The sequence below is a fragment of the Streptomyces sp. DSM 118878 genome (assembly GCF_052936595.1).
This window is the reverse complement of record NZ_CP193622.1, coordinates 6,325,001-6,382,671: the sequence shown is the minus strand read 5'-3', so window position 1 is coordinate 6,382,671 and position 57,671 is coordinate 6,325,001. Positions and strand designations below refer to the sequence as shown.

41 protein-coding genes, 1 tRNA gene, 2 rRNA genes and 1 pseudogene (1 of these 45 cut by a window edge) are annotated in these 57,671 nt (G+C 69.9%); 19 read left to right on the top strand and 26 right to left on the bottom strand.

The genetic code is table 11. The annotated features are described in order from the left end of the window. Positions 1-77: 77 nt before the first annotated feature. Positions 78-539: a hypothetical protein gene (locus ACRAKF_RS28430; RefSeq protein WP_447042219.1), complete on the bottom strand. Its 462-nt coding sequence runs from the start codon at positions 537-539 to the stop codon at positions 78-80. 451 nt (positions 540-990) lie between these two features. Then, positions 991-1,377: a DUF7144 family membrane protein gene (locus ACRAKF_RS28425; protein ID WP_447040380.1), complete on the bottom strand. Its 387-nt coding sequence runs from the start codon at positions 1,375-1,377 to the stop codon at positions 991-993. 536 nt (positions 1,378-1,913) lie between these two features. Between ACRAKF_RS28425 and ACRAKF_RS28420 the strand changes: the two genes are divergently transcribed. Both ACRAKF_RS28420 and ACRAKF_RS28415 read left to right on the top strand, forming a co-directional pair. Continuing rightward, complete coding sequence (locus ACRAKF_RS28420) at positions 1,914-3,353, top strand: basic amino acid/polyamine antiporter (protein ID WP_447040379.1); 1,440 nt, start codon at positions 1,914-1,916, stop codon at positions 3,351-3,353. A 53-nt stretch (positions 3,354-3,406) separates the two neighbouring features. Continuing rightward, a complete protein-coding gene (locus ACRAKF_RS28415) occupies positions 3,407-4,663 on the top strand; it encodes an arginine deiminase (RefSeq protein WP_447040378.1) in 1,257 nt (418 codons plus the stop codon). 260 nt (positions 4,664-4,923) lie between these two features. On the opposite strand, the gene miaA is transcribed toward ACRAKF_RS28415, so the two are convergent. Next, positions 4,924-5,862, bottom strand: a complete 939-nt coding sequence (miaA, locus tag ACRAKF_RS28410) for a tRNA (adenosine(37)-N6)-dimethylallyltransferase MiaA (RefSeq protein ID WP_447040377.1) — start codon at positions 5,860-5,862, stop codon at positions 4,924-4,926. 182 nt (positions 5,863-6,044) lie between these two features. Here miaA and ACRAKF_RS28405 point away from each other — a divergent pair, with 182 nt between their 5' ends. Beyond that, a complete protein-coding gene (locus ACRAKF_RS28405) occupies positions 6,045-6,389 on the top strand; it encodes a hypothetical protein (protein WP_447040376.1) in 345 nt (114 codons plus the stop codon). A gap of 41 nt (positions 6,390-6,430) precedes the next feature. Further along, positions 6,431-6,523: pseudogene (locus ACRAKF_RS28400) on the top strand (antitoxin); the annotation flags it as partial. A 179-nt stretch (positions 6,524-6,702) separates the two neighbouring features. On the opposite strand, the gene ACRAKF_RS28395 reads toward ACRAKF_RS28400, so the two are convergent. Next, the gene (locus ACRAKF_RS28395; protein ID WP_447040375.1) at positions 6,703-7,419 is read right to left on the bottom strand and encodes a class III extradiol dioxygenase subunit B-like domain-containing protein; all 717 of its coding nucleotides are present in this window, start codon (positions 7,417-7,419) and stop codon (positions 6,703-6,705) included. Between the two features lie 103 nt (positions 7,420-7,522). After that, a complete protein-coding gene (gene miaB, locus ACRAKF_RS28390) occupies positions 7,523-9,013 on the bottom strand; it encodes a tRNA (N6-isopentenyl adenosine(37)-C2)-methylthiotransferase MiaB (RefSeq protein ID WP_447040374.1) in 1,491 nt (496 codons plus the stop codon). Positions 9,014-9,151: 138 nt separating this feature from the next. Here miaB and ACRAKF_RS28385 point away from each other — a divergent pair, with 138 nt between their 5' ends. Then, a complete protein-coding gene (locus ACRAKF_RS28385) occupies positions 9,152-10,147 on the top strand; it encodes a TAXI family TRAP transporter solute-binding subunit (RefSeq protein ID WP_447040373.1) in 996 nt (331 codons plus the stop codon). Positions 10,148-10,163: 16 nt separating this feature from the next. Here the strand turns inward: ACRAKF_RS28385 and ACRAKF_RS28380 are convergent, their stop codons facing one another. Beyond that, positions 10,164-11,579 carry a HAMP domain-containing sensor histidine kinase gene (locus ACRAKF_RS28380; protein WP_447040372.1) on the bottom strand — a complete coding sequence of 472 codons (1,416 nt, stop codon included), beginning with the start codon at positions 11,577-11,579 and terminating at the stop codon, positions 10,164-10,166. Positions 11,580-11,594: 15 nt separating this feature from the next. Further along, a complete protein-coding gene (locus tag ACRAKF_RS28375; RefSeq protein WP_447040371.1) occupies positions 11,595-12,299 on the bottom strand; it encodes a response regulator transcription factor in 705 nt (234 codons plus the stop codon). Between the two features lie 273 nt (positions 12,300-12,572). Here ACRAKF_RS28375 and ACRAKF_RS28370 point away from each other — a divergent pair, with 273 nt between their 5' ends. The 8 genes from ACRAKF_RS28370 (at position 12,573) to ACRAKF_RS28335 (ending at position 19,316) form a co-directional block, all read left to right on the top strand. Then, on the top strand, positions 12,573-13,352 hold the full coding sequence (locus tag ACRAKF_RS28370) for an amino acid ABC transporter ATP-binding protein (protein ID WP_447040370.1): 780 nt from the start codon (positions 12,573-12,575) through the stop codon (positions 13,350-13,352). A 62-nt stretch (positions 13,353-13,414) separates the two neighbouring features. Then, a complete protein-coding gene (locus ACRAKF_RS28365; protein ID WP_447040369.1) occupies positions 13,415-14,335 on the top strand; it encodes a glutamate ABC transporter substrate-binding protein in 921 nt (306 codons plus the stop codon). A gap of 117 nt (positions 14,336-14,452) precedes the next feature. Beyond that, positions 14,453-15,100 (top strand): amino acid ABC transporter permease, encoded by a 648-nt coding sequence (locus ACRAKF_RS28360; RefSeq protein ID WP_447040368.1) that lies wholly within the window; start codon positions 14,453-14,455, stop codon positions 15,098-15,100. Further along, positions 15,097-16,146, top strand: coding sequence for an amino acid ABC transporter permease (locus ACRAKF_RS28355; RefSeq protein WP_447040367.1), 1,050 nt, complete (start codon positions 15,097-15,099; stop codon positions 16,144-16,146). The genes ACRAKF_RS28360 and ACRAKF_RS28355 overlap by 4 nt, the downstream gene beginning before the upstream one ends. Before the next feature lie 268 nt (positions 16,147-16,414). Beyond that, on the top strand, positions 16,415-18,109 hold the full coding sequence (locus tag ACRAKF_RS28350) for an FAD-dependent monooxygenase (protein WP_447040366.1): 1,695 nt from the start codon (positions 16,415-16,417) through the stop codon (positions 18,107-18,109). Then, the gene (locus ACRAKF_RS28345; protein WP_447040365.1) at positions 18,106-18,306 is read left to right on the top strand and encodes a putative leader peptide; all 201 of its coding nucleotides are present in this window, start codon (positions 18,106-18,108) and stop codon (positions 18,304-18,306) included. The genes ACRAKF_RS28350 and ACRAKF_RS28345 overlap by 4 nt, the downstream gene beginning before the upstream one ends. 81 nt (positions 18,307-18,387) lie before the next feature. Then, positions 18,388-18,930 carry a cysteine dioxygenase gene (locus tag ACRAKF_RS28340; RefSeq protein WP_447040364.1) on the top strand — a complete coding sequence of 181 codons (543 nt, stop codon included), beginning with the start codon at positions 18,388-18,390 and terminating at the stop codon, positions 18,928-18,930. Further along, complete coding sequence (locus ACRAKF_RS28335) at positions 18,927-19,316, top strand: rhodanese-like domain-containing protein (RefSeq protein WP_447040363.1); 390 nt, start codon at positions 18,927-18,929, stop codon at positions 19,314-19,316. Before ACRAKF_RS28340 ends, ACRAKF_RS28335 begins: the two co-directional genes overlap by 4 nt. A 66-nt stretch (positions 19,317-19,382) precedes the next feature. Here ACRAKF_RS28335 and ACRAKF_RS28330 read toward each other — a convergent pair whose 3' ends face one another. The 6 genes from ACRAKF_RS28330 to ACRAKF_RS28305 form a co-directional block, all read right to left on the bottom strand. Continuing rightward, positions 19,383-21,935: an FtsX-like permease family protein gene (locus ACRAKF_RS28330; protein ID WP_447040362.1), complete on the bottom strand. Its 2,553-nt coding sequence runs from the start codon at positions 21,933-21,935 to the stop codon at positions 19,383-19,385. Beyond that, positions 21,932-22,765: an ArsR/SmtB family transcription factor gene (locus tag ACRAKF_RS28325; protein ID WP_447040361.1), complete on the bottom strand. Its 834-nt coding sequence runs from the start codon at positions 22,763-22,765 to the stop codon at positions 21,932-21,934. Before ACRAKF_RS28325 ends, ACRAKF_RS28330 begins: the two co-directional genes overlap by 4 nt. 144 nt (positions 22,766-22,909) lie before the next feature. Further along, positions 22,910-23,644: a recombination regulator RecX gene (gene recX, locus ACRAKF_RS28320; protein ID WP_447040360.1), complete on the bottom strand. Its 735-nt coding sequence runs from the start codon at positions 23,642-23,644 to the stop codon at positions 22,910-22,912. A 3-nt stretch (positions 23,645-23,647) separates the two neighbouring features. Continuing rightward, positions 23,648-24,778, bottom strand: coding sequence for a recombinase RecA (gene recA / locus ACRAKF_RS28315; RefSeq protein WP_447040359.1), 1,131 nt, complete (start codon positions 24,776-24,778; stop codon positions 23,648-23,650). 264 nt (positions 24,779-25,042) lie between these two features. Beyond that, positions 25,043-26,317: an AI-2E family transporter gene (locus ACRAKF_RS28310; protein WP_447040358.1), complete on the bottom strand. Its 1,275-nt coding sequence runs from the start codon at positions 26,315-26,317 to the stop codon at positions 25,043-25,045. Between the two features lie 104 nt (positions 26,318-26,421). Further along, complete coding sequence (locus ACRAKF_RS28305; RefSeq protein WP_447040357.1) at positions 26,422-26,616, bottom strand: DUF3046 domain-containing protein; 195 nt, start codon at positions 26,614-26,616, stop codon at positions 26,422-26,424. Between the two features lie 78 nt (positions 26,617-26,694). Here ACRAKF_RS28305 and ACRAKF_RS28300 point away from each other — a divergent pair, with 78 nt between their 5' ends. The 4 genes from ACRAKF_RS28300 (at position 26,695) to ACRAKF_RS28285 (ending at position 34,495) form a co-directional block, all read left to right on the top strand. Next, entirely contained in the window at positions 26,695-27,669 is a 975-nt protein-coding gene (locus ACRAKF_RS28300; protein ID WP_447040356.1) for a hypothetical protein, read from the top strand. A 261-nt stretch (positions 27,670-27,930) separates the two neighbouring features. Beyond that, positions 27,931-32,637: an ATP-dependent helicase gene (locus ACRAKF_RS28295; protein WP_447040355.1), complete on the top strand. Its 4,707-nt coding sequence runs from the start codon at positions 27,931-27,933 to the stop codon at positions 32,635-32,637. A gap of 158 nt (positions 32,638-32,795) precedes the next feature. Beyond that, entirely contained in the window at positions 32,796-33,644 is an 849-nt protein-coding gene (locus tag ACRAKF_RS28290; RefSeq protein ID WP_447040354.1) for a DNA-formamidopyrimidine glycosylase family protein, read from the top strand. 32 nt (positions 33,645-33,676) lie between these two features. After that, on the top strand, positions 33,677-34,495 hold the full coding sequence (locus tag ACRAKF_RS28285) for an SDR family NAD(P)-dependent oxidoreductase (protein ID WP_447040353.1): 819 nt from the start codon (positions 33,677-33,679) through the stop codon (positions 34,493-34,495). A gap of 433 nt (positions 34,496-34,928) precedes the next feature. Here ACRAKF_RS28285 and ACRAKF_RS28280 read toward each other — a convergent pair whose 3' ends face one another. From ACRAKF_RS28280 to ACRAKF_RS28240, 9 genes are all read right to left on the bottom strand, one after another. Further along, entirely contained in the window at positions 34,929-35,399 is a 471-nt protein-coding gene (locus tag ACRAKF_RS28280) for a Dps family protein (RefSeq protein ID WP_447040352.1), read from the bottom strand. Between the two features lie 289 nt (positions 35,400-35,688). Beyond that, positions 35,689-36,063, bottom strand: a complete 375-nt coding sequence (locus ACRAKF_RS28275) for a helix-turn-helix domain-containing protein (protein ID WP_055529762.1) — start codon at positions 36,061-36,063, stop codon at positions 35,689-35,691. A gap of 109 nt (positions 36,064-36,172) precedes the next feature. Continuing rightward, complete coding sequence (locus tag ACRAKF_RS28270) at positions 36,173-36,835, bottom strand: CinA family protein (protein WP_447040351.1); 663 nt, start codon at positions 36,833-36,835, stop codon at positions 36,173-36,175. Positions 36,836-36,882: 47 nt separating this feature from the next. Beyond that, positions 36,883-37,563, bottom strand: coding sequence for a CDP-diacylglycerol--glycerol-3-phosphate 3-phosphatidyltransferase (pgsA, locus tag ACRAKF_RS28265; protein WP_447040350.1), 681 nt, complete (start codon positions 37,561-37,563; stop codon positions 36,883-36,885). Continuing rightward, complete coding sequence (gene rimO, locus ACRAKF_RS28260) at positions 37,560-39,041, bottom strand: 30S ribosomal protein S12 methylthiotransferase RimO (protein ID WP_447040349.1); 1,482 nt, start codon at positions 39,039-39,041, stop codon at positions 37,560-37,562. Before rimO ends, pgsA begins: the two co-directional genes overlap by 4 nt. Before the next feature lie 137 nt (positions 39,042-39,178). Next, complete coding sequence (locus tag ACRAKF_RS28255) at positions 39,179-40,036, bottom strand: helix-turn-helix domain-containing protein (RefSeq protein WP_447040348.1); 858 nt, start codon at positions 40,034-40,036, stop codon at positions 39,179-39,181. A 189-nt stretch (positions 40,037-40,225) separates the two neighbouring features. Beyond that, positions 40,226-43,048, bottom strand: a complete 2,823-nt coding sequence (locus ACRAKF_RS28250; RefSeq protein ID WP_447040347.1) for a DNA translocase FtsK — start codon at positions 43,046-43,048, stop codon at positions 40,226-40,228. Between the two features lie 124 nt (positions 43,049-43,172). Then, a complete protein-coding gene (locus tag ACRAKF_RS28245; protein WP_369213789.1) occupies positions 43,173-43,856 on the bottom strand; it encodes a response regulator in 684 nt (227 codons plus the stop codon). A gap of 244 nt (positions 43,857-44,100) precedes the next feature. Next, positions 44,101-49,608, bottom strand: a complete 5,508-nt coding sequence (locus ACRAKF_RS28240; RefSeq protein ID WP_447040346.1) for a HAMP domain-containing protein — start codon at positions 49,606-49,608, stop codon at positions 44,101-44,103. Between the two features lie 318 nt (positions 49,609-49,926). On the opposite strand from ACRAKF_RS28240, the gene ACRAKF_RS28235 reads away from it, so the two are divergent. Beyond that, entirely contained in the window at positions 49,927-52,548 is a 2,622-nt protein-coding gene (locus ACRAKF_RS28235) for a SpoIIE family protein phosphatase (protein ID WP_447040345.1), read from the top strand. Positions 52,549-52,661: 113 nt separating this feature from the next. On the opposite strand, the gene ACRAKF_RS28230 is transcribed toward ACRAKF_RS28235, so the two are convergent. Then, a tRNA-Thr gene (locus ACRAKF_RS28230) sits at positions 52,662-52,734 on the bottom strand. 116 nt (positions 52,735-52,850) lie between these two features. On the opposite strand from ACRAKF_RS28230, the gene ACRAKF_RS28225 reads away from it, so the two are divergent. After that, positions 52,851-53,768, top strand: coding sequence for an alpha/beta hydrolase family esterase (locus tag ACRAKF_RS28225; RefSeq protein WP_447040344.1), 918 nt, complete (start codon positions 52,851-52,853; stop codon positions 53,766-53,768). Between the two features lie 22 nt (positions 53,769-53,790). Here the strand turns inward: ACRAKF_RS28225 and ACRAKF_RS28220 are convergent, their stop codons facing one another. The 3 genes from ACRAKF_RS28220 to ACRAKF_RS28210 all read right to left on the bottom strand — a co-directional run. After that, positions 53,791-54,453, bottom strand: a complete 663-nt coding sequence (locus ACRAKF_RS28220) for a DegT/DnrJ/EryC1/StrS family aminotransferase (RefSeq protein ID WP_447040343.1) — start codon at positions 54,451-54,453, stop codon at positions 53,791-53,793. 117 nt (positions 54,454-54,570) lie between these two features. Further along, positions 54,571-54,687, bottom strand: a 5S ribosomal RNA gene (gene rrf, locus ACRAKF_RS28215). Between the two features lie 85 nt (positions 54,688-54,772). Then, positions 54,773-57,671: ribosomal RNA gene (locus tag ACRAKF_RS28210) — 23S ribosomal RNA — on the bottom strand (it continues 226 nt past the right edge of the window).

The window sequence follows — 57,671 nt, the reverse complement described above, 5'->3', positions numbered from 1 at the left end:
TGGGTACGACATTCCGGCCGGACGGTGCTGCTCCGGCTCGCCGCTCCGGCCCCGGGCCGTCCGCTGCGGCTCTCGGCTCAGCGGAGCCGGGCCACGCGCCAGACGGCGAGTACGGCCACGCCGACGAAGAGCAGGGCGTACGCGGCGACGACCCGCCAGTCCGGGCGACGGCCCGAGCCGCGCTCGGGCAGCCCCGGCCAGGTATGGCCCACCCGGCGGGCGGCCATCATGCCCCAGCCCGCCGCGCAGCAGCTGAGGAGCAGTCCGAGCATGGCGACCACGGCACCGCCGTCACCGAACTCGAAGGCCAGCGGGAAGGCGAACATCAGGGAACCGACGGCGGCCAGGATCACGATGGGCGCGAGCTGCCAGATGCGCAGCCGCCGCTGCGGACGCAGCTCCACCTCGACCTCGGCCTCCGGGGACAGCTCGTCCGCGGAGGGACCGTCGTCCGTCACGCCGCCGGGGACCTCGTCGGGCCCGTCGGGGCTCAGCTGCTCTCCGCCGTCATGCGCGGTGTCACGAGGGCCGGCCTCCATCGCCACGCGCCCTCCCACTTCGGACTCCACCGGTCGATCGATGGTCGATGATGGCACGTCGCCAGGGGCGCGGATGACCGCCGGAGCGTCCCGATGCCATCACGTGATCAGGCTGTTATGGCCCCGCTGGAGGGTTTACGCGGTCAGACGCCTACCGCTGGTCGGCGAGTCAGCAAAAGGTCAGCAATAACCCCAGGTCGGCGCCCGATTACAGGCCGGGACCGAACCGGAAGAGGGGACCGCAACCATCAAATCGAACAAGCTCGCGCGTGGCATGGGCAGCTTCTTCGAGTCCTGCGAGTGCCGTAGGCCGGCCGGGTGCCCGCATCTCTACACGATCCGCTTCCGCAACTCCCGCGGCAGGCAGGCCGAGGAGTCCGGCTTCCGACCGAGGCCGCACTTCCGTCGACGATCCTGCAGGCCGACGGCCGAACCGAAGGTGGGACGTCGGCTACGCATCGGCGAGTCTGGCCAGCCCCCAAAGAATGATCAGGTCGAGGGCCATGACGCTGATCGACCACAGCGGGTAGTAGGGGATGAACATGAACTGGGTCACCAGACTGACCGCGGCAATCGTCACCCCGCCGCCACGTCCCCACCGCATGGCCAGCAGGACCGCCACACCCACCAGCACCAGCAGGACACCGACCACCAGATGAATCCAGCCCCAACTGGTGAGATCGAAGCGGTACTCGTACTCCCGTGGCACACCGTAGAGACGGTCCTTGGCGATACCAGTGACGCCCTGGAGGACGCTCAGTACTCCGCTGACGATCAGCGGCACCCCGAAGTACCGCATGGGCCCGGCCGGCCGACCATCGTCTCGTACGCCTCTCACGTCCTGATGTGCTCCTTGAGGCATCTCCACGGCCTGTCAACCCTTCGGCCACCGGCGCAGAACGGCACCGTTCGCGTTGGCGACGCTCGCGATCCCAGACGAGGCTGCTGTCGGGTGGAGGCCCGGAGGGGGTGAGGGGCCGCATCCGGCAGGGCCGGATCAAGCTGCGTTCCTCAGGGAAAGGGCGGCCGACTGCGGGGGGCGGGCGCTCAGTGCGCGGAACGCGTGTTCGGCTATCTCCTGGTTTGTTCAGCCTCGGGCCAGGTCGGCCAGGTCAGCAAGGATCAGTTCCCACGCCCCCAGGACGACGGCGGCCGGAGCAGCGGCGGTCCAGAAGGGCGGGCATCTCGGCATAGCCGTCCGCACGGCCGCGGGCGGGCAACCGAGGTTTACCGACTTTCCCAGTTTCGCCCGCCAGGAAGACTCAGAGGCCAATGCCCTCATATCGGGATTAAACGGATATAAGGCTGCTAAGTTCCCCCTAGACGGAGCGCGCGGGGGCACCCGCGCCACGCTCGTACGAACGAGGAAGACCTATGAGTGATGCCGAGGCTGCGGCGCGGCCGGCGGCCAAGCTGACTCTGCTGACACTCACCGCGATGGTCGTCGGTTCGATGGTTGGCGCCGGGGTGTTCTCGCTGCCGCGACGCTTCGCGCAGGAGACCGGAGTTGCCGGGGCGCTGATTGCCTGGGCGGTCGCCGGGGCCGGCATGCTGATGCTCGCTTTCGTCTTCCAGACCCTCGCTGTCCGCCGTCCGGACCTGGACGCGGGAGTGTACGCGTACGCGAAGGCGGGCTTCGGCGAGTACCTCGGCTTCTTCTCCGCATTCGGCTACTGGGCCAGCGCCTGCGTCGGCAACGTCACCTACTGGGTGCTCATCACGTCGACGGTCGGCGCGGTCGCTCCGGTGCTCGGCGACGGCGACACCGTGACGGCGGTGGTGGTCTCCTCGGCCGGGCTGTGGGCCTTCTTCCTGCTGATCCGCCGGGGCGTGAAGGAAGCAGCGGCGATCAACCGGATCGTGACGGTGGCGAAGATCGTACCGATCGTCTTCTTCGTGATCCTGGCGCTGTTCTACTTCGACCCGTCCGTCTTCGCGGACAACTTCGGCGGTGCCGACTACGCGGGCTCCCTCTTCAACCAGGTCCGGGGCACCATGCTCGCCACCGTGTTCGTCTTTCTCGGCGTCGAGGGAGCGAGCGTGTACTCGCGGCACGCCAAACGCCGCGAGGACGTCGGGCGGGCCACGGTCCTGGGCTTTCTCAGTGTGTTCGCCGTCTTCGCCTCCGTCACGATCGTCTCCTACGGGCTGCTGCCGATGGCCGAGATCGCGGAGTTACGACAGCCTTCGATGGCCGAGGTGCTGGAGACTGCGGTCGGCACCTGGGGCAAGGTCTTCGTCAGCGTCGGCCTGATCGTCTCCGTGCTCGGCGCCTACCTCGCCTGGACCCTGATGGCCGCGGAAGTCCTCTTCGTCGCCGCCAAGGACAAGGACATGCCCCGCTTCCTGGCCCGGTCCACGGCAGCGGACGTCCCCGAGAACGCCCTGCTGATGACAACCTGTCTCAGCCAGGTCGTGCTTGTCGTGACGCTGTTCTCCGAGGACGCCTTCAACTTCGCCCTGGATCTGACCAGCGCGCTGAGCCTGATCCCCTTCCTGCTGGCCGCCGCCTTCGCCGTCCAGATCGCCAAGCGGCCCGGACGCCCGGACGTAGAGGGACGCTCCACTCGGCGCGAGCTGGTCATCGCCGTGGTGGCGACCCTCTACACCCTGTTCCTGCTCTACGCGGCAGGGCTCAAGTTCATCCTCGTCTCCTTCATTCTCTACGCCCCGGCGACCCTCCTCTTCGTCAAGTCCCGCCAAGAGCAGGGCCGACGGCTCTTCTCTCCGGGTGAGGCGGTCATCTGCGCGGTGACGGTCGCCGGCGCCGCCGTCGGCGTTGCGGGGCTGGCCGTCGGCTGGATCGAACTCTGAATCCCCGCGCCGGCTCTGTCCCTCACCTGTCGTCATCGAGCGAAAGGCCCCTTGTGTCCGGCACCGCCCCCGTTTCCGCGCTCGGCGTCCACTCCGAAGTCGGCCAGTTGCGCAAGGTCCTGGTGTGCGCCCCCGGAATGGCCCACCATCGCCTCACCCCGACCAACTCCGGCGATCTGCTGTTCGACGACGTGATGTGGGTGGAGAACGCCCAGCGCGACCATGCCGACTTCGTCGCCCAGATCACGGACCGTGGTGTAGAGGTCGTCGAGCTGCACGACCTGCTCGCCGCCACCATGGCGATGCCGCAGGCCCGGTCCTGGCTGCTCGACCGGAAGATCGACGCGAACGAGGTGGGCCTCGGCCTGGTCGAGGAGACCCGCGCCTTCCTCGACACGCTCGCCCCGCGCCGGCTCGCCGAGTACCTGATCGGCGGGCTCGCCACCGCAGACCTGCCGCAGGAGTTCCGGTCGGCGTACCTGGGTCTGGCCCGCGAGGGCGTGGGCGGGCGGGAGTACCTGATGCCCCCTCTGCCCAACACTCTGTACACCCGCGACACGACCTGCTGGCTCTACGGCGGGGTGACGCTCAACCCGCTCTACTGGCCTGCCCGCCACGACGAGACCCTGTTGATGAAGGCGATCTACACCTTCCACCCCGACTTCCGGGAATCCACGGTCTGGTGGGGCGACCCGGAGGAGAGCTGGGGCCAGGCCACCTTCGAGGGCGGGGACATCATGCCCGTCGGCAACGGCGTCGTCCTCATGGGCATGAGCGAACGGACCTCACGGCAAGCGATCACCCAGGTCGCGGCCGCCCTGTTCGCGCAAGGCGCGGCGGAGCACGTGATCGTGGCCGGAATGCCGAAGCTGCGCTCCGCGATGCACCTGGACACAGTCTTCACCTTCGCCGACCGGGACATCGTCACGTTGTATCCGCGCATCATGGACGCTGTCCACACCTTCTCACTGCGGCCATCCGACCGGGCGCCCGGAATGGAGATCACCGACGAGGGCAGCACCCCGTTCACCGAGGTCGTGGCCCATGCCCTGGGCCTGCCGCAGCTGCGGGTGATCGAGACGGCCGGAGACGTCTACGCCTCCGAGCGCCAGCAGTGGGACAGCGGCAACAACGCGGTGGCACTCGAGCCGGGCGTCGTCTTCACCTACGACCGCAACACCCAGACCAACGCGCTGCTGCGCCGCGCCGGGGTGGAGGTCCTCACCATCGTCGGCGCGGAGCTGGGCCGGGGCCGAGGGGGCGGGCATTGCATGACCTGCCCGCTGGTCCGAGACGCCGTGACCTTCTGACCCTTCCCCGGCACCGAAGCACGTGTCGACGCCGTAGGGACCCTCGCCCTGCCCCTCGACCGGTCCGGAGGCTGAGGAACGCGGCTCGGGCCGTACCAGCCTGCGGCCTCACCGGGGCGGGTGCTGCCTCACCGGGGCGGGTGCTGCCTCCAGCGTTTCGGCAGCCAAGCCATCGTCCATACCAGGGCGATGGCCAGTCCACCGCCACATCCAAGGGCTGGCCCAAGTTGTCGAAGCCACGCCGTTTACCTGGCGTACGATCAGGCTGTGACCGGTCGTTCGATCAGCGCCATCGCGTGTCCGGGAAGTTCCGCGCGATCGGCCGCGGCACCGCTCAACCAGTGCACCCGCGGGTCCCTCCGGAACCACGAGTCCTGACGCCGCGCGAAGCGTTTGGTGGCGCGCACGGTCTCGGCGCGTGCCTCGTCCTCGGTGCGCTCTCCGGCGAGCGCACCGAGCACCTGCTGGTAGCCGAGCGCCCGCGACGCCGTACGCCCCTCGCGCAGGCCCTGTCCGGCCAGCGTGCGCACCTCGTCGACCAGGCCCGCCTCCCACATGCGGTCCACGCGCGTGGCGATGCGTTCGTCGAGCTCGGGGCGGGCCACGTCCACGCCGATCTGAACCGTGTCGTACACCGAGTCGTGGCCCGGGAGGTTGGCGGTGAAGGGCTTGCCCGTGATCTCGATGACCTCCAGGGCACGAACGATCCGGCGGCCGTTGCTCGGCAGGATCGCCTGGCCCGCTCCCGGGTCGGCGGCGGCCAGGCGCGCGTGCAGCGCTCCGGGGCCGCGCAGCGTGAGCTCCTCCTCCAGCCGGGCCCGCACCACGGGATCCGTACCGGGGAACTCCAGGTGGTCGACGGCGCCCCGCACGTAGAGCCCGGAGCCACCGACCAGGATCGGCCAGCGCCCCTCGGCCAGGAGGCGGTCGATCTCCGCGCGGGCCAGCTTCTGGTACTCGGCGACGCTTGCCGCCTCCGTCACGTCCCAGATGTCGAGGAGGTGGTGGGGGACCCCGCCGCGCTCCTCGGGTGTCAGCTTGGCGGTGCCGATGTCCATCCCTCGGTAGAGCTGCATGGAGTCGGCGTTGACGACTTCGCCGCCGAGTTGTTGGGCGAGGAAGACGCCGAGATCGGACTTTCCCGCCGCGGTGGGACCGACGACGGCGATGACCCGCGGGGCGGGAGCTGCACTACTCACCGCCCCAGTCTCGCAAACCCCCCGACCATTTCCCGAACGAGTGACGTGACGGCACGGCTTTGAGGTCGTTGCCTGTTGCGAGGTTCCAGCCGCCGGTTTCGAGAACCGAGGGCCCGGGCGAAGCAATGAGACGCTCCGGGCGGCGCGGGATTTCGCCCACACGAGTAGCACATGGAGCAGATATGGGCGTTTTTGCACGTTTCCGCCGGAAGGCCAAGGGCGGCGACGAGGAGTCAACCACCGGGTCGGGGGCCGCCACACCGACGGCCGAGTCGGAGAGCGCCGAGGTCTCCGCCACTCCCGCTACCGCCTCCCCGGAGGCCGTCTCGGCCGAGGAGAAGCCTGCCGAGGGGGCCGGCGACGACACCAAGAGCGCCGCCGCCGATGGCAAGGTCACGCAGACCGCGGAGTCCGCCGGGACGGACGCGGCGGACTCTGCGGACTCCGCGGACGGCGTGGAGATCCCGAAGCAGCAGTCGGCCGACGAAGCGGCCGACAACGAGGCGGACGAGGGTGCCCGCAACTAGATCTCGCGAGGCAAGGCGCAGCCACGGGCTTCCTTGAGCGACTGAAAACCAAGCTCGCCCCTGCCCGGAGCAAGGTCTCGCCTCTCGCGCAGCAGCACGGGGACACGATCGACCAGGGCCTCGAGAGGGCCGCCCACCCCGCCTCCGCCGCCCCCGGCCTCCTGAACGGCGCCGTCGGCCGCTCTTGAGCGGTGTGGCCACCGCCTTCGAAGGGCGTCGCCGGACGGCACCCGCACCACATCGGCGAACGGCCGCGAAGCATCCGCTTCGCGGCCGTCGCCGCATGCTCCTCGGCCTCCGCCGGTTCACGTCCCTACGACCAGGCGGCCACCAGGTACCCCACCCCGTAGGGCGCGTCTTCGTGGAGGAGCTCTCCGCCCAGCTTCGCGCTCTCGGCCGCGCCGGCGAGGACCTGCCACGGGGCGCGGCCCGCCGCCTTCAGTTCGTGACCGAGGTCCTCGTCCAGTGCCCGCAGGGCCGGCACGTCGGCCGTGGCGAGGGCCCGTGCGATCTGCGCGTCGAAGCCCGCCGCCCGCTCGTCGAGGTAGCCGGGGGCCTTCAGGGTGCGGCACGCGCTGGCGTCACCCATCACCAGGAGGGCGACGCGGTCCGCCCGTGCGCCGAGGTCCCGCCCGGCCTGGAGGCAGCCCTCGGTGGTGAGAGCTTCTCCCACGCCCAGGCCCTCCACCGGGGCGGTCGACCATCCCGTACGTCCGAGCAGCCAGCCGGCGACGGCGAGGGACGGGGGCAGCTCGCGCTCCGGGAGGGCCTCACCGGTCCGCGCGCCCAGGTTCACTTCCAGGTCCACGCCGAAGCCCCGGAACGAGCCACGGGCGCCCTGCGGATGCGGGCCGCGGCCCTCCGGCCCGGCGGGGCCGACCACGACCAGGAGGTCGGGCCTGGCCGCGGCAAGGACCCCTATGGCGTCCGTGCACGCCGCACGGGCCGCGTCCAGTTCAGGGGCGGCGCCCGACGCGACCTCGGGAACGAGCAGCGGCGGGCAGGGGCAGACGGCTGCGGCGACAAGCATGATCCGCAGCGTAATGCCCCGGCACGCACGCGCGCGTGGGAGCCGTCCCACGGCCGTGAGCCACCGGCCCCAGGTCACGCGCCCGGGTCAGGTCACGGGCGGATCAGTCGCAGCCGCAGCCACTGCCCGTGGCGACCGGCAGCGGCGCCGGGGCGCCGATCTTCGGCAGGCCCAGCATGACGCCGGCGGGCTTCGCGGCGGCCTCGGTGTTGCGCTTCTCCCAGGCGTCGCCCGCGCGCGTGGGGCGGACGTTCAGCACGGCGCCCTCGGCGAGGAGGTGGTGCGGGGCGGCGTAGGTGATCTCCACCGTCACGACGTCACCGGGGCGGACCTCGGTGTCCGGCTTGGTGAAGTGCACAAGGCGGTTGTCGGCGGCGCGGCCGGAGAGGCGGTGCGTCGCGCCGTCCTTGCGGCCCTCGCCCTCGGCGACCATCAGCTCCAGGGTGCGGCCGACCTGCTTCTTGTTCTCCTCCCAGGAGATCTCCTCCTGGAGGGCCACCAGACGCTCGTAACGCGACTGGACGACCTCCTTGGGGATCTGGCCCTCCATGGTGGCCGCCGGGGTCCCGGGGCGCTTGGAGTACTGGAAGGTGAAGGCGTTGGCGAAGCGGGCCTCGCGGACCACGTGCATGGTCTGCTCGAAGTCCTCCTCGGTCTCACCGGGGAAGCCCACGATGATGTCGGTGGTGATCGCCGCGTCCGGCATGGCGGCGCGGACCTTCTCGATGATCCCCAGGAAGCGGTCCTGGCGGTACGAGCGGCGCATCGCCTTCAGGATGGGGTCCGACCCCGACTGAAGGGGCATGTGGAGCTGCGGCATCACGTTCGGCGTCTCGGCCATGGCGGCGATCACGTCGTCGGTGAAGTCGCGCGGGTGCGGAGAGGTGAAGCGCACGCGCTCAAGGCCGTCGATCTTCCCGCAGGCCCGCAGAAGCTTGCTGAACGCCTCGCGGTCGCCGATGTCGGAGCCGTACGCGTTCACGTTCTGCCCGAGGAGGGTGACCTCGGAGACGCCCTCGCCGACGAGCGCCTCGATCTCCGCGAGGATGTCGCCGGTCCTGCGGTCCTTCTCCTTGCCGCGCAGGGCGGGCACGATGCAGAAGGTGCAGGTGTTGTTGCAGCCGACGGAGATGGAGACCCACGCGGCATACGCGCTCTCGCGGCGCGTGGGCAGCGTCGAGGGGAACGCCTCCAGGGACTCGGCGATCTCGACCTGCGCCTCTTCCTGGACGCGGGCGCGCTCCAGGAGCACCGGCAGCTTGCCGATGTTGTGCGTGCCGAAGACGACGTCGACCCAGGGCGCCTTCTTGACGATGGTGTCCCGGTCCTTCTGGGCGAGGCAGCCGCCGACGGCGATCTGCATCCCTGGACGCTTGGTCTTCATCGGCGCCAGGCGGCCGAGATTGCCGTACAGACGGTTGTCGGCGTTCTCGCGCACGGCACACGTGTTGAAGACGACGACGTCGGCGTCGCCGTCAGCTCCTTCCGGCGCACGTTGGTACCCGGCGTCCTCCAGCAGCCCGGAGAGCCGCTCGGAGTCATGGACGTTCATCTGGCACCCGTAGGTGCGCACCTCGTAAGTCTTCGCGCTCATCTCGCCCCCCAGGGTACGGGGTCGCCACGCGCGCGTGTCCGGGGATCGTGAACAGGGTGCCCCAGGGCGCTCGCCGAAGGGGCGCGGTGTGACCTCGCCCCTGGTCACCACCGTGAGCGGGCTGGCAGGATCGCGCGCATGCTCCAGGCACTCCCCCACATCGGCAGACGACGCGCGCTCCAGGCTTCCGCCGCGGCACTGGTGGTGTTCGGGCTGCTCCTGTGGTGGCTGCTTCCCGTGAACGAGGACTCGCCGAGCGGCCGGATGAGGTTCAGTACCGGCGTACAGAACGGCGTGTACGAGAAGTACGGGAAGCTGCTGCGCACCGCGGTCTCCGAGGACATGCCGGAGGTGGACGTCGACCTCCGCAACAGCCAGGGGTCGCAGCAGAACATCGAGCGGGTGGCCACGGGCAAGGCCGATTTCACCATCGCGGCCGCCGACGCCGTCGAGAAGTACCGCCTCGACGATGCCCCGGGCGCCGACAGCCTGCGGGGGTGTGCGCGCCTCTACGACGACTACGTGCAGCTCGTGGTGGACCGTTCCTCCGACATCCACTCCGCGGCGGACCTGCGGGGCAAGCGCGTGGCGGTGGGCCAGGGGCGCTCGGGCGTGCGGTTGATAGCGGACAGGGTGCTGGAGGCCGCGGGGCTCGACCCTTCCTCGGACATCGAGCCGGTGTCCGCGGGCATCGACACCATGCCCGAGCTGCTGGAGCGGGACAAGATCGACGCTTTCTTCTGGTCGGGCGGACTGCCGACCAATTCTGTGGGCGCCCTCTCACAGAGGACGGACATCCGGCTCGTCGAGCTCGGCTACCTCGTCGAGAAGCTGCACAAGCAGGGCGGCGCCTCCCGCTACTACCGCGCCGCCACGATGCCCGCCGACGCCTACCCCTACGCCCAGCAGGGCTCCGCCGTGCCCACCCTGGCGGTGGCGAACCTCCTGGTGACCACGGACCGGGCCGACGACGACCTCACCTCCGGTCTGACCCGCACCGTCATCGACAGCCGCGACCACATCGGCGACGAGGTGCACGCGGCGCAACTGGTGGATCTGCGCACCGCCCTCTTCACGGACCCTCTGCGGCTCCATGACGGCGCCCGCAGCTACTACCGTTCGGTCAAGCCCTGAGGCGCTGAGAGGGCCCTCAGGGGCCCGTGGCAGGCTCACTGCGGGGCAGGCCGACGGTCACCTTCAGGCCCTGCGGTTCGTTCCTCCCGTACGTGATGGAGCCGCCGCCCGCCGCGAGCAGGGCCCGGGAGATGGACAGGCCGAGGCCGGAGCCCTTGACGTTCTGGTGGCGGTTGCTGCGCCAGAAGCGGTCGCCCACGCGCGCGAGTTCGTCCTCGGTCAGGCCCGGTCCTTCGTCGTCGACCACGACGGTCGTCGTCCCGTTGCTCGATGCGACCGTCACCTGGACCGACCCGCCCTCGGGCGTGAACTTCAGGGCGTTGTCGATCACCGCGTCCAGCGCGCTGGAGAGGGCGACCGGGTCGGCCCAGCCGGTGGTGGCCGGGCATTCGCCACTGAGCCGTACACCTCGCTCGGCGGCGAGCGGCCGCCAGGACGCGACCCGCTCGGCCGCCAGCGCCCCGACGTCGGTGAGACACAGGTCGGGCGCGGCGTGCTCGGCGAGCGCCAGGTCGAGCAGGTCGTCGAGGACCTGGGCCAGGCGCTTGCCCTCGGTGCGGACCGAGGCGATCTCCTCATTGCCCTCGGGCAGTTCGAGGGCGAGCAGCTCGATGCGCAGCAGCAGGGCGGAGAGCGGATTACGCAGTTGGTGCGAGGCGTCGGCGACGAAGGCACGCTGCTGTTCGAGCACGTCCTGGACGTTGTCGGCCATCTCGTTGAACGAGCGGGCCAGGCGTCTGAGTTCCGGCGGTCCTCCCGCGGCGGCGACCCGTGATTTGAGCCGTCCGGTCGCGATGTCGTGCGTGGTGGCGTCCAGGACCCGCACCGGCCGCAGCACCCAGCCGGTGAGCCGCAGGGCCGCGCCGACCGCCAGGAGCATGGCCGCCGACTCGCCCGCGGCGATGAGCAGCCAGCCGTACACCGTCTTGGACCGCATGCGTCCCGTCGGTGAGTCCGTGACGACGACGGCGACGACGTCCCCGTCCCTGATCACCGGGGAGGCGACGGCGAGGCGTCCGCGCTGCCAGGGCCACACCTGCTCGGGGTCGTGGCTGCCGCGGGAGCGCAGCGCCTCCTGGAAGGCCTCGCGGACCTGGCCCTTGGCCGGCAGGTACCAGGAGGCCGGGGCGCTGGCCATGGGGCCGTCGTCGCGGTAGAAGACGCCCGCCCTGATCCCGTAGACCTCGTGGTAGTCGTCGAGCTCCTTCTGCAGCGTCTCGCGGCGCTCGTCGGTGCCTCCACGCACGCGTGAGCCCGTCGGGCGCTTGGTCACGAACTGGGCGAGGGAGGCGAAGCGCGCCGTGTCGTCGATGCGGTCGACGACCACTTTCTGCTGCTGCGCCGCGGCGACGCTGACGGCCAGCGGGAAACCGAGCGCGAGCAGCACGCCCGCCATCAGGACGATCAGCAGCGGGAGGAGTCGAGAGCGCACCTGTGCCCGATCCGGCTACGTGGCCGGGGCGACGAGCCGGTAGCCGACGCCGCGCACCGTCTCGATCAGGGCCGGCATGTGCAGCTTGGAGCGCAGGGAGGCCACGTGCACCTCCAGCGTGCGACCGGTCCCCTCCCAGCTGGTGCGCCAGACCTCGCTGATGATCTGCTCCCGGCGGAACACCACTCCGGGGCGCTGGGCGAGGAGGGCGAGCAGGTCGAACTCCTTGCGGGTCAGTTGGACGACCGAGCCGCCCACGCTGACCTGCCGGGTGGGCAGTTCGATGTGCACGGTGCCGAGCCGCAGCTTGCTGTCGCCGCCGGTCTCCGGGGCGCTGCCGGGGGCGGGACGCCGGATGACCGCGTGGATACGGGCGATGAGCTCCCCCGTGTCGTACGGCTTCACCACGTAGTCGTCGGCTCCGAGGTTGAGGCCGTGTATGCGCGAGCGTACGTCGGAGCGGGCCGTCACCATGATCACCGGTATCGAACCGCGCTTGCGGATCTTGCCGCAGACCTCGTAGCCGTCCTGGTCCGGCAGCCCGAGGTCGAGAAGCACCACTCCGAAGGGGGGTGTTTCCGTTTCCGTTTCCGCGGGGAGCAGCGCCTGTAGCGCCTCCTCGCCGCTGCGGGCGTGCACGACGTCGAAACCGTGGCGGACCAGGATGGCGGAGAGGGCGGCGGCCACATGGTCGTCGTCCTCCACGAGAAGCAGTCGCATGCGGGTCCCCTCCAGTTCATCCGTCGTTTTTTCATGGCCGGTACTCGCGCGTACGCCCCCACGCATCCACGCCGATGGACGAGGACCGCGTCAAGAGTGTTCGGGTCACGGACACGTTCCGTTATCCAGCCGGTACGCACATCGTGGACCCTCTTCACACGGTGTGTCCGGTTGCGGCCGGATCGTTATGCTCAATTTCCCCTCAGATGTAATGACGCTGGTCGCACTGGGTTATTACTGTCCTCCCAACCGAGGAGGATGGAGCAACAAGCCGTGACCGAAGTATCGGTGACCAAGGACGCCATACCGCCCGGGGCGGACGACCTGGTCGTGCTGAAGAACGTCAACAAGCACTTCGGCGCTTTGCACGTCCTCCAGGACATCGACCTGACCATCGCCCGAGGCGAGGTCGTCGTGGTGATCGGCCCCTCCGGCTCCGGAAAGTCGACACTGTGCCGCGCCATCAACCGCCTTGAGACGATCGACTCGGGAGACATCTCGATCGACGGCAAGCCGCTGCCCCAGGAGGGCAAGGAGCTGGCCCGCCTCCGTGCGGACGTGGGCATGGTCTTCCAGTCGTTCAACCTCTTCGCGCACAAGACCGTGCTCGAGAACGTGACGCTGGGCCAGACCAAGGTGCGCAAGATCGCCAAGGCGGAGGCCGAGGCGAAGGCGCGTCAACTGCTGGACCGCGTGGGCGTCGCCACCCAGGCCGACAAGTACCCCGCGCAGCTCTCCGGCGGCCAGCAGCAACGCGTGGCCATTGCCCGCGCGTTGGCGATGGACCCCAAGGTGATGCTCTTCGACGAGCCCACGTCGGCGCTCGACCCGGAGATGATCAACGAGGTCCTCGAAGTCATGCAGCAGCTCGCCCGCGACGGCATGACGATGATCGTCGTCACCCATGAGATGGGCTTCGCCCGCTCCGCCGCCAACCGTGTCGTCTTCATGGCGGACGGGCGGATCGTCGAAGAGGCCGTGCCGGACCAGTTCTTCAGCAACCCGCGCAGCGACCGGGCGAAGGACTTCCTGTCGAAGATCCTCAAGCACTGACGCTTACGGCAAATCTGGCCACCGCGTCCACTCACGACCAGCCGAAGCAAAGGATGTTCACCATGAAGTTCCGCAAGACCGCAGCCGCCGCGGCCGTTGTCGCCGCCCTCTCGCTGACCGCCACGGCCTGTGGTGGCGAGGAGGGCACGGCCGGTGACAAGCCGAAGGACCCGACCGGCGGCAAGAACGCGCCCAAGCTGCCCACGTACGACGTGAAGTCGGGCGTCAAGGTCGACTCCGCGGTGCTGAAGAAGGCCCAGAAGGCCGGCAAGATCGTCATTGGCGCCAAGGACGACCAGCCGTACCTGGGCCTCAAGGACAGCGCCGGCAAGCGCTCCGGCTTCGACATCGAGATCGCCAAGATGGTCGCGGCCGACCTCGGCTTCAAGCCCGAGCAGGTCGAGTTCAAGACGATCGACTCCGGCGTCCGCGAGACCACCATCTCCAAGGGCGACGTCGACCTGTACGTCGGTACTTACACGATCAACGACGAGCGCAAGAAGCAGGTCGGTTTCGCCGGTCCCTACCTCGTCGCCGGCGCCGACCTTCTCATCCGCCAGGATGACAAGAGCATCACCGGTCCTGACTCCGTCAAGGGCAAGAAGGTCTGCTCGATCGTCGGCTCCACGCCGCTCCAGGAGATCAAGAAGCCGAAGTACGGCGCCGAGACCGTCGAGCTCGCCAAGTACTCCGAGTGCGTGCAGCAGCTCATCAACAAGGAGGTCGACGCCGTCACCACGGACGACGCCATCCTCAAGGGCTACGCCGCGCAGCAGCCGAAGGCGCTGAAGGTCGTCGGCAAGCCCTTCACCAAGGAGCCGTACGGCATCGGCATGAGCAAGGACGACAAGGCTCTGCGCGACGCCGTCGCGGACGCCGTCGAGGCGCACCAGAAGAACGGCGACTACAAGAAGGCGTACGACGCGACGCTCGGCCTCTCCGGTTCGGAGTTCACCGAGCCGCCGGCCCTCGAGCGTTACTGACCGCCGATCTTCCGTTCCACTCCCCGGCAGTGAGTCGACCGGGTCCCCGTACGCATCGTGGTGTGTGCGGGGACCGGCGTCCCCTGCCCGACCACTGCCGCCCACGAGGACATCCCCGTGAATGTACTGCTCGACCATCTGGCGGAATTCCGCGAGGGTTTCATAGGCACGGTCTGGCTGACCGTGGCCAGCAGCGTGCTGGCGCTGTTCCTTGGCGTCGTGCTCGCCGGTTTCCGCGTCTCGCCGGTTCCGCCGCTGCGGTTCTTCGGCACCGCCTGGGTCACCCTGTTCCGGAACACCCCACTGACGCTGCTCTTCCTCACCATCTGGTTCGCGGTGCCGCAGGTCTTCGACTTCGGCTTCGACCCGTGGACCAAGGCGCTGATCGTGCTCAGCATCTACACCTCGACGTTCGTCTGCGAGGCCGTGCGGTCCGGCATCAACACCGTGCCGATCGGGCAGGCGGAGGCCGCCCGATCGATCGGCATGACGTTCTTCCAGACCCTCGGCACGATCGTGCTGCCCCAGGCGGTGCGGACCGTACTGCCGCCGCTGAGCAGCATCTTCATCGCGTTGACGAAGAACTCCGCCATCGCGGGCGCCTTCAGCGTGACGGAACTCTTCGGGTGGCAGAAGATCCTCAGTGACCAGGGCTTCGCCATCGCCTGGCTCTTCCTCTGGGTGGCGCTCGGCTACCTCGTGATCACGTTCACCATCAGCGGCCTCTTCCGGCTGCTCGAGCGGAGCCTGGAGGTCGCACGATGAGCTCCAGCGTTCTCTACGACGCTCCGGGTCCCAAGGCCCGGGTGCGCAACCGCGTCTACTCCGTCGTCGGCACGGCCGCCATCATCGGCCTCATCGTCTTCGTGGTCATGCGGCTCGCCGACCGGGGCCACTTCGCGTCCGAGGTCTGGAACACCTTCAACTACTCCAACGTCCGGCTGACCATCCGTGACGGCATCCTCACGACGCTGAAGGTCTTCGCGTTCGCGGGCGTGCTGTCCCTGGTGCTCGGGGTACTGCTCGCGGTCGCCCGCGCGTCGGACCACCGGCCGGTCCGCTGGCTGGCCACCGGGTTCATCGAGCTGTTCCGCGCCATCCCGCTGCTGATCACGATCTATGCCCTGTGGGTGCTCTTCCTCACCTACAAGGGCGACCTGGGCGCCATCGGCGAGAACAACGGCTTCTGGGCCCTCGTCATCGGCCTCGCCGTCTACAACGGCGCGGTCCAGGCGGAGGTGTTGCGGGCCGGCTTCAACGCCGTCCCCCGCGGACAGGTCGAGGCGGCCTACGCCCTGGGACTGCGCAAGTCCCAGGTGATGACGATGCTGCTGCTGCCGCAGGCGGTCAGGTCCATGCTGCCGACGATCATCAGCCAGCTGGTCGTCACGCTGAAGGACACCTCCCTCGGCTACATCATCACGTACTCGGAGCTGCTGTACGCGGGCCGGCAGCTGGCCAACACCACCCTTGTCAACGGCCAGTACATCTACGTCCCGGTGATCATGGTCGTCGGCACGATCTACGTGGCGATGTGTCTGGCGCTCTCCACGCTCGCCACCTGGATCGAGAAGCGCGGGCGCCGTACCAAGACCGGCATCGCGGTGGCTGCCGCCGCCGAGCCCGCCGAGGCGCCCGGCGTCCTCGACACGGCCACGCCGTCCGCTCCCGCGGCCGCGGCCGCGGGTGGTGAGACCGGTGACGCGCCCATGGCCGCGCCGGCGCGTGGCGTGGAGGGCCGCGAGGGACCGGAGAACAACTCCGGCAAGCCGCACGGCGACTCCGACGGATCGGTCGGAAAATCGAACTGACACTTCGTAGGCGCAGGTGAGTGTGGGGGGCGGCCCGTCGGCCGCCCCCCCTCTCGTCCGTCCGGGCCCGGCTGCCTCTGCCGGCACCGGCCGCGCTGCCGCTTCCCTGTGCACACCATTGCCATCGTCACTTGACGCAAGCAGCGGCAATGGGTTGCATACGTTCTGTGATCGTGCACCGGGCTCCAACTGTCAGTTCCTGTACGTACGTCCAGCGCCTCCGGGCGGCCCGGAACCTCGGAGCCCGTCGGGCCGGAGGGTGCGCGCCGTGGACCCGGTGATCGTCGTCGGCGCGGGCCCCGTCGGGCTCGCGCTCGCCCTGGCGCTCGCCCGCCACTCGGTGCCCACCGTCGTCCTGGACGAAGGGCCCGGCAAGGACGATCAGCGCCTGGCTCGTACGGTCGTTCTGCGCGACGACACCGCCGCCTTCGTGGAACGGCTCGCGGGCCGCTCGCTGGGCGGCCTGGAACTGGGTGCGCGCTGGACGCGTTGGCGCTCCGTACGGCGCAAACAGGTGATGCTCGAGGTCTCCTTCGACGACGAGATCCCCACCCCGCTGCACGTGCCGCAGCACGTCCTCACCGGGGCGCTGCGCGAGGCCATCTCCACCGAGCGGCTCATCAAGGTCGCGGTGGACAGCAAGCTCGACTCCTTGGAGCAGGACTCCTCCGGAGTGACCGCCCACACGCGCGGGCCCAAGGCCACGTGGTGGCGCGGAAGTTATCTGGCGGGCTGCGACGGGTCACGCTCGACGGTCCGCAAACTGCTCGACATCCGCTTCCCGGGGCGCACGGCGGTGGAGCGACACGCCGTGGCGGCGCTGCGCACGGAACTTCCGTGGCCGGGCGAGGCGTTGTTGCATCGGATGCCTCCGTGGCGCGGCGGAGGCCCGGAAGTGACGGGCCGCCCGCTCGCCGAGGGGGCGTGGCGGCTCGACTGGCTGCTTCCGCCGCGCGGTGACCTCGTGACGCCCGAGGCCCTCGTGCAGCGGATCCGGGCCACCCTCGCGGGCTGGTGCGAGGGTCCCACACCGCCGTACGAACTCCTCGACACGGGCGTGCACACCGTCCACCACCGCCTGGCCCGGCGGTGGCGGGTCGGCCGTGCCTTCCTCGCCGGTGACGCCGCGCATCTGCTCGGCGCGCTCGGCACGCAGGGGCTCGACGAGGGGCTGCGGGACGCGGACAACCTCGCGTGGAAGCTGGCGCTCGCCTGGCACCACGGGGCGCACGACGCGCTGCTCGACAGTTATCAGGCCGAGCGGCGGGCCTGCGTGACCGCACGGCTGCGCGCCGCCGACCAGTCGCTGCCGATACTGCGGGGCGGCAAGGGCCTGCGTTCGCTCGTGCCGGGGGCCGCGCGCGGGCACGACGCGCTGCTCACGGACGGCCACGTGGGGCGCGGTCCGCTCGGCGCGCCCGCGTCGTACGCGGATTCCCCGCTGGCCCCCGCGCCGTCCGAGTCGGAGGTCGTGGTGGCCACCGAGCCGGGCATGTCGGTGGCCGACGTGCGGGTGACGGCACCCGACGGCACCTTCGTCCAGTTGCGGGAGCGGCTCGGGCGCGGCCATCTGCTCGTCGTGCTCGTCGCCCCGGGGACCGGTGTGTGGGAGCGCCGGCACTGGATGTCGGCCGGGCTCATGCCGAGGCTCGCCGCCGCTGTCACGGCACTGCCGCACCACGCCGAGCTGCTCGTGGCGGAGAGCTACCCCGGGGCGCCCGCGCACGCGGTCCTGCTCGTACGCCCCGACGGCCACCTGGTGACCGCACTGGCCGGAGTACGCCCGGCGGAGCTGTACGCGGCCGCGCAGGCGGCGGTGGGCGGGGCGAGGCCCGCGGGGTCTGGCGGTGCCGCTCAAGGGGGCCCGGCCGACCGGGCAGGGGGCGAACGGGCCAGTTCAGGCGAGCAGGCCGGCTCCGGGGAGCCGAAGGGTGCGGCGGGGGCGGTGCGGCGGGCCGAGTGAGGGGGCGTGCGGGAGTGCATCGTGAGGGGGCACCGCCAGGGCGGCGCGCGATCGGACCGCATGCTGAACGGAAGTTGACCGCTCTCCACCTCCGTGGTCTACTCCGCATCGTGACCGACACCGATGTGCGCCTGTGGCGGAGGGTCCATATGGACCTCGTCCGCTATGCGGGCTGCGTGTGTCACCCGTCCCTCTGACTTCGCCTTTCTCCCTCGCGCGCTGAGCGCCGCCTTCCGGTCGGCTCGCGCGCCCTTTCGCGAACCTTCAGGACGGTATCCGTGTCTTCCTCCGCACCCTCCCCCACCGCGCCCGCGTCCTCACGCACCGCCGGTCCCACCTCCGCCGAGCTCCTCGACTTCGCACGCCGCACCGCCGCCGACACCGCGCTCATCGCCTCACTGCCCCTCGACCCGGAGGGCCGCACCTGGGTGCGCCTCGACGGCCCCGGCGGCAGCGAGGCATGGCTGATCGGTTGGCCGCCCCGCAGCGGAACCGGTTGGCACGACCACGCCGAGTCGGTCGGCGCCTTCCTCACCGCGGCCGGCACCCTCAAGGAGAACTCCCTCGCCGCCCGGCTGCCCACCGACGGCTGGAAGACCCTGGAGCTCTCGGACGGCGTGGACCGGGAACGGGAGCTCACGGCCGGCGATGGCCGTGCCTTCGGCCGCAACCACGTGCACGAGGTGCTGAACGAGTCCACGACCGAACACGCGGTGTCCGTGCACGCCTACTACCCGCCCCTGCCACGCATCCGCCGCTACACCCGCACCGGTGACGTGCTCCGCCTGGAGTCCGTGGAGCGCCCGGAGGACTGGCAGTGAGCGAGCGGCCGATCGGCATCGACGAACTGCTCGAACGCGTACGGCTCGGCCTGGACCGCGTGACCCCTCATGAGGCGCACGACATCGCCGGGTCCGGCGGCCTCCTCGTCGACATCCGGTACGCGGCCCTTCGGGAGCGCGACGGGCTGATCCCCGGGGCGCTGGTCGTCGAGCGCAACGAACTGGAGTGGCGTCTCGATCCGCAGGGCAGCCACCGCGCCGCCGAGGCCACCGGCCACGATCTGCGTGTCGTCGTCATCTGCAACGAGGGGTACGCGTCGAGCCTCGCGGCGGCGTCGCTCCGGCAGTTGGGCATGCGGTACGCGACCGACCTCGACGGCGGCTTCCAGGCCTGGCGCTCGGCAGGGCTTCCGGTCACCGCCTGAACGCAAGGTGGGCGCACCTCGGTAAGGGGCGCCCACCATTGCGTACTGCCTCTTACCTCCCCCTTCCTACTCCTTGGCCGTCGCCACGCTCACCGGAAGCGGCCTGAGCGCGGCACGGCCCGGCAGCGCGGTGGCGGTCAAGGTCAGGAGAGCGGCGACAGCGACCACGGAGACGTACACCAACGGGGTCACCGTCGGCGCCGCGCTGCCCGTCATGCCCACGCTGAACGCGGTCAGGATGGCGAGCGCAACCCCGCTGCCGAGCGCCGTGCCGATGAACAGGACGGCCAGCGCCTCGGTGCGCAGCATGCGCAGCACCTGCCGCCGCGTGGCGCCCACGAGCCGCAGCAGGGCGAACTCCCGGATGCGCTCGGAGACCGACATCGCGAGGGTGTTGACCACCGCGATCGCGGTGAAGGCGAGTACGAGCCCCATGGCCAGGTGGTTCACCTCTGCGTTGGCCTGCTGGCGCTTCGCCTCCAGGCCGTCGAACGCGTCCGGTGCGAGAACGTCGAGCCCCGGACCCGGGAACTTCCCGACGACCGCCGCGAGTTGTTCCCTCGTACGGTCGCTCTTGACGAGGACCGTGGCGGCGAGTGGGTTGTCGACGTGGCGGGCGACTCGGTCGTGCGCCATGGTCACATCCCCGAAGCCGAGCCCGCGCGCGTACACGGCACGGACGGTCAGTTTCGCCCTCGTCCCGTCTCCGAGGGTGAGCTTGAGCGTGCTGCCCGGCCGCAGACCCAGCTGGTCGGCGGCCAGTTCGCTGACGGCCACGCTGTTCCCGTCGAAGCCCTTCAGGGATCCGGCGGTGACGTCCGGGTCCCAGGTCCGGGTGAGCCCTGCCGGAGTGACGCCCTGCGCCGGGTATTTGTCGAGCCCCACGCGGACGGTGGTGCGGACCACCTCGGTGACGGCTTCGACTCCCTCGGCCGTACGCAGCTTCCGCGCGGCCTGCGCCGGGATGCCGGGGCCTTGTCCGGCGAGCACCCAGTCCGCACGGATGCCGTCGCGGGCTTGGGCCCGGGCCGCGTCGCCAAGGGTGGGCTGGACGAAGAGGACGGTGCAGGTCATGCCGGTGAGGAGGGCAAGAGGGGTGACGGCGGCGGCCATCCGGGCCGCGTTGCCGCGAAGGTTGGCGTGGGCGAGCCTGCCGCCGGGGCCGGTCAGCCGGAGCGGGCCGCGCAGGAGGGCGGCCGCCACGCGGACGACGAGCGGGCCGAGGGCCGCGATGGCGCAGGCGAGGACCACCACGGCCAGGAACGTCACCGGGGTCGACGCGGCTTCGGTGCGCAGCATGCTCAGCACGGCGATCAGGACGATGCCGCCGGTCAGCAGGACGAGACCGGCGACGAGGCGGCCCCGGCCCAGCCGGGTGCGCTCGACACGCGCTTCGGCGAGGGCCTCGGCGGGGCGGATGCGGGCGATTCTGCGCCCGGCGATGTGGGCCGCCGCCAGTGCGCCGAGCAGGGTCACGCCGACGGCGACGAGAGGCGGGAAAGCGCTGACGGTGCGTTCGAGGGTGGCGGGCACGGCACCCGCGTCCACGAACCGTCCGTGCAGCCCGCCGCCGAGCGGAATTCCGGCCAGCGCGCCGATACCACCCGCCACGGCGCCGATGAGCAGCGCCTCACGCCCCAGGAGCCTGCGGATCTGCTTCGGTGTCGCGGCGACGGCGCGCAGCAGGGCGAGTTCACGGTGGCGCTGCTGGACGGAGAGCGTGAAGGTGCCGACCACCACGAGGATTCCGACGAGCAAGGACGTGCCTCCCATGGCACCGCCCATGCTGACGAGCTTGACGCGGGCGCCCGCCGCATCGAGGAACTCGACGGGCCCGCGGTCGTCACCCGCACTGACCTGCGCGGTCGTCCCGTCGAGTGCCTTCGTGACGGCCTGCTCCAGGTCGGCGACGCTGGTGCCCTCCTTCGGCACGACGCCGAAGGCGGTGACCTTGCCCGGGTGCGCCGCGAGCCGCTCGGCCTCTGCCGAGGAGAAGAAGAGCGAGGTCTGATGGGCGAGGGTTCCGTGCGCGGGGGCGGCGATGCCGGTGATGCGGTAGCCGCGGGGGCTCTGTGTCGACTGGACGGTGAGGCGGTCGCCGGGCCTCAGTCCGGCGCGGTCGGCGAGGTCCCGGTCGATGACGAGATCGTCGGCGTGGCGTGGCCGACTGCCCTCGACGAGCCGGAACGGTGTGAGCGCGGCGGACTCCCACGCGTGACCGTACGAGGGCCGGCCGGCGTCGCTTCCGTCGCCGGTCGTCAAGGGGTGGGCCAGGAAGGTCAGTTCGGGCACCACCGCGCCGACGCCCGGTGCCTCCTTGAGGCGCCTGTCGATGTCACGTGCCGACAGCCAGGCCCGTTCCGCGATCGGTTTCGCCTTGTGCTTGACCTTGGTCTTGCCCTTCTTGTGCTTGACGGTGGTCTGGTGGACGTTCTGGTCGGCGGAAACGATCACCGGTGCGGCGGCGTAACGCTCGGTCTTGACGGTGCCGCGCAGTCCGGTCTCCAGGAGTGTGCCGCAGGCCGTGATGAGTGCGGCGGCGCACATCAATGCGAGGAAGGCACCCAGGAATCCACCCTTCCGGTCTCGGACCGTCTGCAGGGCGTAGCGCAGCATCATGGGGTGTCCGTCTCTTCTCGGCTGTCGCGGGGTGCGGGGAAGGCCCAGAAACGCGTGAGTACGGTGCGCGCGTCGGTGGGGGTGTCGCGGTCGGGCCGCTTGTAGCGGTTGAGCAGCGCGATGTACTCCTCGAAGAACTCGTGGAGTTCGGGGAGACTCAGCCGGATCGTGCCCCGTGAGGAGGGGAACGCGTCGGCCCACTCACCCGGTTCGGCGCCGCCGTCCCGCCGCGCCTGCTCGAAGAGGTCGAGGTCGGCGGCGTACGACTGGCGGTTCAGCTCATCGATGACGAGCCGCGTCTCAGGGGTCTGCCGGCTGCGCGGCGGAAAGCGCCGGTCGCCGGGGACGGCACGCCACCAGCGCTCGCGGCCGTGGCCTCCGGGGCCGCCCGGCGTCTCTTCGACGAAGCCGTGGCGGGCGAGCTCACGCAGGTGGTAGCTGGTGGCTCCGGTGTTGAGGCCGAGGGCTCTGGCGAGCATGGCCGAGGTCGCCGGGCCGTGCACGGTGAGGTGCTGCAACATCTGCTGCCGCCGCGGCTGCGCGAGCGCCTTCAGTACGCGAAGGTCACTCAGCTCCTCCGGAGCCGAAGCTGAAGCCGGGGGCGAGGCCGGAGCCGGGGCCGGGGCCTGGGCCTGGGCCGGGTTCGGGGCCTGGGCCGGGGTCGCAGCCTGGTCCGGAGCCTGGGCCGGGTTCGGAGCCGGAGCCTGGTCCGGAGCCTGAGCCTGGGCCGGGTCCGGGGCCGATGTCCGGGTCGGAGCCGCGTCCGGGGTCCGCTCAACTGCGTCGCCGGAGGCCTGCGTCTCCTCGGGTGTGCCGGGTTCCTGTGCCATGCGTACACAGTCGCCTGTGCACAGGTCCCTGTGCACTGCGGTGGTCCCGCGTCTCCGCAGGGGGGTTAACCCCACCCCGCGGAGCGCGGGCCGGGATGCGTGGGTCGCTGAGCGTGCCGCCCCACCCCCGTCGGGGCGGCACGCTCAGAACGCCTCGTATCCCAGGTCTTCCGTGTCTTCGCCCTCTTCCTCCAGGGCCTGCCGCACCACGCGGAGCGCCATGCCCTCGCCGTAGCCCTTGCGGGCGAGCATGCCCGCGAGGCGGCGCAGGCGCTTGTCGCGGTCGAGGCCGCGTGTGGAGCGGAGCTTGCGGGCGACGAGCTCGCGCGCCGTCGCCTCCTCCTGCTCCGAGTCGAGTTGTCCCACGGCTTCGTCGATGAGCGTGGACTCCACGCCCTTGGTGCGCAGCTCCCGCGCGAGCGCACGCCGGGCCAGACCCCGGCCGTGATGCCTGGACTCCACCCAGGCGTCCGCGAAGGCGCTGTCGTTGATCAGACCGACCTCCTCGAAGCGGGAGAGCACTTCCTCCGCCACCTCCTCGGGGATCTCCCGCTTGCGCAGCGCGTCGGCGAGCTGCTTGCGCGTGCGCGGGGTGCCGGTGAGCAGGCGCAGACAGATCCCTCTCGCCCGCTCGGCGGGATCCGCGGTCGGCGGCTCCCCCTTCTCGGCCCTCGACGAGGAAGGGGGGCCGCTGTCCTGGTGCTCGCCGAAGCCGCCGCGCCGCCGCCGGCGCTCACCGCCGCGCCCGCCACCCTCGCGGGTACCGGTCCCGTCCCGGCCGTCGCGTTCCTGCTCCACATCGTCCCCGTGGTCCTGCCCCGCGGCTCCGGGGCGGCTTTCGGGGGCGGTGTGGTCCGCCCAGTCGGTTCGTCGCGTCACGGCCTAGCTCTTGGCCGCCGCGGTCTTGGACTTGGTGGCCTTGGCCGCCGACGCGGGAACCGTCTTGGCGGCGTCGTCGGCCGGGGCCGCCCCCGCCGCGTCCGCGCCCGGCTTCGGCTCCTCGGCCGGAGCCTCGGACTTCACGCCGACGCCCAGCTTCTCCTTGATCTTCCTCTCGATCTCGTTGGCGAGATCGGGGTTGTCCTTGAGGAAGTTGCGGGCGTTCTCCTTGCCCTGGCCGAGCTGGTCGCCCTCGTACGTGTACCAGGCGCCCGCCTTGCGGACGAAGCCGTTCTCCACGCCCATGTCGATCAGGCCGCCCTCGCGGCTGATGCCATGGCCGTAGAGGATGTCGAACTCGGCCTGCTTGAAGGGCGGCGCGACCTTGTTCTTGACGACCTTGACGCGGGTGCGGTTGCCCACCGCGTCCGTGCCGTCCTTCAGGGTCTCGATACGGCGGATGTCGAGCCGCACCGAGGCGTAGAACTTCAGCGCCCGGCCACCGGTCGTGGTCTCCGGGGAGCCGAACATCACGCCGATCTTCTCGCGGAGCTGGTTGATGAAGATCGCGGTGGTCTTGGACTGGTTGAGCGCGCTGGTGATCTTCCGCAGCGCCTGGCTCATCAGACGGGCCTGGAGACCCACGTGCGAGTCGCCCATCTCGCCCTCGATCTCCGCGCGCGGCACCAGGGCGGCGACGGAGTCGATGACGATGAGGTCGAGGGCTCCGGAGCGGACCAGCATGTCGACGATCTCGAGAGCCTGCTCGCCGTTGTCCGGCTGGGACAGGATGAGGTTGTCGATGTCGACGCCGAGCTTCTTCGCGTACTCGGGGTCGAGAGCGTGCTCCGCGTCCACGAACGCCACCGCGCCGCCCGCCCGCTGGGCGTTGGCCACGGCGTGCAGCGTGAGGGTCGTCTTACCGGAGGACTCCGGGCCGTACACCTCCACCACTCGGCCGCGCGGGATGCCGCCGACGCCGAGCGCCACGTCGAGCGCGGTCGACCCGGTGGGGATGACCTCGATGGGCTCATTCGGCCGCTCGCCCATGCGCATCACTGCGCCCTTGCCGAATTGCCGTTCAATCTGTGCGAGAGCGGCGTCCAGCGCCTTCTCGCGGTCGGTTCCTGCCATGGGTTCCACCCGATTTGCTTGAGTCGATCGCTTCACGTCAAAGACGCTAACGCCTGCCACTGACAATCCGCCCCGACGCCCGTCCAGCCTGTGGATAACTCAAGGCCATCCCTCACCGAAATCCTCCGGGGCCTGCCAGGGTTCTCCCTGCCCACCTGCGGAGAATCGCCGTCGGACAACCCATGAGAATGGATGTTCGATTTCGGTGTCAAGCGTGGCACGCCGCCCCTCCCGCAGGGGCCGGCGTGCCCGTAGAGCGGGGTTCTACCGCCGCTCGTCCGGCTTCGGCCGCGTCTCGGACTCCGCCGCCGCCCCTGGTCGGTTCGGCCCCCGCAGGGCGCGCCGCATGCGCTCGACGAGGGGCGGCCCGCCCCGGCGCCGGTGCCCGTGCACCCGGGGATCGTCCGTGACGTCGTACCTCTTCACGTACGCACCGAGGAAGGCCTGGAGGGTCGCGATGGCAGGGATGGCGACGAGTGCGCCCACCGCTCCGAGGAGCGCCGTCCCCGCGATAACTGAGCCGAAGGCGACCGCCGGATGGATGTCCACGCTCTTGGCGGTGAGCTTGGGCTGCAGCAGATAGTTCTCGAACTGCTGGTAGACCACGACGAAGATCAGCACCCAGAGCGAGAACCAGGGGTTGACCGTGAAGGCGATCAGCATCGGCAGGGCGCCCGCCAGATACGTGCCGATCGTGGGGATGAACTGGGAGACCAGACCCACCCACACGGCGAGCACGGGCGCGTAGGGCACGTCCAGCGCCTGGAGCAGGATGTAGTGCGCGATCCCGGAGATCAGTGCCATCAGACCGCGGGAGTAGAGATAGCCGCCGGTCTTGTCGACCGCGATCTCCCAGGCACGCAGCACCTCGGCCTGCTTGGCCGGCGGCAGCACCGAGCACAGCGCGCGCCGCAGCCGCGGCCCGTCGGCCGCGAAGTAGAACGAGAACAGCAGGATCGTCAGGAGCTGGAAGAGGCCGCCGAGGACCTGCGCGGAGACGTCGAGGACACCGCTGGCGCTGTTCTGCACGTACTTACGCAGCCAGTCGGAGTGGACCAGGCTGTCCTGGACCTCGAAACGGGAGAGGTCCGTGTGGAACGTCTGGTTCGTCCAGCTGATGACCTTGTCGAGGTAGTCGGGGAAGTCCTCCACCATGTCCACGATCTGGCTGGCGAGCATCGAGCCCATCAAGGTGACGAAGCCCGCGCTCGCGATCACGACGCCCATGAAGACGATGAACGTCGCGAAGCCCCTGCGCAGCCCGCGGGCCGCCATCCAGCTCACCGCGGGCTCGACCGCGAGCGCCAGGAAGAACGCGATCAACACGTTGATCAACAACCCGGTGAGCTGGTGGAAGGCCCAGCTGCCCAGTTGGAAGCAGGCGATGAGCGCGAGGGCGAGCACCATGGCACGCGGCAGCCACCGCGGCATGCGGGCGCCGAACCCTGCCTCGGCCTCGCCGGGGGGCTGTGCGGGCGGCGTCGTGCCGGGGGAAGCGGTGTCCTTGATGACCTGCGCGGTCTCGTCTGTGGGTGCCACGGGGTCAGTCTCGCCCACGCCGTGGGGGTTCGGACGCCACCCCCGCGTCTTGGTGCTGGCTCACGCGCGCGTTGCGCCCCCTGGCGGCACAGAACCGTCCGTGTTCAGCGCTTTTCGGGCGGTACGTCCATGGCCGCGCAGACCGCACGCCAGACGTCCTTCGCGTCCCAGCCCGTGTCCAGCGCCTCGTGGACCGTACGGCCGCCGAGCTCCGCCATCACGTGGTCACGCGCGAAGGAGTCGGCGTACCCCGCTCCGAAGTGCTCCGCCATCCGCTGCCAGAAGACCGTCAACCGCATGCCTCCAGTATCCCGCTCTGGGAGTGCAGCCCGCCGCAGGGGGCTCACCGACAACGCTTTCCGCCCTACGGTCGGTCCATGGCTGAAACCGGAGCATCCCCCGACCCAGTGCCACACCCCGATACGGCACTCCCCCCGGTCGCCCGAGCCGAGCACTTCATCTGGCTCACCGCGCGCGTCCTCGAACAGCGACGGTTCGCACACCACTTCGCCCCGGGGGCGGCCGGTGGGGACGGCAAACAGACCGCGGACGCCGTGGAAGCCGCTCTGAACGCGTACGGCACCGCGGACGGAGGCTACGCCCACGGGCTCGAACCCGACCTGCGCGGCCCCGTCAGCCAGCCGCTGCACGCCGGGCACGCGCTGCGCGTCCTGGACTCCATCCGGCGCTGCGGCGGGCAGCGGGCGGACCGCGTGTGCCGTTACCTCACCTCCGTGTCGACGCCCGAGGGCGCGCTCCCGGCGATCCATCCCGGCCAGCGGGGCTACCCGGCGGCACCGTTTGTTCCCGTCGTCGACGACCCGCCCGGCGAGCTGCTCGCCACCGGACCCGTGGTGGGTCTCCTGCACCGCAACGACGTGTGGCACGCATGGCTCTTCCGGGCCACGGACTTCTGCTGGGCGGCCGTCGAGTCGCTGGAGAAGACCCATCCCTACGAGGTCCATGCCGCCGTCGCCTTCCTCGACGGTGTACCCGACCGTCCGCGCGCGCGGGCGGCCGCCGACCGGCTCGGCCGTCTCGTACGGGAGCAGCGCCTCGCGGCGCTCGATCCGTCGGACCTCGACGCGTACCCGGTGTCTTCGGGGTACGCGCCGGGCGAGCACCACTTCGCGCACGACTTCGCGAGGACGCCCGAATCGCTGGCACGCGCGTGGTTCACGGACGCCGAGATGCGGCGCTCGCTGGACTTCCTGGAGCGGGAGCAGCAGGAGGACGGCGGCTGGCCCGTCCGGTGGCGGCAGTGGGCACCGGGCCCGGCCCTGGAATCCCGCCCGATCGTGACCATCGAGGCCCTGCTCACGCTCCGGGCATACGGACGGACCATCGGCTGACGGAGCGTTCTGCGCATCCCGCGGCGGGGCAGCGCCGCAGCGGCGGTAGCGACGGACGCGGTGCCCGCCCGCGGGGGTGGTGACGGAGGCGAAGCCCGGCGACCAGGGCCGGAGAGCACGGGCCGTGCCTGTGGCGCGGCGGGCGCGGGTTACTGGCCGCGACGGCAGGTGCCGTTCTCCCGGCGGGGCGGACGCGCCGCCGCGGAACGCCGGTTGCGCAGGTCAGCGCCGTTGTCAGTGGCGGGGTGCACGATGGAGGGCATGGTCAGCTCTGCGTCCGGCGCCGACGGCGCCCTCGACGGTTTCTCCCCCGCGACCCGCGGTTGGTTCGCGGGGGCCTTCTCCGCGCCCACCTCCGCCCAGACCGGCGCGTGGAAGGCCATCGCCGAGGGCTCCGACGTGCTGGTCGTCGCGCCCACGGGCTCCGGCAAGACCCTGGCCGCGTTCCTGGCCGCGCTCGACCAGTTCGCCTCGGTCCCGCCGCCCGCGGACCCGAAGAAGCGCTGCCGCGTCCTGTACGTCTCACCCCTGAAGGCGCTCGCGGTCGACGTCGAGCGCAATCTGCGCAGCCCCCTGACCGGTATCCGCCAGGAGTCCGTGCGCCTCGGCCGACCCGAACCCGAGGTGCGGGTCGGCATCCGGTCGGGCGACACCCCGGCCGCCGAGCGCCGGGCCCTGGCGACCCGCCCGCCGGACATCCTGATCACGACACCCGAATCGCTCTTCCTGATGCTCACATCGGCCACGCGGGAAGCGCTCACCGGCATCGAGACGATCATCCTCGACGAAGTGCACGCGGTGGCGGGCACCAAGCGCGGCGCCCACCTGGCACTGTCCCTGGAGCGGCTCGACGAGCTGCTGCCGAGGCCCGCCCGCCGCATCGGCCTGTCGGCCACGGTGCGGCCGGTGGACGAGGTGGCCCGCTATCTCTCCCCCAAGCGCAAGGTCGAGATCGTCCAGCCGCCCTCGGGCAAGGAGTTCGACCTCTCCGTGGTCGTTCCCGTCGAGGACCTCGGCGAGCTGGGCGGCTCCCCGGCCGCCGACGCGGGCGACGGCACGGGCGGGAGCGGTCAGGCGGAGCGACCGTCGATCTGGCCGCATGTCGAGGAGCGCATCACCGACCTCGTCCAGGCGCACCGTTCGACGATCGTCTTCGCCAATTCCCGCCGCCTGGCCGAGCGCCTGTGCAACCGCCTCAACGAAATCGCGTACGAGAGAGCGACCGGTGAGGCCCTCCCCGAGGACCACTCCCCCGCGGAGCTGATGGCCGAGGCCGGCGCGGCCAAGGGCGCCCCGCCCATCCTTGCCCGTGCCCATCACGGCTCGGTCTCCAAGGAACAGCGCTCCCAGGTCGAGGAGGACTTGAAGGCAGGCAGGCTGCCGGCCGTGGTCGCCACCTCCAGCCTGGAGCTCGGCATCGACATGGGCGCCGTCGACCTGGTCATCCAGGTGGAGTCGCCGCCGTCCGTCGCCTCCGGGCTGCAGCGCGTGGGCCGGGCGGGCCACCAGGTGGGCGCGGTCTCCACCGGCGTGGTCTTCCCCAAGTACCGGGGCGACCTGGTGCAGGCCGCCGTCGTCACGGAGCGGATGCGGACCGGCTCCATCGAGTCGCTGCGCATCCCGGCCAATCCCCTGGACGTGCTCGCTCAGCAGCTGGTGGCGATGGTCGCGCTCGACACCTGGCAGGTCGACGACCTTCTCACCGTGGTGCGGAGGTCCGCCTCCTTCGCCTCGCTGCCGGAGTCCGCGTTCACGGCCGTCCTGGACATGCTCGCGGGCCGCTATCCCTCCGACGCCTTCGCGGAGCTGCGTCCGCGCGTGGTGTGGGACCGCGTCGCGGGCACCATCACCGGGCGGCCGGGCGCGCAGCGCCTCGCGGTCACCTCCGGAGGTACGATCCCCGACCGCGGTCTCTTCGGGGTCTTCCTCGCCGGCGCCGACCCGAAGAAGGGCGGCGGCCGCGTCGGGGAGCTCGACGAGGAGATGGTGTACGAGTCCCGGGTGGGCGACGTCTTCACGCTCGGCACCAGCTCCTGGCGCATCGAGGACATCACCCGCGACCGCGTCCTCGTCTCCCCCGCCCCCGGCGTCCCTGGCCGGCTGCCCTTCTGGAAGGGGGATCAGCTGGGCCGACCGCTGGAGCTGGGCCGCGCTCTCGGCGCCTTCCTCAGGGAGGTCGGCGCCCTCGCCAAGGAGGACGCGCGCGTGCGGTTGCTCGCCGCGGGACTCGACGAATGGGCCGCCGACAACGTCCTGGCGTACCTCGCCGAGCAGCGCGAGGCCTGCGGGCACGTCCCGGACGACCGCACGATCGTCGTCGAGCGGTTCCGGGACGAGCTGGGCGACTGGCGGGTCGTCGTGCACTCCCCCTTCGGCGCCCAGGTGCACGCCCCGTGGGCCCTCGCCCTGGCCGCCCGCCTGACCGAGCGGTACGGCATGGACGCGCAGGTCATGCACGCCGACGACGGCATCGTGCTGCGGCTGCCGGACGCCGACCTGATGAGCCTCGACCTGCTCGACCAGGACCCCTCCGCGCCCTCCGTCGAATACGACGCGGAGAAGGCCCCCGTCGGCGCGGGCGACGTCGTCTTCGACAAGGGCGAGGTCAACCAGATCGTCACCGATCAGGTCGGCGGGTCCGCCCTGTTCGCCGCGCGATTCCGTGAATGCGCCGCCCGCGCGCTGCTGCTGCCCCGCCGTAGCCCGGGCAAGCGCACGCCTCTGTGGCAGCAGCGGCAGCGCGCCGCGCAGCTGCTGGAGGTGGCGAGCGAGTTCGGCTCCTTCCCGATCGTCCTCGAGGCGGTCAGAGAATGCCTCCAGGACGTCTTCGACGTACCGGGTCTCACGGAACTGATGGGCGACATCGAGTCCCGCAGTGTCCGCCTCGTCGAGGTCACCACCCCCGAGCCCTCCCCCTTCGCGCGCTCGCTCCTGTTCGGGTACGTGGCGCAGTTCCTGTACGAGGGCGACTCCCCCCTCGCCGAGCGGCGCGCGGCGGCCCTGTCCCTGGACTCCCGCCTGCTGGCGGAGCTCCTCGGCCAGGCGGAGCTGCGCGAGCTCCTCGACGCGGACGTCCTCGCGGAGTTGGAGCGGGAGCTTCAGTGGCGTACGGAGGACCGCCGGATCAAGGACTCCGAGGGCGTGGCGGACCTGCTGCGGCTCCTCGGGCCGCTCACCGCGGGCGAGCTTGCCGAGCGCGGCGCCGAGCCGGAGTGGGCCGAGGAGCTGGCCTCCGCCCGCCGGGCCATCCGGGTCCGGGTCGCGGGGGCCGACCACTGGGCGGCGATCGAAGACGCGGGCCGGCTGCGCGACGCCCTCGGCACGGCCCTGCCCGTGGGCGTCCCCGAAGCGTTCACCGAGCCGGTCAAGGATCCGCTCGGGGACCTCCTGGCCCGTTTCGCGCGCACGCACGGCCCGTTCACGACCGCGGCCGCCGCCGCCCGCTTCGGCCTCGGAGCCGCGGTCACGGAGGGCGCGCTGCAACGCCTCGCGGCGAACGGGCGTGTCGTACAGGGAGAGTTCCACCCGGCGGGCATCGGCCAGGAGTGGTGCGACGCCACGGTGCTGCGCCGTCTGCGCCGCCGCTCCCTGGCGGCCCTGCGGCACGAGCTGGAACCGGTGCCGCCCCCCGCGCTCGCCCAGTTCCTGCCCCAGTGGCAGCACCTGAGCGGGCACGGGCTGCGCGGCATCGACGGTCTGGTCCGTGCCATCGAGCAACTGCAGGGCGCGACCGTGCCCGCGTCCGCGCTGGAGAAGCTCGTGCTGCCGTCACGCGTTTCGGGGTACCACGCGGCCATGCTCGACGAACTGACCACGGCCGGCGAGGTGATCTGGGCCGGGGCGGGGTCGCTGCCGGGCAAGGACGGGTGGGTCTCCCTCTATCTGGCCGACGCGGCGCCGCTGCTCCTGCCGCCGCCGCACCCGCTGGAGCTCACCGCCCTGCACCAGTCGGTCCTCGACACCCTCTCCGGGGGGTACGGCCTCTTCTTCCGCCAGATCGCCGACCAGGTCCGTGCCACCACGCACCCGGAGGCGTCCGACCCGCAACTGGCCGACACGATCTGGGAGCTGGCCTGGTCGGGCCGGCTCACTAACGACACGCTCACGCCGATGCGCTCCCTGCTCGGTTCGGGCCGTACCGCGGGCGCCACCGCTCACCGCGCCAAGCGCAACGTCCCGCGCGGGCGCTACGGCAGCCTCACCGCCGCCGCCCGCTCCGGTGGCCTGGGGGCGGCCCGTGCGGTCTCCCGCTCCGGCCCCCCGACGGTGGCGGGCCGCTGGTCGCTGCTGCCCCCGCGCGAGCCCGACCCGACGCTGCGCGCGCACGCCCTGGCGCGCACCCTGCTGGACCGGCACGGTGTGGTCACGCGGGGTGCCGTGGCGGCCGAGGGTGTCGAGGGCGGCTTCTCGGCCACGTACCGCGTCCTGTCCGCCTTCGAGGACAGCGGGCAGGCCCGGCGGGGCTATGTGGTGGAGGGGCTCGGCGCCGCCCAGTTCGCGATGGACGGCGCGGTGGACCGCCTGCGCGCCACGGCGAACTCCCGAGAGAGCGTGGACGGCACACGCTCCTCCGACGCCCGGTCAGCCGTGGTCCTCGCCGCCGCCGACCCCGCCAACGCGTACGGGGCAGCCCTTCCCTGGCCCGAGCCTCCGACGGGTTCGAGCCACAAGCCCGGCCGCAAGGCGGGTTCCCTCGTCGTCCTGGTCGACGGCGACCTGACGCTCTACATGGAGCGCGGCGGCAAGACCCTCCTGGCCTGGCCCGCCTCACCCGAGGAGCCGGTCACGCGGGACCCGCGCCTCCAGGCCGCCACCGAGGCCCTGGCATCAGCCGCCCGAGCGGGCGCCCTCGGCACGGTCACGGTGGAGCGGATCAACGCCGAAGCCGCCCTGACCTCCCCCTTCGCCCCCCTCCTGGAAGGAGCAGGCTTCCACGCCACACCTCGGGGGCTGCGGCTGCGGGCATAGGGGGGTGTGCCGGGCGGGGTGTGGCGGGGGGCGAGGCGCGGGAGTGGTGGGCCCCGGGGCGAGGCGCGAGGGCTTTTCGCCCCGCACGATGACCGCCCCGAACCATTCCCGCGGTCGCTGCCCCACGCCCGACCGCCCCGCCATGCCACCCTTGACGCATGCCCGAAGGAGATACCGTCTACATGGCAGCTCAGCGGTTGCATGCCGCCCTGGCGGGGCATGCCCTCACGCGGTCCGACCTCCGCGTGCCCAAGCTCGCGACCGTCGACCTCACCGGACGTACCGTCCTCGACGTGACGCCGCGTGGCAAGCACCTCCTGACCCGTATCGAGGGTGGGCTCACCCTGCACTCCCACCTCCGCATGGACGGCTCCTGGCGGGTCTTCGCCCCGGGCGAGCGGTGGAGCGGCGGCCCCGCGCACCAGATCCGGGCCATCCTGGGCAACGCCGAGCACACCGCCGTCGGGTACCGCCTGCCCGTACTCGAACTGCTCCGCACCGCCGACGAGGAGAAGGCCGTGGGCCACCTGGGTCCCGACCTCCTCGGGCCGGACTGGGACCCCGAGCTGGCGCTGGCCAACCTCTTGGCGGAACCGGACCGCGCCCTCGGCGAGGCGGTTCTCGACCAGCGGGTCTTCGCGGGCGTGGGCAATGTGTTCAAGTGCGAGCTCTGCTTTCTCCTGGGCGTCACCCCGTGGACCACGGTGGGCGAGCTGACGGAGGAGGTCGCGCACCACGTTCCCGCCCTGTCGAAGAAGCTCCTTGAGGTGAACCGCAACCAGCCCGGCCGCACCACCACCAGCCTCACCGCCACCGGCCGTGCGCGCCCCGGCCACCGCCTCTACGTCTACGGCCGCGCGCGCCGCCCCTGCCTGCGGTGCGGCACCCCCATCCGCCTGGCCGAGCAGGGCGACGGCTCCCGCAGCCGCCCCACGTACTGGTGCCCCACCTGTCAGCGGGGTCCGGCCCCCGAGGGGACCGAAGGAACCGCCCGAACCGGTAGTTGACGCCTCGTCAGCTCCGGTCGTACCGTCCCGTCATGCCCGTCACGGCGTACGACCTCACCGGACGCACCGCATTCGTCACCGGCGCCGCCAGCGGCATCGGCCGGGCGTCGGCCCTGCTCCTCGCGGAGGCGGGCGCCACCGTCCACTGCGCCGACGTCGCCCCGCAGGGGCTCCACGAGACCGCCACGCTCATCAAGGCGGCGGGCGGCTTGGCCCACACCCACCAGCTCGACGTCTCCGACAAGGCCCAGGTCGATCACGCCGTCACGAGCGCCGCGGCCACCGCGCCCCGCGGCGCGCTCGACATCATGGCGGCCATCGCCGGTGTCATGCACAGCAGCCCGGTCCTGGAGACCCGCGTCGAGGACCTCGACCACGTCCTGGACATCAACTTCAAGGGCGTCCTGTACGCCTGCCAGGCCGCGGCCCGCACCATGATCCAAGCCGCCACCGAAGCCACCACCGAAGCAGCCCCCAGAACCCCCGTCGGCCCCAGCATCATCACCATGGCCTCCGGAGCCATAGACACCGGCGCCCCCGGTCTCCTCTGTTACGGCGTGGCGAAGGCCGCGGTGGTGCAGCTCACCAAGACCCTGGCCACGGAAATCGGCCCGCACGGCATTCGCGTCAACGCCGTGGCTCCGGGCTGGGTCCGTACCCCCATGACCGACCGCCACGACCGCGAGGCCCAGGCAAGTACCGAGAAGATCATGAAACGCATGGCCCCGCTGGGCCGTGTGGGGGAAGCGGAGGACATCGCGCACGCGGTGCTGTACCTGGCGTCCGACGCCTCAGCCTTCACGACCGGCCAGATCCTCCGCCCCAACGGCGGCGTCGCCATGCCGTGGTGATTCCGATCCCCCGCGCCCCCGCTCGCGCTCACGGTGCCCACGCTCCCGCCGTCGCCAGGCCCGCGCCCCCACGGCCTTGGCCTCCGGCACGCAGTGGACCGGCAGCAGACTCAATCCCCACCCCCCGGCGGCGACCACTCCCTCAAGGGCCCCGGCGTCGGGGGCGAGGGCGAGGCGCAGCACGCCCCACCACCACAGTGCACCGAACCCCAGAGCGGGCGCCCAACGTATCGCCCGCCATGCGACGGTCCCGCTCACGGATATCACGGCTGCCACCTCCCGCTCGGCGCGAGATCGACGCTAGTCCCCGGGACCATCCCTCGCGAGGGCGTACCACCACCCTCACCCTGCCACCCTCACCCTTGGGAGGGCGCGCCGCCGGCCTCGTGTTCACGGCGGCACACCACCAAGGCGTCACCCCCCGCGAAACATCTCAGCTGTTCTCGGCCTGGAACATCCAGTGATGCTTCTCCAGGTCCGCCGTGATGCCGATGAGGATGTCCTGCGTGACGGGGTCAGGCTTGTCCGTCGTCTCGACCCGCTCGCGGAACCGCGTGATCACCGCGGCGAGGGCGTCCACCAGCACCCCGATGGCGTCCGAGTCCTTGACCCAGCCCTCGGGGATCTTGCCGATACCGCTGCTCTGCGCCACCGTCGCCGCACGCCCGTCGGGCGAGATGCCGAGCGTCGAGGCGCGCTCCGCCACGGTGTCGGAGTGCTGCCTGGCGGTGTCCACGACCTCGTCGAGCTGCAGATGGACCGAACGGAAGCGCGGACCGATCACGTTCCAGTGCACCTGCTTGGCCACGAGGGACAGGTCCACCAGGTCCACAAGCGCGCCCTGCAGCGCCTCCGCGACCGTCTTCTGGTCCGCGTCGGACAGCGGGCTCTTGGTGACGTACATCTGTCTCCTCCAAGTCATCAGCGATCGAGAGATCATCGACGAACGAGATCATCAGCGATCGAGAGAAACCGTCACAACCATGGCAACCATGGCATAAGTAGGCCAATTCGGCTGTGTAGGCCAATTCGACCCTTCGACGTATCTCCTGTCCCGTCGGGAGAAATCCACACGGGACCTTCGTCCGTCCGTGCCTTTCCCGGAAAAAGAAAGGTCCCGACCGGGTACCCGGTCGGGACCTTCACACGCACATGGCGCTCGGCGTCATGCATCGCGCATCACGCGTCACACGTCACGCCGCGACGACGTCCACCGCCTCGGCGGGCGCCTTGATCGTCACCCGTTCCGGTGGCACACCGGCCACGGAGACGGAATTGAGCATCGGGCGAACCGGCGCGCGCACCGGTTCCGTGACCGCAGCAGACTCAGCCAGCTCGGCGAGCGACAGTTCATCGCTCACTTCACGCATGAGCTCGGACATCCGTACGTCAAGCGCGTCGCAGATCGCGGAAAGCAGCTCGGAGGATGCCTCCTTCTGCCCCCGCTCCACCTCGGAGAGATAGCCGAGCGAGACTCGGGCGGACGAGGAGACTTCGCGCAGAGTACGGCCCTGGCGCTGGCGCTGCCGACGCAGCACGTCACCAAGCAGGCGACGGAGCAGAATCATCGGTGGCTCCCTCCTCGGACCGCGTAGCCGCATCCTTCACGCCCCACCGTACCGCCTTGCGCGGCGGCCGTGCGGGGAGCGATGTCGTGTTCACTCAGGGCTGCAAACATCAATTCCCCCCGTTCTGTTCCGTATCCTGTGCCCGCCCGTACCCGCCCCGTTCGTCCGAGAGCCGCTGAAGGAGCAGCGTGAGCACGCTCCGTACACTTTCCCTACGGATTTCCGCCCGGTCACCGTTCAACCGCAGGGCGGCCACATTCCCGCCGGGTCCGCCGAGGGCGTAACCGCCCGTCCGCGCCGTCCCGGGCCGGCCTACGGCTTGATCCAGCCCCGCATCAGTGACTTCCGGTCGCGTTTGACCACCGTCCGCGACGGCCGCCGGCCCGACGACCGCCACGAAGACGGTCCCCACGGCCTGGCCGTCCTGCGGGTCCGGGCCCGCGACCCCGGTGGTGGCGATCCCCCAGTCGGCCCCGAGCATCCCGCGTACGCCGTGGGCCATCTGCCGCGCGACCTCCGCGTCCACGGCTCCGCGCTCGTCGAGGAGCTTGCCGTCGACGCCGAGGACATCCCGCTTCAGGTCCGTGGCATACGCGGTCACAGACCCCCGGAAGACCTTGGAGGCTCCCGGAACGCTCGTGAGCTCGGCCGCCACCAGCCCGCCCGTGAGCGACTCCGCGACGGCCAGCGTCTCGCCGCGTGCGGCCAGCAGCCGCACCAGCTCGCTCGCGCCGACCGGGGACGGGGTTTCCGAGGCTCCCGACCTTCCCAACGCTCCCGGGGTTCCCGAGGTTCCCGACGCTCCCGCAGTTCCCGACGTCACTGCTCGGCCTCCCGGCGCTCCTCGGCCCGGCCCTGCCTGCGCAGCACGATCGCCTGCTTCACATAGTCCAGGCCGGTCACCACGGTCAGCAGCACGGCGACGCCCATGACCCAGAACCGCAGCGTGGCGAGCGGCCCGGTCAGCGCCAGGACGTACATCCCGACGGCCGTGCCCTGCGCCAGTGTCTTCAGCTTGCCGCCGCGGCTGGCCGGGATCACTCCGTAACGGATCACCCAGAAGCGCAGCAGCGTGATCCCGAGCTCGCGGCCGAGGATCACCCCGGTCACCCACCAGGGCAGATCGCCGAGCCAGGACAGGCAGATCAGCGCGGCGCCCATGATCGCCTTGTCGGCGATCGGGTCGGCGATCTTCCCGAAGTCCGTGACCAGGTTGTACGTGCGTGCCAGGTGTCCGTCGAAGAGATCGGTGATCATGGCCACGGCGAAGGCGGCCCAGGCGAACGACCGCCAGGCCGGGTCGTACCCGCCGTTGCCGAGCAGCAGCATCACGAAGCCGGGCACAAGGAGCAGCCTGGCCATGGTCAGCAGGTTGGCCACGTTCCAGAGACTGGCCTGGTTGACGGCCGCGGCCCCCAGCTTTCCGCCCCGCACCGGCGTGGCGCCCGCGGCGCCCTGGGCGCCGGAGCCGCCTGACGCGGATGCCGGGACTCCGGTCATCTGCCGGCCTCCCCGAGACACTCGGCCACCAAATCCACGCCCTCCGTGCCGACGACCTTTGCCACGACCATACGGCCGACCTCCAGGCCTGCCCCGCCGTCGGCGGCCGCGGCGCCGGTCAGGCGGATCTGGCCGTCGGTCTCCGGGGCCTGGTGCGCGGCCCGGCCGAGCGGCCCGTCCTCCTCGTCGAGGGACTCGACCATGACCTCCACGGTCTCCCCGAGCCGCTCCTCCGCACGCTGCGAGGTGAGCTCCTCGGCCAGCCGCGCGATGTGCGCGAGCCGCTCGTCGACGACGTCCTGGGGCAGCTTCTCGGCGTACGTGGCGGCTTCGGTGCCCTCCTCGTCGGAGTACCCGAAGACGCCGATGGCGTCCAGCCGCGCGCCGGTGAGGAAACGCTCCAGCTCGGCGAGGTCGCCCTCGCTCTCGCCGGGGAAGCCGACGATGAAGTTGGACCGGACGCCGGCCTGCGGTGCCTTGGCGCGGATCGTCCCGAGGAGCTCGAGGAAGCGGTCGGTGTCCCCGAAGCGCCGCATGGCGCGCAGCACGCCGGGCGCGGAGTGCTGGAAGGAGAGGTCGAAGTACGGGGCGACCTTCTCCGTGGAGGTGAGGACGTCGATGAGGCCGGGCCGCATCTCGGCGGGCTGGAGGTAGCTGACGCGGACCCGCTCGATGCCGTCGACGGCCGCCAGCTCGGGCAGCAGCGTCTCCAGGAGGCGGATGTCGCCGAGGTCCTTGCCGTACGAGGTGTTGTTCTCGGAGACGAGCATGATCTCCTTGACGCCCTGCTCGGCCAGCCAGCGGGTCTCGCCGAGCACGTCGGAGGGCCGCCGCGAGATGAAGGAGCCGCGGAAGGACGGGATGGCGCAGAAGGAGCAGCGCCGGTCGCAGCCGGAGGCCAGCTTCACGGAGGCGACGGGGTTGGAGCCGAGGCGGCGGCGCAGCGGCGCGCGCGGCCCGGAGGCGGGCGCGACGCCCTCGGGCAGGTCCTTGGGGGCCTCGGCGTCCGCGTGGCCCGGAAGCGCGACGTCCGCCTTGGCCAGCTGGCGCTCGGCCGGGCTGATCGGCAGGAGTTTGCGCCGGTCGCGGGGGGTGTGGGCCTCGACGCTGCCGCCGTTCAGGATGGTCTGGAGGCGGCTGGAGATGTCGGAGTAGTCGTCGAACCCGAGCACTCCGTCGGCCTCGGGCAGCGCGTCGGCGAGCTCCTTGCCGTACCGCTCGGCCATGCAGCCGACCGCGACGACGGCCTGGGTCTTGCCGTGGCCCTTGAGGTCATTGGCTTCGAGGAGGGCGTCTACGGAGTCCTTCTTGGCGGCTTCGACGAAGCCGCAGGTGTTGACGACGGCGACTTCCGCGTTCGCGGCGTCCTCGACGAGCTGCCAGCCATCCGCCTCCAAGCGGCCTGCGAGCTCCTCCGAGTCCACCTCGTTACGGGCGCAGCCAAGAGTGACAAGGGCGACGGTGCGGCGTTCGGGCATGTTCTCAAGACTACTTTGTCCGCGCCGCGACCCCGGCCGCCAGGGTTACCGGGTGGTCGGCCCCCGGTCGGCGCCGCTTCACCCGCCCGTCACCGCACCCCGGTCGCCGCCCAGGTCACGGGCTGCGGAGGGGCTGGTCAGCCGACCTCCGGGTCGCCCTTCGTGTAGGTGAGGCGCTCCACCTGGCCGGGCTCGAATTCGTTGTCGACCTGCTTGCCGTTCACGTACAGCTCGATCGCGCCCGCGTCGCCCAGGATGAGGTCGATCTTCTGCTTGTCCTGGAACGTCTTGTCCTGGCCCGCTTCCAGTACGCCGTCGAAGAGGGTGCGGCCGCTGTGGTCCTTGGCGGAGATCCAGCTCCGGCCGTCCGCGGCGGTGACCTTGACCGTGACCTTGTCGCGCGGGACGCCGGCGATGGCGCTGTCCGAGGGGTCGGGCTTGGGGTCGGCGGGCTTGTTCGGCTTGGGCTTCTCGGCGGCCTTGCTGGTGGCGGGCGCGGCACCCTCGGCCATCGACCTCTGGCCGCCGCCCTCGTCGTCGCCGCCGGTGAACGCGGTGAAGCCGACGAAGCCGACCACCGCGACGATCGCGGCGACCATGGCGGCGGTCCAGTTCGGCCTGCGCGGTTCGGAGCGGATGCGCTCGGCCTCGAAGAGGGGCGCGGCCGGCGTGGGAACGGGCGGATGGCCGCCGTGCCCGGCGTCGTACTGGGCGACCAGCGGGGCGGGATCGAGGCCGACGGCGCGCGCCAGGGTACCGATGTGCCCGCGCGCGTACACGTCGCCGCCGCACCGGGAGAAGTCGTCCTCTTCGATCGCGAGCACGATCGGGACACGCACCCGCGTTGACGTACTGACTTCGTCCACCGTCAACCTGGCATTGACGCGTGCCTGGCGCAGGACATGGCCGATGGAGGGCTCGTCGGCCCGGCGGTCGGGGCGGTCGAGGCGGTCGTCTGAAGGTCGGTCGTCTTCAGGGGAGTTGCCGATGGACACGGGGGCGCCTTTCGAGCGTGTAGCCACCTGCCGGAGGTTCAGTTTAGGGGGGCCCGGAAAGGGTGGGGCAACCGGACGGACGGACTTTGTACGCCATCGGAATGGCCTGACATACCGATGGTGCGACATCATGCTCTTGTCTCCCTCAACTTGACGTGTGTCGAGGGGAAACGGTTGCCTGCCACACCCTTACGGGTGAGCCTCCCCGCGGATCACGGCGAGCACGCCATCCAGCTCGTCGGGTTTCACGAGAACGTCACGCGCCTTGGAACCCTCGCTCGGACCCACGATGCTGCGCGACTCCATGAGGTCCATCAGCCGTCCGGCCTTGGCGAAACCGACGCGCAGCTTGCGCTGGAGCATCGACGTGGACCCGAACTGGGTGGAAACCACCAGCTCAGCGGCCTGACAGAGGAGGTCGAGGTCATCGCCGATGTCCTCGTCGATCTCCTTCTTCTGCTTGGTGCCGACGGTCACGTCGTCGCGGAAGACGGGCGCCATCTGGTCCTTGCAGTGCTGGACCACCGCGTGGATCTCGTCCTCGGTGACGAAGGCGCCCTGCATACGGGTGGGCTTGTTCGCCCCCATGGGCAGGAACAGACCGTCACCCTTGCCGATGAGCTTCTCCGCGCCCGGCTGGTCGAGGATGACCCGGCTGTCGGCGAGCGAGGAGGTCGCGAAGGCGAGCCGCGAGGGCACGTTCGCCTTGATCAGACCGGTCACGACGTCGACCGAGGGGCGCTGCGTGGCGAGCACCAGGTGGATGCCGGCCGCGCGCGCGAGCTGGGTGATGCGGACGATGGAGTCCTCCACGTCGCGCGGCGCGACCATCATGAGGTCGGCGAGCTCGTCGACGATCACCAGCAGGTACGGGTACGGGTGCAGCTCCCGCTCGCTGCCCTCCGGCGTCTTGAGCTTGCCCTCGCGGACGGCCCGGTTGAAGTCGTCGATGTGCCGGTAGCCGAAGGCCGCCAGGTCGTCGTAGCGCAGGTCCATCTCGCGCACGACCCACTGGAGCGCCTCCGCGGCCTTCTTCGGGTTGGTGATGATGGGCGTGATCAGGTGCGGGATGCCCTCGTACGCGGTGAGCTCGACGCGCTTGGGGTCGACCAGGACCATCCGTACGTCCTCGGGGGTCGCCCGCATCATGATCGAGGTGATCAGGCAGTTGATGCACGAGGACTTGCCGGAGCCGGTGGCACCGGCGACCAGGATGTGCGGCATCTTCGCCATGTTCGCCATGACGAAGCCGCCCTCGACGTCCTTGCCGAGCGCCACCAGCATGGGGTGATCGTCCTCGGCCGCGTCCGCGAGCCGCAGCACGTCGCCCACGTTGACCATCTCGCGGTCGGAGTTCGGGATCTCGATGCCGACCGCGGACTTTCCGGGGATGGGCGAGATGATCCGCACGTCCGGGGACGCGACGGCGTACGCGATGTTCTTGGCGAGCGCCGTGATCTTCTCGACCTTCACGGCGGGGCCCAGCTCGATCTCGTAGCGCGTGACCGTCGGGCCCCGGGTGAAGCCGGTGACGTTGGCGTCGACCTTGAACTCCGTGAAGACGTTCGACAGGGAGCTCACGACCGCGTCGTTCGCGGCGCTGCGGGACTTGCCGGGGCCGCCGCGCTCCAGCAGGTCGAGCGCGGGCAGTGAGTACGTGATGTCCCCGGCGAGCTGGAGCTGCTCGGCGCGCGGCGGCAGCTCGCGGGGGGCGGCGGGCGCGGACTTGGTGAGGTCGGGTACGGCGCTCTCGGCCGCTCCCGGCGCGTTCTGCCGCTTCTTCTTCAGCTTGCCGGGCACCGGGGCGTCCTCGTCGCGTGCCGGCGCCTCCGTGACGCGCGCGCTCGGCACGGGCGCCGTGCGCTCCCGCTCGTCGGGCTGCGCCTGCTCCTCCCGCCGGTCCTCGCGCTCCCCGGACACGCCCTGCGTCAGGTCGGCGACCAGGGGCGAGGGCGGCATCCCGTGCAGTACGGCACCGTCGAGCGAGGCGGCCGCCGCTGCCGCCACGTCCACGGCGTCCATCGGCCGGTTCATGTCCGGCTGTACGGGGGTCCTGCGCGGCCTGCGGCGCTTGGTGAGCGCCTCTTCCTCGGCCTGGTCGGGGGCGTACGCGTCGGGCGCGGGAGCACGGCGCCGCGAGGACCGCGCGGGCAGCGCCTCGCGCCACTGCTCCTCGTAGCGCTCCTCGTCGTCGTCGTACAGCTCGGCCTCGGGCTCCGGCTGGACCACGCCGAGCCTGACGCCGAGGGCCCGCAGCCGCTGCGGGATGGCGTTGACCGGCGTCGCCGTGACGACGAGCAGCCCGAAGACGGTGAGGAGCACAAGGAGCGGCACCGCGAGGATCTCGCCCATGGTGAAGATCAGGGGCGTGGCCGAACCCCAGCCGATCAGGCCGCCCGCGTCCCTTATCGCCTGCATGCCGGAGCTGCGGGCGGGTGAGTCGCACGCGATGTGGACCTGGCCGAGGACGCCGATGACCAGGGCGGAGAGGCCGATCACGATCCGGCCGTTCGCCTCGGGCCGCTCGGGGTGGCGGATGAGCCGTACGGCGATGGCGCCGAGCAGCAGCGGCACGAGCAGGTCCAGGCGGCCGAAGGCGCCGGTCACCAGGATCTCCACCAGGTCACCGACCGGGCCCCGGAGGTTCGACCAGGTGCCCGCGGCGACGATCAGCGCGACGCCCAGCAGCAGCAGCGCGAGGCCGTCCTTGCGGTGCGCGGGGTCGAGCCCCTTGGCGCCGCGCCCTATGCCGCGGAACATCGCTCCGACCGCGTGCGCGATGCCGAGCCAGACGGCGCGCGCCATGCGGTACACGCCCCCCGTGGGGCTGGGTGCCGGCTTGGGAGCCGGCTTGGGCGCGGGCTTCTTCGCGGCGGCTTTCTTCGCCGGCGCCTTCTTCGCTGCCGCCTTCTTGGCCGGCGGTTTGGCGGCGGGCCTCTTCGCCAAAGCCTTCGTCGGCGCTGCCGCCTTCTTCGCGGGCGTCTTCTTGGCTGCGGGCTGACGTGAGGCCATGTGTGTGAGGTTACCTTTGTCGACCTCTGTGGACACGTGTGCCTACTGCTTCACCCGTCTGTGTCGCCCTGCGGTGGCGGGGAACTGACGGAAGCTCACCGGGACCGCGGGGCGACGTGCCGCCTCAGTTCTGCGAGGGGACGGAAGGGGCGCCGCTGCCGGTGCCGGGCTCCAGGGCGTCAAGGGCGCGGCGCAGACCGGTCAGTTTGCGTTCGAGATGGGCCGCGGTGGCCACCGCCGCCGCGTCCGCCGACTCGTCGTCGAGCTGCTTGGAGAGCGCCTCGGCCTGCTCCTCGACGGCCGCGAGCCGCGCCGACAGCTCGGCGAGCAGTCCGGCCGGTTCCTTCGCGTCACCCGCCGCGGGCTTGCCGCCGCCCTCCAGCTGGAGGCGCAGCAGCGCCGCCTGCTCGCGCAGTTGACAGTTCTTCATGTACAGCTCGACGAAGACCGAGACCTTCGCGCGCAGCACCCACGGGTCGAACGGCTTGGAGATGTAGTCCACCGCACCCGCCGCGTAACCGCGGAAGGTGTGGTGCGGTCCGTGGTTGATGGCGGTGAGGAAGATGATCGGGATGTCCCGGGTCCGCTCCCGCCGCTTGATGTGCGCCGCGGTTTCGAAACCGTCCATTCCTGGCATCTGTACGTCCAGCAGAATGACGGCGAAGTCGTCCGTCAGCAGTGCTTTGAGCGCTTCCTCCCCGGACGATGCCCTCACCAGTGTCTGATCGAGCGCAGAGAGGATGGCCTCCAGCGCCAGCAGATTCTCCGGCCGGTCATCGACCAGGAGGATCTTGGCCTTCTGCACCATGGCCCGCCCTCCTCGCCCCGGCGAAACACCGGGTGCCGCCCCAGAGGACGACTCCCTTGCGCCGCCCGTCCTTGTGCCGGTCATGGTAGCCGCACCCCGCCTGTCGCCACACCCTGTCACCGCGATGTCACCGTGCACGTAGCAGAAACGCGGTGGGAGACCAGAAGGTTCCCCGAATACCGCCGTTCTACACGACCTCCACCACACTGTGTCAGCAACTCCGCGTGACGAAGCCGGTTCTCGGTCATTGACCGCGCATCCACTGCTCCATCACCGACAACAGATGATCCGGGTCGACCGGCTTCGTGACGTAGTCCGACGCGCCGGAGTCGATCGCCTTCTCCCGGTCGCCCTTCATCGCCTTCGCGGTGAGCGCGATGATCGGGAGCCCGGCGAACTGCGGCATCCTGCGGATCGCCGTCGTCGTCGCGTACCCGTCCATCTCCGGCATCATGATGTCCATCAGGACGACGGTGACGTCGTCGTGCTGTTCGAGCACCTCGATGCCCTCGCGGCCGTTCTCCGCGTACAGCACCGACAGGCCGTGCTGCTCCAGGACGCTGGTGAGCGCGAAGACGTTGCGGATGTCGTCGTCGACGATCAGCACCTTCTCGCCGCCGAAGCGGAAACTGGGCCTGCCCGGAGCCGTCTCCTGGCTCGCCGCGGGCCACGGCTCCTGCGAGTGCTCCTCCGGCGCCGGGGCACCGGGCTGCTGACCCGGCAGCGCCGGCTGCTGCTCCGGGGCGGACGCGGCCCGCCTGCGCCGCCGGAAGAGCGAAGCGGGCGGGGCGGGTGCCTCACGCCGCGGCAGGGTCCCCTCGGCCTGAGCCGTGGCCTCGGCCCCGGCGCCCTCCTCCAGGGCCGGGAGCTCCGGCGCGCCGGGTACGGGGGCCAGCTGGGAGTAGCCCTGCGGAGGCAGTTCGCTGGGGTGCAGGGGCAAATACAGCGTGAAGGTCGAGCCGCGGCCCGGTTCGCTCTGAGCGTAGATCTCACCGCCGAGCAGCCGCGCGATCTCCCGGCTGATGGACAGGCCGAGCCCCGTGCCGCCGTACTTCCGGCTGGTCGTGCCGTCGGCCTGCTTGAACGCCTCGAAGATCACGCGCATCTTGCTGGCCGCGATGCCGATGCCGGTGTCCATCACCGAGAAGGCGATGAGATCGGCCCCCGCGTCCCGCAGCGAGCCCGCCTCCAGGAGCTGCTCCCTGATGGCGTCGGGCACGTCGCGGTTGGCGTGCCGGATGACCAGTTCGACCGCTCCGGAGTCGGTGAACTTCACCGCGTTGGAGAGGAGGTTGCGCAGCACCTGGAGCAGCCGCTGCTCGTCCGTGTGCAGGGTCGCCGACAGTTCCGGTGACACCCGTACGGAGAAGTCGAGCCCCTTCTCCGCGGTCAACGGCCGGAAAGTGGCCTCTACGTAGTCGACGAGTTGGACCAGGGCGATGCGTGTCGGGGAGACGTCCATCTTGCCCGCCTCGACCTTCGACAGATCGAGGATGTCGTTGATGAGCTGGAGCAGGTCCGAACCCGCTCCATGGATGGTCTCGGCGAACTCCACCTGCTTGGGGGTCAGGTTCGAGTCCGCGTTGTCGGCCAGCAACTTGGCGAGGATCAGCAGGGAGTTGAGCGGCGTGCGCAGCTCGTGCGACATGTTCGCCAGGAACTCGGACTTGTAGCGCATCGAGACCGCGAGCTGCTCGGCGCGCTCCTCGAGGACCTGCCGCGCCTCCTCGATCTCGGTGTTCTTGACCTCGATGTCGCGGTTCTGCTGGGCGAGCAGCTCGGCCTTCTCCTCCAGCTCCGCGTTGGAGTCCTGGAGCGCCTTCTGCCGGCTCTCCAATTCAGCCGAGCGCTCGCGGAGCTGCTCGGTCAGCTCCTGCGACTGCTTGAGCAGCACCTCGGTCTTCGTGTTGACGCTGATGGTGTTGACGCTCGTCGCGATCATCTCGGCGATCTGGCTGAGGAAGTCCTTCTGGATGTGCGTGAAGGGCTGGAACGCGGCCAGCTCGATCACACCGAGGACGGTTCCTTCGAAGAGCACCGGCAACACGATGACCTGCGCGGGCGGTGCCTCGCCGAGGCCGGAGGCGATCCGCAGATAGCCCGAGGGCGCGTTCTCCACGAGGATCGTGCGCCGCTCCTTCGCCGCCGTGCCGATCAGGGTCTCGCCGGGCCGGAACGACGTCGGCATGGACCCCATGGAGTAGCCGTAGCTGCCCAGCATGCGCAGCTCGTACGCGTCCTCCTGGTCGGCTCCCAGGTCCTTGGCGTCGTCCGTGGGCAGCGCAAGGAAGAACGCGCCGTGCTGCGCGGAGACCACGGGCGTCAGCTCGCTCATGATCAGCGAGGCGACGTCCTCCAGGTCGCGGCGGCCCTGCATCAGACCGGAGATCCGCGCCAGGTTGCCCTTGAGCCAGTCCTGTTCCTTGTTGGCGAGAGTGGTGTCGCGAAGGTTCGCGATCATGGTGTTGATGTTGTCCTGGAGAGCCTGGATCTCGCCCGCCGCGTCGACCTCGATCTTCAGGTTGAGGTCGCCGCGGGTCACCGCGGTCGCGACCTTCGCGATGGCCCGCACCTGACGTGTGAGGTTTCCGGCCATCTCGTTGACCGACTCGGTGAGGTCGCGCCAGGTCCCGTCCACGTCACGCACGCGTGCCTGGCCGCCGAGCTGCCCTTCGGTGCCCACCTCGCGGGCGACCCTGGTGACCTGCTCGGCGAAGGACGAGAGCTGGTCGACCATCGTGTTGATGGTGGTCTTGAGCTCCAGGATCTCGCCCCGGGCGTCGATGTCGATCTTCTTGGTGAGGTCGCCCTTGGCGATCGCGGTGGTCACCATCGCGATGTTGCGGACCTGTCCGGTCAGGTTCGACGCCATCGAGTTCACCGACTCGGTAAGGTCCTTCCACGTGCCGGAGACGCCGGGGACCCGCGCCTGGCCGCCCAGAATGCCGTCCGTGCCCACCTCGCGGGCCACGCGCGTGACCTCGTCGGCGAACGAACTCAGCGTCGTCACCATGGTGTTGACCGTGTCGGCGAGCTGCGCCACCTCGCCGCGCGCCTCGACCGTGACCTTCTTGGTGAGGTCTCCGTTGGCGACCGCCGCCGAGACCTGGGAGATGTTCCGCACCTGGCTGGTCAGGTTGTTGGCCATCAGGTTGACGTTGTCGCTCAGGTCCTTCCAGATGCCGGTGACGCCCGGCACCCGTGCCTGGCCGCCGAGCTGCCCCTCGGTGCCCACTTCGCGGGCCACGCGCGTGACCTGCTCGGCGAACGAGGAGAGCTGGTCGACCATCGTGTTCACGGTCGTGACGAGTTCGAGGATCTCGCCCTTGGCGTCGACGGTGATCTTCTTGGAGAGGTCTCCCATGGCGACGGCCGTCGTGACCTCGGCGATGTTCCGCACCTGGAGGGTGAGGTTGTTCGCCATGCCGTTCACTGACTGCGTGAGGTCCTTCCAGGTGCCCGAGACGCCCTGGACCTCGGCCTGGCCGCCGAGGATGCCGTCCGTGCCCACCTCGCGGGAGACCCGCGTGACCTGCTCCGCGAAGGCGGAGAGCTGGTCCACCATCGTGTTCAGGGTGTTCTTCAGCTCCAGGATCTCGCCGCGCGCGTCCACGTCGATCTTCTGGGACAGGTCACCGCGGGCCACCGCCGTCGCGACCTGCGCGATGTTGCGCACCTGGGCGGTGAGGTTGCCCGCCATGCCGTTCACGGAGTCCGTCAGGTCGCGCCACACACCGGCCACGCCCGGCACCTGCGCCTGACCGCCGAGGCGCCCCTCCGTGCCCACCTCGCGGGCCACGCGCGTCACCTGGTCGGCGAAGGCGGAGAGCTGGTCGACCATCGTGTTGATGGTGTTCTTCAGCTCCAGGATCTCGCCCCGGGCGTCGACCTCGATCTTCTGGGACAGGTCACCGCGCGCCACCGCCGTGGTGACCTGGGCGATCTGCCGCACCTGCGACGTCAGGTTCCCCGCCATGAAGTTGACGGAGTCGGTGAGGTCCTTCCAGGTGCCGCTCACGCCGTCCACGCGCGCCTGCCCGCCGAGCCGGCCCTCGGTGCCCACGTCCCGCGCCATCCGCGTGACCTGGTCGGCGAAGGACGACAGCTGGTCCACCATCGTGTTGACGGTGTTCTTGAGCTGGAGCATCTCGCCGGACACGTCGACGGTGACCTTCTGCGACAGATCACCGTTCGCGACCGCCGTCGTCACCTGCGCGATGTTGCGGACCTGGCCCGTGAGGTTGCGGAAGGCGGTGTTCACCGAGTCGGTGAGGTCCTTCCACGTACCGGCCGCGCCCTGCACCTGCGCCTGGCCGCCGAGCTCGCCCTCGACGCCGATCTCCCGCGCCACGCGCGTGACTTCCGATCCGAAGGCGGAGAGCTGGTCCACCATCGTGTTCACGGTGTTCTTCAGTTCGAGCATCTCGCCCGCGACGTCGACGGTGACCTTCTGCGACAGATCGCCGTTCGCGACCGCCGTCGTCACCTGCGCGATGTCCCGCACCTGCGTGGTGAGGTTGCGGAAGACCGTGTTGACCGAGTCCGTGAGGTCCTTCCAGGTGCCCGCCGCACCCGGCACGTTCGCCTGGCCGCCGAGCTGCCCCTCCGCGCCCACTTCGTTGGCCACGCGCGTGACCTCGTCCGCGAAGGTCCGCAGCGTCTCGGTCATCTGGTTGATGGTCTCGGCGAGCTGCGCCACCTCGCCGCGCGCGGAGACCGTGACCTTCCGCGACAGGTCGCCGTTCGCGACCGCCGTCGTGACCTGCGCGATCCCGCGCACCTGAGCGGTGAGGTTGCCGGCCATGAGGTTCACCGAATCGGTGAGGTCCTTCCACACGCCCGCCACGCCCGGCACCTGCGCCTGGCCGCCGAGCTCGCCCTCCGTGCCCACCTCGCGGGCCACGCGCGTCACCTCGGACGAGAACGAGGAGAGCTGGTCCACCATCGTGTTGACGGTGTTCTTCAGCTCCAGCATCTCGCCGGCGACATGAACCGTGACCTTTCGGGACAGATCACCCTTCGCCACAGCCGTCGTCACGAGCGCGATGTCGCGAACTTGTGCGGTCAGGCGGTACGCCATCGTGTTGACGGAGTCCGTGAGGTCCTTCCACGAACCGGACATGCCGCGCACCCTGGCCTGCCCGCCGAGCTTGCCCTCCGTACCGACCTCACTGGCCACACGCGTGACCTCGTCGGTGAACGTGGAGAGCTGGTCGACGAGGTTGTTGACCGTACGCCCGACCTTCAGGAACTCGCCCCGCAGCGGATGCCCGTTCCCGTCGGCCCCCTGCGCCCGCAGCTCCATGCGCTGCTCCAGGTCACCGTCCGCCACCGCGGACAGGACACGGCCGACCTCGGAGACAGGACGTACGAGATCGTCCACGAGGGCGTTCGACGCGTCGATGGCGGTCGCCCACGAGCCCTCGCTCGCTCCGCTCTCCAGGCGTTCCGTGAGTTTTCCCTCACGTCCGACCATGCGCCGCACCCGCGAAAGCTCACCCGTCAGGTGCAGATTCCGGTCGGCCACCTCGTTGAAGACCGCGGCGATCTCCGACATGACGTCGTCGCCGGAGACCGTGAGCCGCTTGCGGAAGTTGCCGTCCCGCATCGCCGCCAGGGCTGCGAGCAGCCTGTTCAGGGCCGCCGCGTCAACGGAGGCCTGTGCTCCCTGGCGCGGTTTGCGCTGTTTGTTCAGGGACTGTCCGTCTTTCGCGCGCGTGTCAGTGCCCCGCGTCGCTGCGCCAGACTCCACTGTGTCCCTCCCGCAAGGGTCGACCTACTGCTTGAGCTGCTCAGGCTGTCTCCATGAAGCTTGCCCAGTGTTTCACCATGGCCGAACCAGGCCATAACAGTTCGGCAGCTTCGCACACCGTCCGCACACCCTCCGGGCGGAAAACACTGACGACCGGCATCAGCATGGACGGCGAAGGTAAGTAACCTTGCATCCGGCTGTCCAACCACCCCGGTCCTGCCCGGCCAGGGCGGTGGTACACGAACAAGCGGGCATCGGAGGGGCGGCCGCACCATGAGTTCGGGAGAACTGGGCGTCGATACTCGTACGAGGAGTGCTGTGATCACCGCACGCGCGGCTGCGACTTTCGACCCCGTCGGGCGTTCCGTCGCGACGGCCCGCGCCTTCGTCCGTGACACCTTGCAGGGCTGGGGTTTCACCGACATCGTCGACGACGCCGTCGTCCTCACCAGCGAACTGGTCACCAACGCCGTCGTGCACGCGGGCACCGCGGCCGACGTCCTCTGCCTGCGCACCGAGGACGCCGCGCGCATCGAGGTCTCCGACCGCTATCCGGAACGCGAGATCCCGCTCCAGCAGTCCTCCGTGAACATGGGCAGCCCCGACCGCGAGGGCGGCCGCGGCCTCCAGCTCTGCGCCGCGCTCGCCACCCGCTGGGGCGTCGAGTACACGCCCACCCACAAACAGGTCTGGTTCCAACTCGACCTCCCCCACCGCCGCGTGGGCACCCGCACCGCGGGCCCCGCGCTCCCCGCCGAGCTGCTCCCCGTCGCCGACAGCAGGGTCCGCGTCGCCGTCATCCAGATCGACAGCGCCGGCGCGGTCTCCGCCTGGAACGAGGACGCCGAGGACCTCTTCGGATACGCCGCCGACAAGATCCTCGGCAAACCGCTCAACGACCTCGCGGCCTGGCCGCACACCCCCGGCACCAGCACCGGCATCGCCGAAGCCCTCCAGCTCTCACGCTGGGAGGGCAGCTACGGCATCCGCGGCTCCCACGGCCGCGTGATCCCCGTGTACGCCTCCCACCTGCGGGTCCGCGACACCGCCGGCGAGCCGTCCACGGTCTGCCTCCTCGTACGGGACGACGAGCGCGCCGTGCTCCAGACGCCGCTGCGCGGCGCGGCACCCGAGCAGGCCACCCTCAACGAGCCGAACGCCACGGACCCCTTCGAGGTCTTCATCGGCTCCCCCGCCCCCGACGATCTCGACGGCCTGCTCCAGCGCACCGTCGAGCGCGCCCGTGACATGCTCGACGGCGACGCCGCCTTCCTCCTCCTCGCCACCGACGACGAGACCGAGCTGGAGGTCCGCGCCTCCACGGGCCTGCCGTCGGCCACCCAGCGCTTCGCCCGCGTCCCCGTCGAGGCGGGCCCCGGACGCTACGGCTCGGCCCGCATGCCGGCCGTCCACGAGGACCTCACGGTCGTCCCCGGAGCCGTCCCGCTCCTCAGCGGCACGGGCATGCGCTCCGTCGTCACCGTCCCCCTCAAGGTCGAGGGCCGCCTCACCGGCTCCCTCGGCGTCGCCGCCGAGTCCCCCGACCGGTACTCGAACGAAGAGGCCCTGCGCCTCCAGTTCGCCGCCGACCGCATCGCCCTGGCCGTGGAGTCCGCGCGCCTCGGCGAGCTCGAACGGCTCCGCCGCGGCTCGCTCTCCTTCCTCGTCGAGGCCTCCGACCTCCTCGCGGGCACCCTGGACCGCGACCAGACCCTGGCCCTCATGGCCCAGATGACGGTCCCGACGCTCGCCACCTGGTGCGCCGTCTACACCATCGCCGACCAGTCGGCCGAGCCCTACCTCTCGTACGTCCTGCACGAGGACGAGGAGCGCATCGACGGCCTCAAGGCCCTCCTCTCCAAGATCGCCCCGCCCGACCCGGTCCCCACCCCCGGCGCCCGCATCTGGGCGGCTCCCTCCGAGGCCGCGCACCAGGCGGCGCTCCGCACCTCCATGCGCAGCCTCGGCCTCGGCGAACCCATGACCGTGGGCTCGGGCATCGGCACCACCCTCTCCACGGCGTCCGCGGTGGGCGGCGAGACGGTCGTCCTGCCCCTGGTGGCCCGCAACCGCGTCATCGGCATGCTCACGCTCGGTAAGCCCTCCGACGAGCACTTCCGCCAAGAGATCCTGGAATTGGCCGAAGATCTCTCCCGCCGGGCCGCCCTCGCCCTCGACAACGCCCGGCTCTACTCCGAGCGCACGGCGATCAGCCAGTCCCTCCAGCGCAGCCTGCTGCCACCCGGTCTCCCGCAGGTCCCGGGCGTCGAGGTCGACGTCATCTACCGCGCGGCCGGCGAGGGCAACGAAGTCGGCGGCGACTTCTACGACCTCTTCCCCATCCGCGACGGGGCCTACGGCTTCGCGATCGGCGACGTCTGCGGCACGGGCCCGGAGGCCGCCGCCGTCACGGGCCTGGCCCGGCACGCGCTGCGCCTGCTCGCCCGCGAGGGCTTCGGCGGCCCCGCGGTCCTGGAGCGCCTGAACGCCGCGATCCTCGACGAGGGCGCCCGCAGCCGCTTCCTGACGCTCCTGTACGGCGAGCTGTGGCCCCAGGAGGACGGCTCGGCGGTCCTGAAGGTCGTCTGCGCGGGACACCCGCTCCCGCTCCGCCTGCGCCAGGACGGCACGGTCGAGCCGTACGCGGAACCGCAGCCGCTGCTCGGTGTCATGGAGGACCTCGAACTGTACGAGCAGACGATGACGCTCGACCCCGGCGACGTCCTCCTCTGCGTCACCGACGGCGTCACCGAGCGCCGTGAGGGCACCCGCATGCTCGGCGACGACGGCCTCGCGGACGTTCTCACGACCTGCACGGGCCTGACGGCCGGCGCGGTGGCGGCCCGCATCATGCGCGCGGTGGAGCGCTTCGCCTCCGACGCCCCCTCAGACGACATGGCCATCCTCGCGATGCGCGTCCCCGGCCTCCAGAAGGACTGACCGCGCCGGGGCGCCTCCGGGTGCCCCGGCCCGGCCGCGACCGGCCCTGAACGCGATCGGCCCTGAACGCACTGAAGGCCCCCGCCCAACAGGGCGGAGGCCTTCATCAATTGAGCCCCCAAGCGGAATCGAACCGCTGACCTTCTCCTTACCATGGAGACGCTCTACCGACTGAGCTATAGGGGCCTGCTGCGCCCGGGGGTTTTCCCCGCGGCAACGGAATAGATCATACCTGAATTCCGCACCCGTTCGAACCGCCCATTCCTCTGGACCGCCCCCGCCTTCGCTGCCACCCTGCGCGCATGTCGCCCCGACTCCGTACGCGCCTCGCGTCCTCGCTCATGGCCTCGGCCCTGCTGGTGCCCCTGGCGGCCTGCGGCTCACCGAACGGCTCCGCGGACCCGAGACCGGGGCCCGCCAAGAAGCCGACATCCACTCCGGCGCCCCGCCCCGGCGACCAGAAGGTCACGCTCCTCTGGAAAGGCGAGAAGCGCGCCTACACGATCCACACCCCGCCCGGTCACACCCGCGCGGAGAAACTGCCCCTCGTGATCGCCATGCACCCCTACCCGTCCGACGGCAAAGCCATGGCGGCGATCAGTGGCCTGAACTCCAAGGCCGACGAGGAGAAGTTCCTCGTCGCCTACCCCGACGGCCTCAATCAGGGCTTCAACGCGTTGATCTGCTGCGGCACCGAGGACGATGTCGGCTTCATCCGTACGATCACGAAGAGGCTGATCGGAAGCCGGCAAGCCGATCCCGGGCGCGTCTACGCCACAGGCATCTCCAACGGCGGCGACATGGCGTACAGACTCGCCGTGGAGCTCCCCGGAACGTTAGCGGCCATCGCCCCGGTGAGCGGCGGCTACCTGGGCACGGACGCGGAGAAGAAGTCCTACATGCCGAAGACACCGGTGTCGGTGATGACCTTCATCGGCGGCCTGGACCAGCACTACGCCGGAATGGACGCGGGCATCAACACGTGGCAGAAACGCCTGTCCTGCGTGCCGAGCGACCGGCAGCGGCTCAAGAACAGCATCAACAAGACGACGGCCGAATGCCGGGACGGCTCAGAGGTGGTCGTCTACCGACTGCCGAAGATGGGCCACTTCTGGCCGAACGGCGCGGGCGGCGACATGTCCGACCCAAAGGCCGGTATCGACGCCACTGACGCGATGTGGCGGTTCTTCGAGAAGCACACCCTGAAGACGTCGTCATAGGGCTGCGGGCTGCGGGGTGGCCTCAGAAGGCCGGTTGCAGGAGGCCGCCGAGGGCGTTGCAGGCGGAGACGACACGCTGAAGGTCGCGGCGCGACATGGAGGCGTCGACCGGCAGGGCCAGCGTCTCGTCGGCGGCCCGCTCGGTCTGCGGCAGGCACACGTCCCGCCGGAACTGCGGCAGCCGGTGCACCGGTGTCTTCACCGGCACCCAGCAGTTGACGCCGCGGGCACGCACAGCATGCGCGAAGGCGTCCCGGTCGGGCCGCCCGTTCCCGGGCACGCGCACGACGTACTGCTGATAGCTGTGCTTCTCGGCGTCCTCGGGCGTCATGACCCCGCTGAGCCGTCCGCTGAGGTACGCGGCATGCGCCCGCCGGCGAGCGAGTCCGTCCCCCGGGGCCTCCGATTCGTTCCGCTCCAGTACCAGCAGCCCCTGTCGTTCTCCTACGTCACGCAGGCGTCGTACGTCGGCCTGGTTCCCGAAGCGGTGCTCGACGATGACGGCGGCCGTACGCGGGCTCACCACGGCGGCAACGGCGTCAGGGGCGAGGCAGTACGACGCCGGCTCTATGTCGGCGAAGACCGGCATCGCTCCGGCGAGGACCACTGCTTCGGCGGCCTCGGCGTCGCCGTACGCGGAAACGACGACCTCGTCACCGGCACCGATGCCGGCGGCGCGCAACATCCCAACTGTCCTCATGTCTCCGGATGTTGGCGGCGCAACGTGAACGGCAAGTAACGCAAAACAAAAAAGAGCTGGTCCCTGAACCGAAGTTCAGGGACCAGCTCTTCATCAAGATGAGTTCGGCGGCGTCCTACTCTCCCACAGGGTCCCCCCTGCAGTACCATCGGCGCTATGAGGCTTAGCTTCCGGGTTCGGAATGTAACCGGGCGTTTCCCTCATGCTATGACCACCGAAACACTATGAAACTGTCAACCGCACCGCCATGTGGCATGACGGGGTTGTTCGTGGTTTCAGAACAACACAGTGGACGCGAGCAACTGAGGACAAGCCCTCGGCCTATTAGTACCAGTCACCTCCACCCGTTACCGGGCTTCCAGATCTGGCCTATCAACCCAGTCGTCTACTGGGAGCCTTAACCCCTCAAAGGGGGTGGGAATACTCATCTCGAAGCAGGCTTCCCGCTTAGATGCTTTCAGCGGTTATCCTTTCCGAACGTAGCCAACCAGCCATGCCCTTGGCAGGACAACTGGCACACCAGAGGTTCGTCCGTCCCGGTCCTCTCGTACTAGGGACAGCCCTTCTCAATATTCCTACGCGCACAGAGGATAGGGACCGAACTGTCTCACGACGTTCTAAACCCAGCTCGCGTACCGCTTTAATGGGCGAACAGCCCAACCCTTGGGACCGACTCCAGCCCCAGGATGCGACGAGCCGACATCGAGGTGCCAAACCATCCCGTCGATATGGACTCTTGGGGAAGATCAGCCTGTTATCCCCGGGGTACCTTTTATCCGTTGAGCGACGGCGCTTCCACAAGCCACCGCCGGATCACTAGTCCCGACTTTCGTCCCTGCTCGACCCGTCGGTCTCACAGTCAAGCTCCCTTGTGCACTTACACTCAACACCTGATTACCAACCAGGCTGAGGGAACCTTTGGGCGCCTCCGTTACTCTTTAGGAGGCAACCGCCCCAGTTAAACTACCCATCAGACACTGTCCCTGATCCGGATCACGGACCGAGGTTAGACATCCAGCACGACCAGAGTGGTATTTCAACGGCGACTCCACGAACACTGGCGTGCCCGCTTCAAAGTCTCCCACCTATCCTACACAAGCCGAACCGAACACCAATATCAAACTATAGTAAAGGTCCCGGGGTCTTTCCGTCCTTCTGCGCGAAACGAGCATCTTTACTCGTAGTGCAATTTCACCGGGCCTATGGTTGAGACAGTCGAGAAGTCGTTACGCCATTCGTGCAGGTCGGAACTTACCCGACAAGGAATTTCGCTACCTTAGGATGGTTATAGTTACCACCGCCGTTTACTGGCGCTTAAGTTCTCAGCTTCGCACGCCCGAAAGCGCACTAACCGGTCCCCTTAACGTTCCAGCACCGGGCAGGCGTCAGTCCGTATACATCGCCTTACGGCTTCGCACGGACCTGTGTTTTTAGTAAACAGTCGCTTCTCGCTGGTCTCTGCGGCCACCCCCAGCTCAGAGTGCAAGACTCATCACCGGTGATGGCCCCCCTTCTCCCGAAGTTACGGGGGCATTTTGCCGAGTTCCTTAACCATAGTTCACCCGAACGCCTCGGTATTCTCTACCTGACCACCTGAGTCGGTTTAGGGTACGGGCCGCCATGAAACTCGCTAGAGGCTTTTCTCGACAGCATAGGATCATCCACTTCACCACAATCGGCTCGGCATCAGGTCTCAGCCTTAATGTGCGACGGATTTACCTATCACACGGCCTACACCCTTACCCCGGGACTACCATCGCCCGGGCTGGACTACCTTCCTGCGTCACCCCATCACTCACCTACTACAAGTCTGGTCCGTCGGCTCCACCACTTCCCTCAACTCCGAAGAGATCGGGACGGCTTCACGGACTTAGCATCGCCTGATTCGATGTTTGACGCTTCACAGCGGGTACCGGAATATCAACCGGTTATCCATCGACTACGCCTGTCGGCCTCGCCTTAGGTCCCGACTTACCCTGGGCAGATCAGCTTGACCCAGGAACCCTTAGTCAATCGGCGCACACGTTTCTCACGTATGTATCGCTACTCATGCCTGCATTCTCACTCGTGAACCGTCCACCACTAGCTTCCGCTGCAGCTTCACCCGGCACACGACGCTCCCCTACCCATCACAGCGGGCGTTGGCCCTATAGCTGCAATGACACGACTTCGGCGGTACGCTTGAGCCCCGCTACATTGTCGGCGCGGAATCACTAGACCAGTGAGCTATTACGCACTCTTTCAAGGGTGGCTGCTTCTAAGCCAACCTCCTGGTTGTCTGTGCGACTCCACATCCTTTCCCACTTAGCGTACGCTTAGGGGCCTTAGTCGATGCTCTGGGCTGTTTCCCTCTCGACCATGGAGCTTATCCCCCACAGTCTCACTGCCGTGCTCTCACTTACCGGCATTCGGAGTTTGGCTAAGGTCAGTAACCCGGTAGGGCCCATCGCCTATCCAGTGCTCTACCTCCGGCAAGAAACACACGACGCTGCACCTAAATGCATTTCGGGGAGAACCAGCTATCACGGAGTTTGATTGGCCTTTCACCCCTAACCACAGGTCATCCCCCAGGTTTTCAACCCTGGTGGGTTCGGTCCTCCACGACCTCTTACAGCCGCTTCAACCTGCCCATGGCTAGATCACTCCGCTTCGGGTCTTGAGCGCGCTACTAAATCGCCCTATTCGGACTCGCTTTCGCTACGGCTTCCCCACACGGGTTAACCTCGCAACACACCGCAAACTCGCAGGCTCATTCTTCAAAAGGCACGCAGTCACGACGCACCAAGCAAGCTTGATGCGCGACGCTCCCACGGCTTGTAGGCACACGGTTTCAGGTACTATTTCACTCCGCTCCCGCGGTACTTTTCACCATTCCCTCACGGTACTATCCGCTATCGGTCACCAGGGAATATTTAGGCTTAACGGGTGGTCCCGCCAGATTCACACGGGATTTCTCGGGCCCCGTGCTACTTGGGTGTCTCTCAAACGAGCCGTTGATGTTTCGACTACGGGGGTCTTACCCTCTACGCCGGACCTTTCGCATGTCCTTCGTCTACACCAACGGTTTCTGACTCGCCTCACAGCCGGCAGACTGTGAAAGAGAGATCCCACAACCCCGCACACGCAACCCCTGCCGGGTATCACACGTATACGGTTTGGCCTCATCCGGTTTCGCTCGCCACTACTCCCGGAATCACGGTTGT

Bases quoted from the DNA above. Each gene is read 5' to 3' on its own strand.
- ACRAKF_RS28430 (WP_447042219.1), bottom strand. From the start codon at position 539: ATGGAGGCCGGCCCTCGTGACACCGCGCATGACGGCGGAGAGCAGCTG.
- recA (WP_447040359.1), bottom strand. From the start codon at position 24,778: ATGGCAGGAACCGACCGCGAGAAGGCGCTGGACGCCGCTCTCGCACAG.
- ACRAKF_RS28250 (WP_447040347.1), bottom strand. From the start codon at position 43,048: ATGGCCTCACGTCAGCCCGCAGCCAAGAAGACGCCCGCGAAGAAGGCG.
- ACRAKF_RS28375 (WP_447040371.1), bottom strand. From the start codon at position 12,299: ATGCGACTGCTTCTCGTGGAGGACGACGACCATGTGGCCGCCGCCCTC.
- ACRAKF_RS28405 (WP_447040376.1), top strand. From the start codon at position 6,045: ATGGGCGTTTTTGCACGTTTCCGCCGGAAGGCCAAGGGCGGCGACGAG.
- ACRAKF_RS28330 (WP_447040362.1), bottom strand. From the start codon at position 21,935: ATGATGCTGCGCTACGCCCTGCAGACGGTCCGAGACCGGAAGGGTGGA.
- ACRAKF_RS28285 (WP_447040353.1), top strand. From the start codon at position 33,677: ATGCCCGTCACGGCGTACGACCTCACCGGACGCACCGCATTCGTCACC.
- ACRAKF_RS28275 (WP_055529762.1), bottom strand. From the start codon at position 36,063: ATGATTCTGCTCCGTCGCCTGCTTGGTGACGTGCTGCGTCGGCAGCGC.
- ACRAKF_RS28300 (WP_447040356.1), top strand. From the start codon at position 26,695: ATGGCTGAAACCGGAGCATCCCCCGACCCAGTGCCACACCCCGATACG.
- pgsA (WP_447040350.1), bottom strand. From the start codon at position 37,563: ATGACCGGAGTCCCGGCATCCGCGTCAGGCGGCTCCGGCGCCCAGGGC.
- miaB (WP_447040374.1), bottom strand. From the start codon at position 9,013: ATGAGCGCGAAGACTTACGAGGTGCGCACCTACGGGTGCCAGATGAAC.
- ACRAKF_RS28385 (WP_447040373.1), top strand. From the start codon at position 9,152: ATGCTCCAGGCACTCCCCCACATCGGCAGACGACGCGCGCTCCAGGCT.
- ACRAKF_RS28325 (WP_447040361.1), bottom strand. From the start codon at position 22,765: ATGGCACAGGAACCCGGCACACCCGAGGAGACGCAGGCCTCCGGCGAC.
- ACRAKF_RS28395 (WP_447040375.1), bottom strand. From the start codon at position 7,419: ATGCTTGTCGCCGCAGCCGTCTGCCCCTGCCCGCCGCTGCTCGTTCCC.
- ACRAKF_RS28290 (WP_447040354.1), top strand. From the start codon at position 32,796: ATGCCCGAAGGAGATACCGTCTACATGGCAGCTCAGCGGTTGCATGCC.
- ACRAKF_RS28225 (WP_447040344.1), top strand. From the start codon at position 52,851: ATGTCGCCCCGACTCCGTACGCGCCTCGCGTCCTCGCTCATGGCCTCG.
- ACRAKF_RS28295 (WP_447040355.1), top strand. From the start codon at position 27,931: ATGGTCAGCTCTGCGTCCGGCGCCGACGGCGCCCTCGACGGTTTCTCC.
- ACRAKF_RS28305 (WP_447040357.1), bottom strand. From the start codon at position 26,616: ATGCGGTTGACGGTCTTCTGGCAGCGGATGGCGGAGCACTTCGGAGCG.
- ACRAKF_RS28420 (WP_447040379.1), top strand. From the start codon at position 1,914: ATGAGTGATGCCGAGGCTGCGGCGCGGCCGGCGGCCAAGCTGACTCTG.
- ACRAKF_RS28355 (WP_447040367.1), top strand. From the start codon at position 15,097: ATGAGCTCCAGCGTTCTCTACGACGCTCCGGGTCCCAAGGCCCGGGTG.
- ACRAKF_RS28280 (WP_447040352.1), bottom strand. From the start codon at position 35,399: ATGTACGTCACCAAGAGCCCGCTGTCCGACGCGGACCAGAAGACGGTC.
- rimO (WP_447040349.1), bottom strand. From the start codon at position 39,041: ATGCCCGAACGCCGCACCGTCGCCCTTGTCACTCTTGGCTGCGCCCGT.
- ACRAKF_RS28220 (WP_447040343.1), bottom strand. From the start codon at position 54,453: ATGTTGCGCGCCGCCGGCATCGGTGCCGGTGACGAGGTCGTCGTTTCC.
- ACRAKF_RS28365 (WP_447040369.1), top strand. From the start codon at position 13,415: ATGAAGTTCCGCAAGACCGCAGCCGCCGCGGCCGTTGTCGCCGCCCTC.
- ACRAKF_RS28245 (WP_369213789.1), bottom strand. From the start codon at position 43,856: ATGGTGCAGAAGGCCAAGATCCTCCTGGTCGATGACCGGCCGGAGAAT.